The sequence below is a fragment of the Streptomyces sp. NPDC093094 genome (assembly GCF_044754345.1).
Taxonomy (GTDB): Bacteria; Actinomycetota; Actinomycetes; order Streptomycetales; family Streptomycetaceae; genus Streptomyces.
Genome location: NZ_JBIVOX010000026.1, coordinates 57,672 through 99,628, shown reverse-complemented (window position 1 = coordinate 99,628; position 41,957 = coordinate 57,672). Strand labels below are relative to the sequence as shown.

General features: G+C 70.5%; 39 protein-coding genes and 6 pseudogenes (1 of these 45 only partly in view). 20 read left to right on the top strand and 25 right to left on the bottom strand.

The window, feature by feature from the left end:
* Window positions 1–273: 273 nt before the first annotated feature.
* The 3 genes from ACIQGV_RS35935 to ACIQGV_RS35925 are packed head-to-tail and all read right to left on the bottom strand — an operon-like array spanning window position 274 to window position 3,306.
* Window positions 274–1,410 carry an FAD-binding oxidoreductase gene (locus ACIQGV_RS35935; RefSeq protein ID WP_402502719.1) on the bottom strand — a complete coding sequence of 379 codons (1,137 nt, stop codon included), beginning with the start codon at window positions 1,408–1,410 and terminating at the stop codon, window positions 274–276.
* 26 nt (window positions 1,411–1,436) lie between these two features.
* Window positions 1,437–2,918 carry a phytoene desaturase family protein gene (locus ACIQGV_RS35930; protein WP_402502717.1) on the bottom strand — a complete coding sequence of 494 codons (1,482 nt, stop codon included), beginning with the start codon at window positions 2,916–2,918 and terminating at the stop codon, window positions 1,437–1,439.
* Window positions 2,911–3,306, bottom strand: a complete 396-nt coding sequence (locus ACIQGV_RS35925; protein ID WP_402502715.1) for a nuclear transport factor 2 family protein — start codon at window positions 3,304–3,306, stop codon at window positions 2,911–2,913. Before ACIQGV_RS35925 ends, ACIQGV_RS35930 begins: the two co-directional genes overlap by 8 nt.
* 121 nt (window positions 3,307–3,427) lie before the next feature.
* Here ACIQGV_RS35925 and ACIQGV_RS35920 point away from each other — a divergent pair, with 121 nt between their 5' ends.
* Window positions 3,428–4,000: a PadR family transcriptional regulator gene (locus ACIQGV_RS35920; protein ID WP_402502713.1), complete on the top strand. Its 573-nt coding sequence runs from the start codon at window positions 3,428–3,430 to the stop codon at window positions 3,998–4,000.
* 51 nt (window positions 4,001–4,051) lie between these two features.
* Window positions 4,052–4,243: pseudogene (locus ACIQGV_RS35915) on the top strand (hypothetical protein); the annotation flags it as partial.
* 114 nt (window positions 4,244–4,357) lie between these two features.
* On the opposite strand, the gene ACIQGV_RS35910 reads toward ACIQGV_RS35915, so the two are convergent.
* Window positions 4,358–6,493, bottom strand: coding sequence for a hypothetical protein (locus ACIQGV_RS35910; protein ID WP_402502711.1), 2,136 nt, complete (start codon window positions 6,491–6,493; stop codon window positions 4,358–4,360).
* Between the two features lie 569 nt (window positions 6,494–7,062).
* Here ACIQGV_RS35910 and ACIQGV_RS35905 point away from each other — a divergent pair.
* The 4 genes from ACIQGV_RS35905 to ACIQGV_RS35890 all read left to right on the top strand — a co-directional run bounded on the left by ACIQGV_RS35905 (window position 7,063) and on the right by ACIQGV_RS35890 (window position 10,162).
* Entirely contained in the window at window positions 7,063–7,731 is a 669-nt protein-coding gene (locus ACIQGV_RS35905) for a hypothetical protein (protein WP_402502709.1), read from the top strand.
* 70 nt (window positions 7,732–7,801) lie between these two features.
* On the top strand, window positions 7,802–8,542 hold the full coding sequence (locus ACIQGV_RS35900) for a haloacid dehalogenase type II (RefSeq protein WP_402502705.1): 741 nt from the start codon (window positions 7,802–7,804) through the stop codon (window positions 8,540–8,542).
* 116 nt (window positions 8,543–8,658) lie between these two features.
* The gene (locus ACIQGV_RS35895; RefSeq protein ID WP_402502703.1) at window positions 8,659–9,360 is read left to right on the top strand and encodes an SDR family NAD(P)-dependent oxidoreductase; all 702 of its coding nucleotides are present in this window, start codon (window positions 8,659–8,661) and stop codon (window positions 9,358–9,360) included.
* A gap of 7 nt (window positions 9,361–9,367) precedes the next feature.
* Window positions 9,368–10,162 (top strand): YqjF family protein, encoded by a 795-nt coding sequence (locus ACIQGV_RS35890; protein ID WP_402502701.1) that lies wholly within the window; start codon window positions 9,368–9,370, stop codon window positions 10,160–10,162.
* Between the two features lie 26 nt (window positions 10,163–10,188).
* Here the strand turns inward: ACIQGV_RS35890 and ACIQGV_RS35885 are convergent, their stop codons facing one another.
* Window positions 10,189–11,493, bottom strand: a complete 1,305-nt coding sequence (locus ACIQGV_RS35885) for a glycosyltransferase (RefSeq protein WP_402502698.1) — start codon at window positions 11,491–11,493, stop codon at window positions 10,189–10,191.
* A 211-nt stretch (window positions 11,494–11,704) separates the two neighbouring features.
* On the opposite strand from ACIQGV_RS35885, the gene ACIQGV_RS35880 reads away from it, so the two are divergent.
* On the top strand, window positions 11,705–13,783 hold the full coding sequence (locus ACIQGV_RS35880; RefSeq protein ID WP_402502695.1) for a glycosyltransferase family 4 protein: 2,079 nt from the start codon (window positions 11,705–11,707) through the stop codon (window positions 13,781–13,783).
* Between the two features lie 54 nt (window positions 13,784–13,837).
* Here the strand turns inward: ACIQGV_RS35880 and ACIQGV_RS35875 are convergent, their stop codons facing one another.
* Together ACIQGV_RS35875 and ACIQGV_RS35870 are read right to left on the bottom strand one after the other, a co-directional pair.
* Entirely contained in the window at window positions 13,838–14,356 is a 519-nt protein-coding gene (locus ACIQGV_RS35875; protein ID WP_402502725.1) for a DUF427 domain-containing protein, read from the bottom strand.
* A pseudogene (locus ACIQGV_RS35870) lies at window positions 14,354–14,638 on the bottom strand (UBP-type zinc finger domain-containing protein); the annotation flags it as partial. The pseudogene ACIQGV_RS35870 and the gene ACIQGV_RS35875, both read right to left, overlap by 3 nt.
* Before the next feature lie 652 nt (window positions 14,639–15,290).
* Here ACIQGV_RS35870 and ACIQGV_RS35865 point away from each other — a divergent pair.
* Window positions 15,291–15,752, top strand: a pseudogene (locus tag ACIQGV_RS35865) (GNAT family N-acetyltransferase); the annotation flags it as partial.
* A gap of 69 nt (window positions 15,753–15,821) precedes the next feature.
* Here ACIQGV_RS35865 and ACIQGV_RS35860 read toward each other — a convergent pair.
* A pseudogene (locus tag ACIQGV_RS35860) lies at window positions 15,822–15,923 on the bottom strand (IS30 family transposase); the annotation flags it as partial.
* A 107-nt stretch (window positions 15,924–16,030) separates the two neighbouring features.
* A complete protein-coding gene (locus ACIQGV_RS35855; RefSeq protein ID WP_402502693.1) occupies window positions 16,031–16,198 on the bottom strand; it encodes a LuxR C-terminal-related transcriptional regulator in 168 nt (55 codons plus the stop codon).
* A 419-nt stretch (window positions 16,199–16,617) separates the two neighbouring features.
* Between ACIQGV_RS35855 and ACIQGV_RS35850 the strand changes: the two genes are divergently transcribed.
* A complete protein-coding gene (locus tag ACIQGV_RS35850; RefSeq protein ID WP_402502691.1) occupies window positions 16,618–17,490 on the top strand; it encodes a polysaccharide deacetylase family protein in 873 nt (290 codons plus the stop codon).
* Window positions 17,491–17,661: 171 nt separating this feature from the next.
* On the opposite strand, the pseudogene ACIQGV_RS35845 reads toward ACIQGV_RS35850, so the two are convergent.
* Window positions 17,662–18,028: pseudogene (locus tag ACIQGV_RS35845) on the bottom strand (transposase); the annotation flags it as partial.
* A gap of 212 nt (window positions 18,029–18,240) precedes the next feature.
* Here ACIQGV_RS35845 and ACIQGV_RS35840 point away from each other — a divergent pair.
* The 3 genes from ACIQGV_RS35840 to ACIQGV_RS35830 all read left to right on the top strand — a co-directional run bounded on the left by ACIQGV_RS35840 (window position 18,241) and on the right by ACIQGV_RS35830 (window position 20,827).
* Complete coding sequence (locus ACIQGV_RS35840; RefSeq protein WP_402502689.1) at window positions 18,241–19,155, top strand: YihY/virulence factor BrkB family protein; 915 nt, start codon at window positions 18,241–18,243, stop codon at window positions 19,153–19,155.
* Window positions 19,156–19,638: 483 nt separating this feature from the next.
* Complete coding sequence (locus ACIQGV_RS35835; RefSeq protein WP_402502686.1) at window positions 19,639–20,079, top strand: transposase; 441 nt, start codon at window positions 19,639–19,641, stop codon at window positions 20,077–20,079.
* An 88-nt stretch (window positions 20,080–20,167) separates the two neighbouring features.
* Window positions 20,168–20,827, top strand: coding sequence for a TetR/AcrR family transcriptional regulator (locus ACIQGV_RS35830; protein WP_402502683.1), 660 nt, complete (start codon window positions 20,168–20,170; stop codon window positions 20,825–20,827).
* On the opposite strand, the gene ACIQGV_RS35825 is transcribed toward ACIQGV_RS35830, so the two are convergent.
* A complete protein-coding gene (locus tag ACIQGV_RS35825) occupies window positions 20,811–22,178 on the bottom strand; it encodes a phenylacetate--CoA ligase family protein (RefSeq protein WP_402502681.1) in 1,368 nt (455 codons plus the stop codon). The genes ACIQGV_RS35830 and ACIQGV_RS35825 overlap by 17 nt on opposite strands.
* On the bottom strand, window positions 22,175–23,836 hold the full coding sequence (locus tag ACIQGV_RS35820) for a carboxylesterase/lipase family protein (RefSeq protein WP_402502679.1): 1,662 nt from the start codon (window positions 23,834–23,836) through the stop codon (window positions 22,175–22,177). Before ACIQGV_RS35820 ends, ACIQGV_RS35825 begins: the two co-directional genes overlap by 4 nt.
* 600 nt (window positions 23,837–24,436) lie before the next feature.
* Here ACIQGV_RS35820 and ACIQGV_RS35815 point away from each other — a divergent pair.
* Window positions 24,437–25,075, top strand: a complete 639-nt coding sequence (locus ACIQGV_RS35815; protein WP_402502737.1) for a hypothetical protein — start codon at window positions 24,437–24,439, stop codon at window positions 25,073–25,075.
* Window positions 25,076–25,253: 178 nt separating this feature from the next.
* Here ACIQGV_RS35815 and ACIQGV_RS35810 read toward each other — a convergent pair.
* Window positions 25,254–25,895: pseudogene (locus tag ACIQGV_RS35810) on the bottom strand (transposase family protein); the annotation flags it as partial.
* Window positions 25,896–26,175: 280 nt separating this feature from the next.
* On the opposite strand from ACIQGV_RS35810, the gene ACIQGV_RS35805 reads away from it, so the two are divergent.
* Entirely contained in the window at window positions 26,176–26,322 is a 147-nt protein-coding gene (locus ACIQGV_RS35805) for a hypothetical protein (protein ID WP_402502676.1), read from the top strand.
* Here the strand turns inward: ACIQGV_RS35805 and ACIQGV_RS35800 are convergent.
* Complete coding sequence (locus tag ACIQGV_RS35800) at window positions 26,316–26,816, bottom strand: hypothetical protein (protein ID WP_402502674.1); 501 nt, start codon at window positions 26,814–26,816, stop codon at window positions 26,316–26,318. The two genes, ACIQGV_RS35805 and ACIQGV_RS35800, sit on opposite strands and share 7 nt — an antisense overlap.
* 186 nt (window positions 26,817–27,002) lie before the next feature.
* Here ACIQGV_RS35800 and ACIQGV_RS35795 point away from each other — a divergent pair, with 186 nt between their 5' ends.
* Both ACIQGV_RS35795 and ACIQGV_RS35790 read left to right on the top strand, forming a co-directional pair.
* Window positions 27,003–27,284, top strand: a complete 282-nt coding sequence (locus ACIQGV_RS35795; protein ID WP_402502671.1) for a PadR family transcriptional regulator — start codon at window positions 27,003–27,005, stop codon at window positions 27,282–27,284.
* Window positions 27,281–28,027, top strand: coding sequence for a hypothetical protein (locus ACIQGV_RS35790; protein WP_402502669.1), 747 nt, complete (start codon window positions 27,281–27,283; stop codon window positions 28,025–28,027). Before ACIQGV_RS35795 ends, ACIQGV_RS35790 begins: the two co-directional genes overlap by 4 nt.
* Before the next feature lie 333 nt (window positions 28,028–28,360).
* Here ACIQGV_RS35790 and ACIQGV_RS35785 read toward each other — a convergent pair whose 3' ends face one another.
* A complete protein-coding gene (locus ACIQGV_RS35785) occupies window positions 28,361–28,525 on the bottom strand; it encodes a hypothetical protein (RefSeq protein WP_402502666.1) in 165 nt (54 codons plus the stop codon).
* Between the two features lie 280 nt (window positions 28,526–28,805).
* On the opposite strand from ACIQGV_RS35785, the gene ACIQGV_RS35780 reads away from it, so the two are divergent.
* Window positions 28,806–28,994: a hypothetical protein gene (locus tag ACIQGV_RS35780; protein WP_402502664.1), complete on the top strand. Its 189-nt coding sequence runs from the start codon at window positions 28,806–28,808 to the stop codon at window positions 28,992–28,994.
* Between the two features lie 282 nt (window positions 28,995–29,276).
* On the opposite strand, the gene ACIQGV_RS35775 is transcribed toward ACIQGV_RS35780, so the two are convergent.
* Window positions 29,277–30,347 (bottom strand): hypothetical protein, encoded by a 1,071-nt coding sequence (locus tag ACIQGV_RS35775; protein ID WP_402502661.1) that lies wholly within the window; start codon window positions 30,345–30,347, stop codon window positions 29,277–29,279.
* A gap of 213 nt (window positions 30,348–30,560) precedes the next feature.
* Here ACIQGV_RS35775 and ACIQGV_RS35770 point away from each other — a divergent pair, with 213 nt between their 5' ends.
* Complete coding sequence (locus ACIQGV_RS35770) at window positions 30,561–30,683, top strand: S1 RNA-binding domain-containing protein (protein ID WP_402502659.1); 123 nt, start codon at window positions 30,561–30,563, stop codon at window positions 30,681–30,683.
* 874 nt (window positions 30,684–31,557) lie between these two features.
* Here the strand turns inward: ACIQGV_RS35770 and ACIQGV_RS35765 are convergent.
* Window positions 31,558–32,760, bottom strand: a complete 1,203-nt coding sequence (locus tag ACIQGV_RS35765; protein ID WP_402502657.1) for an IS110 family transposase — start codon at window positions 32,758–32,760, stop codon at window positions 31,558–31,560.
* On the opposite strand from ACIQGV_RS35765, the gene ACIQGV_RS35760 reads away from it, so the two are divergent.
* Window positions 32,698–33,447, top strand: a complete 750-nt coding sequence (locus ACIQGV_RS35760) for an IS5 family transposase (RefSeq protein ID WP_402502654.1) — start codon at window positions 32,698–32,700, stop codon at window positions 33,445–33,447. The genes ACIQGV_RS35765 and ACIQGV_RS35760 overlap by 63 nt on opposite strands.
* Window positions 33,448–33,483: 36 nt before the next feature.
* Here the strand turns inward: ACIQGV_RS35760 and ACIQGV_RS35755 are convergent, their stop codons facing one another.
* From ACIQGV_RS35755 to ACIQGV_RS35740, 4 genes are all read right to left on the bottom strand, one after another.
* Window positions 33,484–34,029: a hypothetical protein gene (locus tag ACIQGV_RS35755; protein ID WP_402502651.1), complete on the bottom strand. Its 546-nt coding sequence runs from the start codon at window positions 34,027–34,029 to the stop codon at window positions 33,484–33,486.
* A 224-nt stretch (window positions 34,030–34,253) separates the two neighbouring features.
* Entirely contained in the window at window positions 34,254–34,664 is a 411-nt protein-coding gene (locus ACIQGV_RS35750) for a hypothetical protein (protein ID WP_402502648.1), read from the bottom strand.
* Window positions 34,665–34,874: 210 nt separating this feature from the next.
* The gene (locus ACIQGV_RS35745) at window positions 34,875–35,648 is read right to left on the bottom strand and encodes an alpha/beta fold hydrolase (RefSeq protein ID WP_402502646.1); all 774 of its coding nucleotides are present in this window, start codon (window positions 35,646–35,648) and stop codon (window positions 34,875–34,877) included.
* A 2-nt stretch (window positions 35,649–35,650) separates the two neighbouring features.
* The gene (locus tag ACIQGV_RS35740) at window positions 35,651–35,983 is read right to left on the bottom strand and encodes a DUF4440 domain-containing protein (RefSeq protein WP_402502644.1); all 333 of its coding nucleotides are present in this window, start codon (window positions 35,981–35,983) and stop codon (window positions 35,651–35,653) included.
* Window positions 35,984–36,678: 695 nt separating this feature from the next.
* Here ACIQGV_RS35740 and ACIQGV_RS35735 point away from each other — a divergent pair.
* Window positions 36,679–37,281: a hypothetical protein gene (locus ACIQGV_RS35735; protein ID WP_402502642.1), complete on the top strand. Its 603-nt coding sequence runs from the start codon at window positions 36,679–36,681 to the stop codon at window positions 37,279–37,281.
* Between the two features lie 117 nt (window positions 37,282–37,398).
* Here the strand turns inward: ACIQGV_RS35735 and ACIQGV_RS35730 are convergent, their stop codons facing one another.
* The 4 genes in view from ACIQGV_RS35730 to ACIQGV_RS35715 are tightly spaced (each overlapping or abutting the next) and all read right to left on the bottom strand, a layout consistent with a single transcriptional unit that may run on beyond the window.
* Window positions 37,399–37,584 (bottom strand): hypothetical protein, encoded by a 186-nt coding sequence (locus ACIQGV_RS35730; RefSeq protein WP_402502639.1) that lies wholly within the window; start codon window positions 37,582–37,584, stop codon window positions 37,399–37,401.
* Complete coding sequence (locus tag ACIQGV_RS35725; protein ID WP_402502636.1) at window positions 37,571–38,224, bottom strand: DUF6338 family protein; 654 nt, start codon at window positions 38,222–38,224, stop codon at window positions 37,571–37,573. The genes ACIQGV_RS35730 and ACIQGV_RS35725 overlap by 14 nt, the downstream gene beginning before the upstream one ends.
* Window positions 38,221–39,276 (bottom strand): hypothetical protein, encoded by a 1,056-nt coding sequence (locus ACIQGV_RS35720; protein ID WP_402502634.1) that lies wholly within the window; start codon window positions 39,274–39,276, stop codon window positions 38,221–38,223. The genes ACIQGV_RS35725 and ACIQGV_RS35720 overlap by 4 nt, the downstream gene beginning before the upstream one ends.
* Window positions 39,273–41,957 carry the 3' portion of a CHAT domain-containing protein gene (locus tag ACIQGV_RS35715; RefSeq protein ID WP_402502722.1) on the bottom strand. Its footprint extends 648 nt past the window's final position, so only the last 2,685 of its 3,333 coding nucleotides appear in the window; the start codon falls outside the window, past its right edge — the gene reads right to left on this strand; its stop codon occupies window positions 39,273–39,275. The genes ACIQGV_RS35720 and ACIQGV_RS35715 overlap by 4 nt, the downstream gene beginning before the upstream one ends.

Below are 41,957 nucleotides of genomic sequence, written 5' to 3'. Positions count from 1 at the left end.
CAGCCACGTGATCATTCTGGCTGTCTGGGGCCCGTCGGCACAGCAATTGGGCGACACATCACGACAGGGCGAACGTTGCTTGATGCGGCACTAGCTGACGGTGTGCCAGACTCCGGCGCGTTTGAAGCGCAGGGCGGTGCGCGGGCCGTAGGCGTCGGCCGCCATCTCGGCCAAATGGGCGATGCTGGGTGCGTCGATCTCGGACACGGTGGTCGCGGCTCCTTCGGTGGCCGGTGCGGCGGCCGCGTCCCGCGACCCGACCGCCGTACCGGGTCAGAGGTCGAGGTCGAGGTCGGTGACCGGGTAGGCGACACAGGAGTGGGTGTAGCCGAACCGCTCGTCGGACAGACGCAGTTGGGCTTCCTCGGCGGTGTGGACGGTGCCTTTGAGGACGCGAACTCGGCACAGTCCGCACTCACCTGAGCGGCAGGCGGCTTCCGGGCGGATGCCCTGGTCCTCCAGCGCGTCCAGCAGCGGGCGGCCACGGCGGGTGCGGAACGACGTTCCGCCAGCGGTGACGGTCACCTCGGTGTCGGGGTCCGTGTCGGCCGGCCAGCGGGCCTGGCGGGTGGGGTCGGCGGGCGCGCCGTTGGCCTCGAAGCGGATACGGCGGCGGGGGTGGCCGAGCTCCTCCAGCTGCTGGAGCGCGTACGGGTAGAGGGCCTGAGGGCCGCAGACGTAGACCATGCGGCGGTCGAGCGGGCCCGCGAGGGTCTTGATCAGCGCGGCGGTCAGCAGGCCGGTCGGTCCCGCCCATCCGTTTCCGGGCTCGGCAATGACGTGGTCGACGCGGATGTTCGGGTGGTCGGCGGCGAGGGCATCGAGTTCCTCGCGGAAGATGACGTCGTCGGGCGTGCGGGAGCCGTAGATCAGGTGGAGGCGGCGGTCCAGTCCGTTGTCGACGATGTCGCGGATCATGCTCATGGCCGGTACGACACCGGAGCCGCCGGCGAGGAACACGAGGTCGTCGCCGTGGAAGAGCGGGTTGTGGTGGAAGGTGCCCATCGGCCCGGTCGTGGTGAGGGTGTCGCCCACGGCGAGGGTGTCGATGAGGTGGTTGCTGATCCGCCCGCCGGGCACCCGGCGCACGGTCAGATCCCAGCGGCCGAGGGTCGCGGGGCTGGAGGAGAGGGCGTACGGGCGGTTGGTGCCGTCCGCGAACACGCCCACGTACTGCCCGGCGAGGAACGGCGGCAGGTCCGTGCCGTCGGCGCTGCGCAGCCGGAAGGTGGCGGAGCTGACGGTCTCGGTGATGACCTCGGAGACGGTGAGGGTGAGCCGTCGGGGGTGGTAGGACGCGACAAGGCGTCGGGTGTCGGTGGCGTGGTCGGCGGTGTCCGCCGGGCGGCCGTCGATGTCGGCCTGGATGTCGGTGTAGCCCTCGAAGAGCGGGGCGAGGCGATGGGGCACGGGAGACTCCCTGTCGGATCGTGCGGTCAGGCGGCCTTGTAACGCAGCAGGCGGCGGGCGGCCCGGTGGCCGGACTCCAGCGAGGTCTGGAAGCCGCCCATTCCGGCCCACGAGCCGGCCAGGTGCAGGCCGGGAACGTGGCTCTCCCGCTCGCTGTTGCGGAAGACCCAGTTCTCGGTGCGGTCCTGGTCGTAGCCGTAGATCGCGCCGCCCGGATGCCCCAGGTAGCGGGACATGGTCATCGGGGTGGCGACGTCGACCTCCTCGATGGCGTCGCGGATGCCGGGCGTGATCACCTCGACGCGGTCGAGGAGCGTCTCGGCGTAGGCGAACTTGGTGCGGGCGTAGTCGCCGGGCGAGACATCGTCCCAGGCGTCGGCGTACTGGAGCGTCATGAGGCTGACGTGCGTGGCGCCGGAGGGGGCGAAGCCGATCGGGGCGACGTCGTAGGAGGAGACGCAGATCCCGCGGGCCGGCTCCAGCGTGTGCCAGGAGGCGTACAGGCGGTCGTCGTCCAGGTCGGCGTTGACGAAGGTGGTGCTGGTCGTGAAGCCGAGCTCGGCGGGCGTGGCGTCCAGGCCCATGTGCAGGACGAAGCCCGACACACCGACCCGCCGACTGGCGAGATCGTCTCGTACGGCCGTGGGCACGGCGTCGCCGAGCATCGCGTACGTCACCGGCTGCGAGGCGTTGGAGACGACGTCCCGCGCCGAGATCTCCTGGCCGTCGTCGAGGCGCACCCCGACGGCGCGTCCCCGCTCGGTCAGGATCGCCTCGACCGCCGTGTTGAAGCGCACCTCGCCGCCCGCCGTGAGGAATGAGTCGAGGAAGGCGCTGGACATGGCCTGCGAGCCGCCCTTGATGTGCCAGGGCTTGAACTCGAAGTAGGCGAACAGCATCAGCGCCAGGTCCTGGAAGGCCATCCGGGAGGGCGGCTGGCCGACATAAGTCCAGTAAGTGGCGAGTACGGCCTTGATGCGGGGGTCGTCGAAATGATCGTCCAGCACCTCGCCGAGCGGCCGCAGACCCTGGCGGAAGTAGTCGGGGTCGATCTGCTCGACCGGCATCCCGCGCATGGCGGCCATCTGCCAGATCGTGGTGTCCTTCACCAGCTGGAAGAACCGCTCGACCCGCTCACGGTTGCTGGGAAAGGCGTCACTCAGCACATCCACCGCGCCCGCCCACTCGGCGGGTAGCGTCACGTCGTACTGGCCGGGCACCACGGCCCGGTAGAGGTCGTGCTCCTCGACGAAGTCAAGGCGGTCGATCACGCCGAGGTTCTCGTACAGGTTCCGCAGGGAGAACTGCTGGCCCTCCGTCCCGACGCCGGAGAGCTGGTGCAGGGCGACCTCGAACTCGTAGCGGCCCCGCCGGAACGAGGTGGCGCAGCCGCCGGGGATGTTGTGGCGCTCCACCAGCAGGGTGCGCAGTCCCGCGCGCTGGAGGGTGGTGGCGGCGGTCAGGCCGGCGTTGCCCGCGCCGATGACGACGGCGTCGAAGTCACTCATGGCCGCCCGCCTCTCGGGCGATCTCCTGGAACTTCGCGCCCATCGCCTCGGCCAGCGCCTTTGCGCCGGAGAGCGGGCGGACCATCACCATGAAGTCGTCAATCTTCCCGTCCTCGTCGAAGTGGAGGAAGTCGCAGCCCGTGAGGTGCTTGCCGTCCACGGTGGCGGTGAAGACGAAGGCGTGGTCGCGGCCGTCCGGGTTGGCGATCTCCCGGATGTAGGTGAAGTCCTCGAAGACTTCCGACACGGCGCCCAAGATCGCGGCGGTGATCGCCTTGCCCGGGTACGGCTTGAAGGCGACCGGGCTGGTGAAGACGACGTTCTCGGCCAGGAGGTCGGCGACGGCTGCCTTGTCGCCTGCTTCCACGGCTTTGCGGAAGGGGTGCACAGGATCACCTCTTATAGTCAACGAATTGATTAGGTGCCTCGCAGATTAGGTGCGGAGGTGGAGGGTGTCCATACCCTAGTCACTTTTTTGACTAATCAACTAGATGTTCTAGACTGGAGGCATGGCTCTACGCAACGCGGTGATGGCCGCCCTCTTGGAGGGCGAGGCGTCCGGGTACGACCTCGCGAAGGGGTTCGATGCCTCGGTCGCCAACTTCTGGATGGCCACCCCCCAGCAGCTCTACCGGGAACTGGAGCGCATGGAGGGCGACGGGCTCATCGCGGCCCGTGTCGTGGAGCAGGAGCGCCGCCCCAACAAGCGGCTGTTCTCCCTCACCGAGGCCGGACTGGAGGCGGTGCGCGCCTACACCGCCGCATCCCCGTCCAAGCCGACGGCCATCAGGGACGAGCTGATGGTCAAGGTCCAGTGCGTCGACGCCGGCGATGCCCAGGCCGTACGGGCCGCCATCGTCGAACGCATGGAGTGGTCCACCGCCAAGCTGACCCGCTACGAGCGTCTGCAGAAACGCCTCCTGAACGGGCGCACCGAGGAGGAGTTCTTCGCGACCGCCGAGCGGATCGGCCCCTACCTCACCCTGCTGCGGGGGATGGCCCTTGAACAGGGCAACCTCCGCTGGGGCGCGCTGGCCCTGGCTCGGCTCGAACAGCGCACCTCGGCCGCCACCGGCGGATGAGGCAATGCCTGAGTCCTTACGGGCCCGTTCCGCCGGGCGCCCAAGGAGAAGGGGTGGGAGATCGATCCCGAGGACCTGGCCCACATCTCGCCCTACCTGACCGAACACATCAAACGGTTCGGCGAGTACAGAACGCACGAACTCGGCATAGAGCCCGAGGCGCACGACCCGAAGCTCGACGTCGACTTCACCCCGCTGCGCGAGCAGGACCCCACCGCAGTCGGCTTCAGCCAGGCCGCCTAACCCGCACTGCGCCGGTCGTCAATTCGGACGGTTCGGGTCCGGGACCGGTGTTCTGGGCCGGTCGGGTGGCACAGGAAGTCGGCCCGTCCGACTTCCTGTGCATCAACAGCACCATCACGTCAACAACTCACCGAACTCCGACACCGCCTCCCCGTACCGGACGTTCCAGCCCTCAACCACGGCCGCCTCCAGGACGGCCGTGTCCACGTCCTCCAGTAGACGCGGCGACGGCTTCCCCGGCGAGTTCTCGTAGTTGAACGCGATGACGTCCAGGAACACGGGACGCTTCAACCGCGTACTGTCCAGCCTCAGCAGCATCGACTGGGCGAGCGCCGGGTAAGGGGTGAACTCGGGGTTCCGGAGCCAGTCGGTGAGGTCCGCCTCCGGCACGCTGTAGTCGACGGCCGCCTCCCCCAGCGCGTCGATGAACGCGGTGGGCGGCGCCTGCACCTGGAGGAGCCGGCTCAGCTCGCCGCGGCCGGTGGCGTCGAGGTCCGGCGGCCGGGCGATCAGCCGGAACGCCTGCCTCAGCCATGCCTGTTCGGCCAGCCGACGCGTCGCCAGGTCGCTCCACGGCGGCTCGGGTGTCGGCCTGCGGAACGGCGCGGGCATCCGCCGGTACCGCTCCGCGATCCGGCCCAGGCAGTCACCCAACTTCTGCACGTCGTCGGGGTGGATCCCCTCAACCCACCCCTGCGCCGTGAACACGGCGGTGGCGGATGCCGTCGTCCCGCCGCCGCTGACCGTCACCACCGCGGACGTTTCGTAGCGCTCCCCGCCCCGAGAGGTGAGCACGAGCTCGGACATGACCGGCTCGATCGTGTAGTCGAGCGTGAACACCGCCCCGTCCACGGGCACGTCGACCATCCCACTCGGTGCGCCCAGCGGAACACCTCCGACGGTCCAGGTGATCGTGGGCTGCGGGTCGACGGGCACGCCACTGCCGCCGAAGCCGGTGCCGCGCACACCGAAGGAGGCGGTCGAGGCCGTGGCAAACGTCCCGCGACGGACGGGGTCGCCGCACGGCGTCCTGGTCTCCTGGAGCTCACCGACGGGGCCCATCACGCCGTCGGTCTGGGGTCCCCGGACGATCTCGACCGCGCTCGCCGCGCCCGCCGTGACCGACACGTCCACCCAGTGCCGTTCCGGATCGGCGGCCACGGTGCGCACGACGAGCGGTGTCGTCGCGACGGTGACATCGGTGTCCGGCGACTTCGTCGGTACCGACCCCCGGTACCACGCGCGCGGTCCCTGGTTGGTGACGTCGACGACCGAATGGACGACCACCCCTTCCCGCGAAAGGCTCGGCCCCAGTGGATCCATGCCGGCGTCCCAGCCCGCAGGGACGCGGTACTCGACGTAGACCCGGCCCACCCCGCTGGCCGGCTCGCCGGGCGGGTGCAGCAGGAGCAGGCACCTGCCATTCGACGCGGACGCCGGCACGATGCGTGCGGTGACCGGTGCGCCCGGCTGCGGGAAGGGCGCATCGACAACCCGGCCGGCCAGCGCGTCCGGCATGGACAGGTGCAGGTTCGCGCGCGAGAGGTGCGGGCCCATGGCGAAGGCACCGGCATACGGCCAGTTGGTGACCGTCGGCCCGGTGAAGGTCGGCTGGCCGGAGTAGGTCGGCCCCGCGCCGAGGAAGCGACCCGCGAAGGTGGCCGACGACATGAGGTCGTAAGGGGAGCCGTACTCCTGGCCGACGACGATGTTGGCGTCGGTTGGATCCCAGTCGGTGCCGTTGTTGTCGAGCCCGAAGGTGTGGTCCAGACCGAGGACGTGGCCGACCTCGTGACACATGAAGGTGAGGTCGCTCGACATCACCGGAAGCACAGCGACCGATAGCCCGTCGACACCGGTCGCGCCACCGTCGAAGCTCTGCGTAATCGTGGCAGGCTGGCCCGGCTGCCCCGCCCGGGGATTCGGCACGGTCCGCTGTCCCGGGTGGGTGATGACGACCAGGCCGTTGAGGCCGGGCCACTCCGGGAGGTCGGGGAACCGAGCGCGCAGCGCGTCGACGGCAGCCCGGGCCTGGGCGGCCCGGGAGGTGTCGGTCCCGATCGTGACGTCGACCCACGGGAACATCGACGAGTCGACGAAGTCGAGATGACCCCGGGTGGTGTTCTCCCAGAACCGCAGCAAGGCATGGTCGCCGGTCATGAGCATTGCGATACAGGCGGGATCGGGGATGACAGGCGCGGAGGTGTCGTGCCGGGCCCGGATGATGCCGAGGCGGACAGACTTGGCCATGATGTTCGGCTCCTTGTCGGGAGGGCCGACATGCCTGTACCCGGTGGAAATCCGACACCACGCTCGGTCTCCAATCTACCGCGCGGCCCCGCACCTCGCAGCCGCGAGACGGGACGACGGGCCCTGTCAGCCGGGTGTCACGGCCCTGTTCTCGTACAGCTACGGCGAACGGACATGTAGCGCTGCGTAAGGCTCGGGGCTGCGTCCATCGTGAGGGCCGGCGGTGGAGCGGAGAGCGGTAGCAGCAGTTCCGCATCGAGGTCGGCCATCAGACTCCCACCACCTGATGGATCGTCAGGGTGGTGTCGCAGTAAATGCCGGGTTTACCGCGGCAGAGCCCCTACCGTGATCACCGCGACCTGCGGCGGGCCATCACGGCCGCCGGGGCGAGGTGTACGCATTTACCGCGGCAGGACCGGAGGGGCGGGACGAGCGCGACGGTCGAGCGGGTGACCGAGCTCGGGAGCGGGGGCGCGCTCCGCCTGCCGCGCGCCCGGGTGGTGCCCCTGTCCGCCCCTCCGGCCACGTACACCGCGGCGGTCGAGCGGTACCTCACCGGTGCGGGCATCGTGAAGTCCTCCGCGCGGAACTACCGGATCTCGCTGACGACGTGGGGGTGGATGTCTGCCGGCAAACCCGCGCCGAGGGGACCCGCCCGCCGCGGTGCGAAGCCGCCCGTCTTCCTCATCGCCGCGATCGACGACCCGGCGTTGCCGGAAGTGCTGGCCGAGCTGGCGACGGCGCGGGCGGACGAGACGGACGCCGGCACCGTCGACCGGGAGCTGTCCATCGCGCGCAAGGCGATCGGCTGGTGGCAGCGCCAAGGCTGGATCGACGATGACCCGACGATCGGCATCGAGCGGCGGCCGGCACCGCCGGACCGCACCAAGGCCCTGGCCGAGAACCAGATCGCCGCCCTGTGGCGCCTGAACGTCGCCCTGCGGGAGACCGGCGTATGCGGTGGCGCGGGCCTGTTCGACGACCCCGACTCCGTCCAGGGCGGCGAAGACGGCGGGTGTTGTGGCGCCCCGGCAGCACTCCAGATCGGCATCGGCGCTCCCGCGGCCATCGGCGGCTGCTGCCCCTCCCGGCGACTCGCGGGGGTCGGTCCAGACCGTCGAGGGCGGCGAGGATGTCGGCCGGCTCGACGCGGCGACGCTGAGGAAGTCGGTCGCCGCCGCCCTGGACTCGATCGGCATCGGGGCAGCGGCGTAGACATCCCCGGACCGCGCGCCTGAAGGACGGGTACTCGCGGTTGGACGGACCCGGCGTCCGACAATCGCCCACGGACGCCGGAAAGGGGAGCGCATGGCTGCCGGCCAGCCGCAGGTCCTCGTCTTCGACGTCAACGAGACCCTCAGCGATCTCGCGCCGCTGCGCGGTCGCTTCGGGGACGTCGGTGCCCCGGGGCATCTGCTGCCGACGTGGTTCACCGGGGTACCGCGGGACGGTTTCGCCCTGACGGCCGCCGGCGGCTACGCCGACTTCGCCTCCCTGGCCCACGACGGACCGCGAACACTGCTGTCCCGGCTGGAGAACCCGCCGGCGGATGGAGAAGCCGCGGCCAGGCACATTCTGGACGGCTTCTCCCGGCTGGACGCCCGTCCCGATGTACCGGACGGCATAAGGAAGTTGAGCGATGCGGGGTATCGGCTGACCGCGATGACCAACGGCAGCGCCGCCCAGACCGAGCAGCTGCTGGACAGGGCCGGAGTGCTGCACTGCTTCGAGACCCTGTCGGACGTCGGCGGCCCCTGCTGCTGGAAACCGGCACCGGTCGCCTACCGCCACGCCGTCGAGCGGGCCGGCGTACGGCCCGGACAGGCCATGCCGGTCGCCGTGCATCTGTGGGACATCGACGGTGTACGGCGAGCGGGACTGCACGGAGCGTGGCTGCGGCGCGGAACCCCCGCGTGTACCCGCGGACGACGACCCCGCCCAGCCGCAGCGCGCAGGACCTGCGGGAGCTCGCGGACGCGCCGGCCGCCGCGCGGCACGGTCACGCACCGGCCGGCTGACCCGGACCGGGGACACCGTCGACCCTGGTAGGCCGACGGCAGGCCGACGTGCCGTTCCTGATGTGCCCGCGTCTGCATCCGGCCGACGGCCGACCGGCGAACCAGACACGTGGTGCCAGGTCGTCGGCACGGAACGGGAGGCGGGGCATGGACCTACGAGGTGCACGGATTCTGGTGCCGGGTGCCACCGGGGAGATCGGGGCGGCGCTCGCCGTACGGCTGCACGCCCTCGGTGCCCGCACGGCACTGGCCGGACGTGACCGCGAGGCCCTCACCCGTGTCTCGGCGGCGTGCGGGCACGCTCCCGCCCACGCCTTCGACGCCTGGGACGCCGACTCCTGCGCGAAGACCGTCGACTGGGCGGCGGCGGAACTGGGCGGCTTGGACGGCGTCGTCGTATGCGTCGGAGTCGCGGCTTTCGGGCCGGCCGGGGAGGTGGAGGACGCGGTGTCCGAACACCTGATGGCGGTGAACGCGCTGGCCCCCATGGCGTTCCTGCGGGCCGCCGGGGACCGGTTGCCCGAGGGCGGCGTCCTCGCGGCCGTCACCGGGATCGTCGCCGAGGCGGCGCCGGCCCGGATGGCGGACTACGCCGCCGCCAAGGCCGCGCTGGCCACCTGGCTGACGGCGGTCCGCCGCGAGCAGCGACACCAGGGCGTGACCGTGCTGGAGATCAACCTGCCCCACATGGACACGGGCTTCGCCGGGCGCGCCGTCGTGGGCCAAGCGCCGCCGCTGCCGCGGGGACTGCCCGTTCCGGAGGCAGTGGACGTGATCGTGCGGGCGCTCTCCGAGGGGGCGAGACTTGTGCGTCCCGGCAGCGGTGCGGCGCTCGAAGTGGTGCGGTAGGGCGGACATGCCGAGGAGACGTCTCGCGTACGGCCCTTCGTCCCACAGCGCCCGGCCCGCGGAGGCGTTGACCCCGCTGGCTCCGCGTGCGGTGCGGCGCGTGCTGTTCCGGCAGCGCTGGCGGGACCTGGTGTTCCTGCACTGGCCCGCCGACCCGTTCGAGGTGGCCCGGCTGCTGCCGGCCGGCACCGTGCCCGACCTCCACCAGGGCCGGGCGTACGTCGGCCTGGTCTTCTTCCGCATGGACGACCTCGCCTTCGGCCGGACGCCGGCCCTGCCGTACCTGGGGAGCTTCGGCGAGGTCAACGTCCGCCTGTACAGCCGCGACGCCACGGGACGGCGCGGGGTGGTGTTCCGTTCGCTCGACTGCGACCGACTGCTGCCCGTACTGACGGCCCGCGGCGCGTTCGGCCTGCCCTACCGGTGGTCCCGCATCCACAGCCAGTGGTTCGACAGCCGGCTGCTGTACCGCACGGGTCGGCGCCAGGGTGCGCGAGCCGGGGCACGGGTGTGGCTGGATGTGGCGGACGAGCCGGTGGCGGCCACGCCGCTGGAGGAGTTCCTCACCCAGCGCTGGGGGCTGCACGAGCGGTTCCTCGGGCGCACCTACTACCTGCCCAACGCACACCCCGCCTGGTCCTTCCGCAGGTGCACCCTGCTGGGCCGGGAGGACGACCTGGTCGCGGCGGCGGGGCTGTCGAGGCCGCAGGACGAGCCAGTGAGCGTTCTGTACGCTCCCGGCCTCCCGGTGGTCTTCGGCCCGCCGGTGCCCCTGCCCGCACCCGGCACGTGGCCCGGCTGACCCACCCCGGCACGACGGCGCCGGGATCAGTCCGTCGACTTCCGCCGGCCCATGGCGGCCAGCAGCTCTCCGGCCGCCCACCCGGGCCCCCGCCGCCGTACCGCCGCGGCCAGTTCGGGCATACGCGGGCTCACGGTCCGCCACAGCGTCCTGAGCGCCGCGGGGACGTCGGTCGGCGACAGCGTGTTCGGGTCGAGCACCACACCGGCACCGGCGCGCTCCGCGTCCCGGGCCACGGAGAACTGGTCGCTGGAGAACGGCAGCACCACCGCGGGCACGCCCGCCCGCAGGCATTCGGTGAAGGAGTTGCTGCCACCGTGGTGCACCATCGCGTCCACCTGCTCCAGCAGCGCGCGCTGGGGCACCGACGGCACCACCACGGCCCGTTCGCCCGCGAGATCGGCCAGCGCGGCGGCCCGTTCTCCGGCCGCGACGACGACCGACACGTCCGGCATGCCGTCGAGCAGCCCCGTGACGACGGTGCGCAGGACGTCGTCACGCGCGGACAGGAACGTACCGAGCGCGACGAGGACGACCCTCTCGCCGCTCGAACGCAGCATTTTCAGGCGCGCGTCCCACTCCGCGTCGAAGGGACCCGGGACTGCGGCCATGTGCCCGGCGAACAGGCGCACCGGGCCCGGCGGAGGCGTCGGCAGCCAGCAAAACGCCGGGTAGGCGTAGACGACGGCGTGCGGCGAGCTGAGGGCGAAGGCCCGGCCCGGAGCCGGCCGGGAGGGCGCGTGCCGCCGGGCGAAGGCCGCGAACAGGGCGGTGAATGCCTCGTCGTTCTGCCGCGCCGCGACCCTCAGTTCCCGCAGCCGCTCCGGATCGGGCCGCAGTGCGTCGGGCCAGGCGTAGGGGACGCCGAAGCAGGCGTCGGGGCCGGAGAGCACATAGCTGGGATGTCCGGGGCAGAAGGTCGTGTAGGGCACGCCCAGGCAGTGCAGGGCCAGGGTGACCGGGTAGCTGAGCTGGTCCACGACATACCAGTCGGGGCGCAGCCGCCGGTCGGCCGAGCGCAGCGCGTCGAGCACCCCGTCCGGGTCGGCCAGCATGTCAGCCCGCCGATGGCGGGCCTGGGCCAGCAGCGCCGACACGGCACCCTCCCTGGTGGCCTCCAGGAACTCCGCCAGCCGGGCCGCCTCCCGGGCATCCTGCTCGGTCGCCTCGGCCACCCCGGTGTTGGCATTCCGCGACACGGACAGCGGCTCGAAGCCCACCCCGGCCTCCCGCGCCAGGTGCTCGAACGCCGGAGCGCAGGCGAAGTACACGTCCGCACCGCGCCGGCGCAGAGCCCCGGCCAGGACCGACAGCGGTCGTGCGTGGGACATGAACGGGGGACTTACGACAACGACACGCGGCATGCGAACCCCTCGGCCAAGGCATCTTCCGCCCGCTGTCCGGCAGACCCGGGCCAGCGCATCGTAGCCACGTTCGGGCAGGTCGGACGGTGTGGCAATCAGCACCGGAGGCAGGTGCATCCAGAAGGCCGACACCCCGCGAACCACAGAGGTCAGCGCCGTCCCTGAGACAGGAGAACCCGTGGCCGGCACCGCCTCCGCACCCCCCTCGGCGGCTCACGACCCCGCACGGCCGGGAGGAACGGACCACGAAACCCGCGACCCCTTGGTGGCCGCCCGCACCGCGTTCTTCAACGGCTCCGGCTGGACCGCACACCTCCCCGAGCCGAGACACGACAGACGTCTTCCGGACGCGCAGGGTGAACTGGCGAAACTGCTGGAAGCCGAGTACGGGCTGCGGCCGCGGGCCGTCCCGCCCGGCGAGGGACCCGGGGTGGACCGCCGGGACAAGGCCGTGGCGGGACTGCGTCGCGCCGCCCGGCTGGGCGTACCACTGACGCCGGAGGCCCTGCTCGCCCACCGGGAGGGCGACCCGCGCCTCATGGCCGTGCTGACGGAGCTGTGGCCGGAGACCGTTCGCTGGCACGGCCCCCGGCACGCCGAGGAGGTACTGCGCGCCATGCTCGGCGAGTCCCGCGACGGACCGGTCGCCGGGCACCTGCTGGACCTCGCGGTGGCCGCCGGCCTGCATCCCCTCACCTCGGCCGAGAGCGCGTCGCTCGCGCGCACCACCACGCACCGGGCCGTACGCCACTCCGCCTGGCGGTACCTGCGTCGACTCCCCGACGGCCCCGCCCATCTGCCCCACCCTTCCCAGGCCGGGGACACCTACGAACGGCTCCTGCTGGCGCCCCCGGTACCCGCGTTCGGCCCGCAGAGGCAGGGGCCCGCGGGCCGGCTGGTCGCCCAGAGCATGCTGCTGGGCGGCCTGGACACCCCGGGGCAGGGGATGAGCGGTGGACTGGCGGTGCTGCTGGGCGGGCTCGGCGACCGGCTGGCCGCGACCGACGGGATGTCCGGCGTCATCACCGTCGTGACCGCCGGACACGAGGACCTCGCCGCCGACGACCGGCTTGCCCACGAACGCGCCCCCGGGCACTGGGTCCTGCGGCTCCCCGTGGACGCCCCCTCGGCCCCGGCTCAGGTTGAGATGCACCGCCACCGCCCCGCCCTCACCTGGTGGGCGGTCCGCCTGCTCGGCGCCATGCCACGGCCCCTGGACGTCCTGCACGTCAGATACGCCGACGACGGCAGCCTGGCCCTCGCCGACGCCGCCGAGCGCCTGGGCGCCGCGCTGGTCTTCACGGCCACACCCGACCCGCACCGCGGACTCGCCGAACGCCATGCCGCGAGCGATCCCGCCGACCCCACGGCGGCGGACGCCCTCCGGCACGATCTGCACCGGGTCTTCCTGGCCGACCGGCTCGTCGAGCGCGCGGACACGGTCGTCGGTATCCCCGGACGCGGCGGCACCCGCGAACTCGTCCGCCACTTCCCCGGCCTCGCCCGGCTCAACGAAGGACGCGGACCCAGCGCCCCGCCCGAAGGCATCGCTCCCTACCGGCCCGCACCCGACGAGGACGACCGGCGGCGCGAGGCGCTGAAGCGGCTCTACCGGGACGGGACACGCCCCGACGCCCTCGACCCCCGGGACCGCGAACTTCCCGTGCTGCTGTGCGTGGGCCGGCTGCACCCGGTCAAGCAGCAGGACCTCCTGGTCCGGTCCTGGCTGGCGACGGGCGCCCACCGCACCACGACCCTCGTCCTCATCGGCGGCAGCCCCGGCACCGGCACCGCCGTGGAGGACGACATCCGCCGCCGCATCCACACCCTCCTCGCCCCGTACCCGCAGGCCGCGCGCCGCCTGGCGCTGCTGCCGGCCCTGCCGAACACCGAGGTACGCCGACTGCAGCGTGCCCTGGCACAGCGCACGGCCGACGCCTGCTGCTGGTACGTCTGCCCGAGCGCGAAGGAGGAGTTCGGGATAGCGGTCCTGGAGGCGATGGACGCCGGCCTTCCCGTCGCCGGCCCGCGCCGCGGGGGCGTCGCGCACTACCTGCGCGACCAGGTCAACGGCCTCCTGATGGACACATCCGGCCGGGCGGGCCTGATGCGGGGCCTACGGCGGGTCGCCGCCACCTCCGTCGACGACCGGCGCCGTTACGCGGCTGCGGGCAGGAAGCTGGTCGCCGAGCGGTTCTCCGTGACACGCATGGCGGACGAACTGGCCGCCGAGTACACCGCCCTGCACACCGGCTGACCAGTGTGCGCAGGGCCCGCGACGAGAGGGGTGAGGCCGAGCGGCGGCTCGGCCTCACCACAGCAGGGTGCCCGGCCCGCCCTTGAACGGCCCGCGCACCTCTGAGGTGATCCAGCCGCCGTAGAAGTCGCCCTCCTGCGCCGTGACGTCCTCTCCGGCGACCGTGCAGCGGTCCATGCGGCTCGGGTAGAAGGCGAAGCAGTCCTTGAGGGCCGTGAAGCCGGGTTCGGGACGGGGATAGCTCCAGGCGGCGTCGGCGCGTACGTCGTCTCCCACGACGACGTCCCAGTACCGGGCCGAGCCCTTCCACTCGCACCGGGTCCGGCCCGAGAGCGCCGGGATCAGCAGCTCCGTACGGACGTCCGCCGGAGGGATGTAGAACACCGGCGGATGACTGGTCTCCAGTACCCGGAAGGACTTCCGGGTCTCCGCCACCACCTGGCCCGCGCACTCGACCCGCACGACGCGGTCGTCCTCCCGTACGGCGGGCGGGCGCGGGTAGTCCCAGACGGACTCGGGCGGCCGTGGGGCGGAATGCGGCACGGGTTGTTCCGACAGCGGATCCAGGTACACCTCGTCCTCGTAGCACCAGGCCCACTCCTGGCCGCGGGCCAGGGCGCGGGCCACCGGGTGGCCGCTGGAGTCGAAGTGCGTCGTCGCGTGAGCGCCGGGAGAGCTGTCGCTGCAGCCCACATGGCCGCAGGTCAGGCAGAGCAGCAGGTCGGCCGGCGCACGTTCGCGTGCCGCGCACGTCGTGCATGTCTCACTCAGCGGCGCCGGTTCGGCCGTCCAGGTGTGGGAACAATGCCTCCCCGAGGGCCGTCCGCCGTCGTGCCGGGGCGCCCACTTCGTCATCGGTGATCACCGGCCGGTGCAGTGCTGTCCACGATCTCTCCTCCGCCGTCCCTCGTCTTGCCCTTTGCTTCACCCCCACCCCGCGCAAGGGATGCAGGCGGCGGGCAAGTGCGCCGCCGTTCAGCGGGACCGGCGAGTGCCGTCGTGCCGGTGTCGGCCGGGTTGATCGGAGCTGGCCGCCCGGCCGGCGAGGAGCTTGAGCCGGTCCTCGTCGGGGCATCCCCCACGCCGACGGCACGCTCGTCGCCGCCGAGGCCGGCCCCGGCAAGACCGTCGCGGTCGTCGGCGACGGCGCGGGTGATCCGACCTGCGTGCGGACGTGCGCACCACGGTGCGCCTGGGCCAGATGGGCAGCCAGCTCGATACTGCTGTTCTCGACGCCGGGCACGCAGACGATCAGGTAGTCGTCGAATCCTCCCGGCCCGAACCAGTACACGTACTCCTTGCAGTCCGACAAAAGCCGACAACCCACGCTCGCCTCGGCACGCTCCCAGTCGACCTGGTAGCGGCGCGGGCCGGCCAGCCCTGCATCCCGCGCCAGCCGCTCAACACCCCTCATACCGTTCCCTGTCTCGACGGTGGACATCAGATGTGTTGTACACCGCCCTGGACGACAGACCAGTCAAACCGTTCGGTTCATACGCTGATCCCCATGATCACCCTGGGGCTTCATGACAGAGCGGGGCGACGTGTCGTCCTGCATGAGGTGGACGACGACAACTGGCGTGCCGTCGCGGACGTCGCTCCGCTGGACAGCCGGCGCCGCTACGTGCCCGCGCTGGCAGCTCGCTACCTGCTGCTGTCGTCACGGGAAGGCGTCTGGCACTCGATGGCGGTCTGCTCGGACGACACGGTGGCGGGTCACATCATGTGGGGTCGTGACGAAGACGGTTCCTACTGGCTCGGGGGCATGCTGATCGACGGCACCGAGCAGGGCAAGGGAGTCGGCCGGGCAGCGGTGCGAACCCTCGTCGACTGGCTGGCCCGACGTGAGGGGTGCCAAGAGCTCCGTCTGTCGTACCACCCGGACAACACCGCGGCCGAGAGGCTGTACACCTCTCTCGGCTTCACGCCGACGGCGGACTCCTCCGGCGACGAGGTCATCGCCGGTCTGCCTGTGTCCGACGGCCGTCCGAGAGCCCTGCCCCCCCGTCCCCGTGACGTGGACCGACGGGCGACGGGCGACGGCCAGGCCGGTGCGTTCGGGGAGGTACTGCCGCGGCAGACCGTTCGTGTTCTCGTCGGAGCCGCGTGGCCAGGGACTGCCGGGACCGCAGAAGCGAACCGTCGTGTTCCCGGCGGCCGAGGACAGCTGGTGGACGAGCATCGAGAAGCGAGTGGAGCGTTCCACGAGCGTGCCGACCGCGGAGTGGTGGCCGACACCCGCTGCCGTCACACGCCGTCCGGCCGTCGTGCCGTCCGCCCCGAGGCCGTGCCCAGCCACTTCGCCACGGCCTCGGCGCGCCCAGTGCAGCGCAGTTCGGCAAAAATGCGGTTGACGTGATTCTTGACGGTCTTCTCCGCGATGAAGCAGGTAGCGGCGACCCGATGACTGCTCATGCCGGACGCGATGAGGTCCGTGATCTCCGTCTCACGCGGGCTGGGTCCGAACCTTGCCCTGTCGGCGACGTCCGGCCACATCCGTGAAACGCCCTCGGCGGCAGCGCGTCGCTCCCGGACGGACCCCGGGCCGCCATGGGGTGGAGCGCGGAGCCTGCAGCCCTCGCCGGAGCGGACCCGTTGCCTGCCCGGCTCCCTGACCTCCAGGGCTGTTCGCGTCTCTCGTCCTCGCGCAGCCGGGCCGGCAATGCTCCCACGGCCGTAGGCGGGAAGTGTGCACCGACCTGACGGCTGCGGCCAGGACGAAGCGCGCGACAGGTCGACCGGCGCCCTCCACCGCACCACGGCGGTCCGAACTGGAACCTCGGACATCTGTTCGCCATCAAGCAAGGCGAACACAACGAGACGTACGGACGGACATGGGGTGGCACGCGGTGGACTGGCGGATCAGGGGCACGGCGCTCGCCTGTCTTCTTCTCATGGCGGGCGTGGCGACAGGCTGCACGCCCGAGTCACGCGCGGACTCCGACTCCCCTTCCGTCACCGCGCGCCCCTCCGCGTCGGCCGCACAGCCTTCCCGCGAGGCGGCCGGCGCACAGGCTGCGGCCAAGGCGGCCTACCGCAAGTGGGGCATCAAGCCTCTGGCGGCCCCGCCCTCTCCACCGACGACAAAGCCGACGAGCCGGAAGGCGGCCGGAGGCGGGGTGCCGGTGATCAGCGAGATACCCACCGAGGAGAAGATCGTCTTCCTCACGTTCGACGACGGCGCCGAGAAGGACCCGGAGTTCGTGACGATGATGCGGGAGCTGAGGATCCCCTTCACGATGTTCCTCACGGACTCCGCCATCCGAACCGACTACGGCTACTTCAAGCAGTTCCAGGGCCTCGGCGACGGCGTCCAGAACCACACGCTCACGCATCCGAACCTTCCCACCCTGAGCGCCGACGCCCAGCGGCAGGAGATCTGCGGCCAGCAGGAGAAGCTGAAGGACCTCTACGGCACCGCGCCCCGGCTGTTCCGTCCGCCCTACGGCAACTGGAACGAGAACACCCGGGCCGCCGCGGCAACGTGCGGCATCGAGGCGATCGTCCTGTGGCGCGAGTCCATGCAGATCAAGAACATGCAGTACCAGCGCGGCGACCAGAAGCTCCACCCGGGCGACATCATCCTGGCCCACTTCCGAGGCCCCTCCGAGCTCAAAGGCACGACGATCACCGAGATGACGGCGAACCTGCTGCGGCACATCCAGGAACAGGGCTTCACCGTGGCCCGCCTGGAGGACTATCTGTAGGCCCCACGAGAGCGCCTGACGCACCCGCCGGGCCGCACGCCACCGGGCCGCCGGATCCGCCCACTGCGGCACCGTCCGGCACGCTCCCGGACCGCCGTGGCCGCCGCCCGCGCCCGCTCCGCCGGTCGGGAGACGGTGTCGGCGCCGTACGCCCGGATCGCCTAGTACTCCATTCTCCCAAGGCTTTGCAGTACTGCGGAGCCACCCGGGCCGCATGTCGGCCGTCCTTGGGCACCGACACGTCGTCGATCACCCAGGCCACCGGATTGATCAGCGGCAGCATCCGCTCACAGATCCGGCGCTGCACCGGCACCGGATCCCACATGGACTGGTTCACGAACTGCTGCAGGTTCTGCTCGTTGCCGTCCGGTAATCGCGAGGCCATGGCCTGAACGGACTTGCGGCGGCCGTCCAGCATCAGTCCGCTCAGACAGCAGTCACCCTTGGCCCGCTGGTCCTTCCGCGACACCGACGCGAACACGTCAGCGACGTACAACGCCAACACCGCCCGAACACGGTTCACTTCATGTGCGTCCATCCAACCCGGCATACTCCCGAACAGCCCCGGCGAGAGGACCTGACGGAGTCCTGCTAGCGGTAGGACGAACGCATGTGCCCGCGCAGCGCGGGCACACGCAAGCAGGTAGACACCGGAAGGGCAGACAACCCGAGCCGGCTCCGGACTCTGGCCAGGGAGCGCGTAGACGTGCGGCACCAACATTTCCCTCGTGACCTTCGACGGGACAACGCGTGACCGCCGGCCAGCCGGTGACCCCTACGGCTTCCCACTCGGGCCGCGCGGCCGTGCGCGGTCGGCGCGACTGGTGGTCTGCCCTGCGCAGGACGCCGGCGGCCTTGTGGCGGGAGGACGCGACGGACTGGGCCGCCGCGCTGACCTATTACGCGGTGCTCACCCTCTTTCCCACCCTGCTGGTGGCGCTTTCGCTGCTCGGAATCGCCGGTCGCCCGGGAGGCGGACAGGTCGTCGCCCAGGTGGCCGCCGTCGTCCCGGGGCAGGCACGTCCCGCCGTGCTGGGCGCGCTGAAGAGCATGTCCCAACAGGAGACTCCGGCCCGGCTGCTGGCCACCTTCGCCACCGTCGGGGCGTTGTGGTCGGCCTCCAGCTATCTGAGTGTCTTCCGACGTGCTCTGCATGCGATGAACGGTGTCACAGACCGCCGCCCGCTCTGGAAGAAAGCCCCGCTCACCATCATCACCGCGCTCACGCTGCTGACCCTGCTCGTGTCCAGCGTGCTGGCCCTGGTCCTCACGGGCGACGCCGCCCGGGCCGCAGGCAGGATTCTGGGAGTGGACGCCGTCGGCGTCGCGGCGTGGAACATCCTCAAGTGGCCGTTGCTGGCGTGTCTGGCCACCGTCATGGTCCTGGTGCTGTTCCACTCCGGCCAGGTCGCGGCCTACGGCCTGCGCCACCGGGCCGTGGGGGGCATGCTCGCCGTCGTCCTGTGGCTCCTGGCATCCGCCGGCTTCACCCTGTACACCGCCAACTACGCGGGCACCTACGACCGTCTCTACGGCTCCCTCGCAGGCATCGTCGTCTTCCTCGTCTGGCTGTGGCTATCCAACCTCGCCCTGATCGCCGGAGCCCAGTTCAACGCCGAGCTCGCCGAGATCCGCCAGGGCCGGCCGGCCTCGACCAGGGGATGAAGAAGGGCAGGAGCCACGCGCGGGCCTGTTGGTGATGTGGGGGAAGGACGGGGCCTGTGTCCCAGATTGTTGTGATGCAAGCAATCTTCAACTACGCCAAGAACGCGACGCCCACAGAGGCAGCCGAGCGCAGCGCGCTGTCATGACGGGAGCGGCAGCCGGCCCAGGGGCTGGCACAGGTATCGTCCGGGAGTGCGGTGCCCGCAAGGGTGACGGCGGACCCTGGGCAGCGAACTGACCGTCTGGGCAGCCGAGATCGACGCGGACGACATCGAGCACCTGTCAGCCCATGTCATCGGCGACCGGACACCAGAACTACGGCTCGACACCCTGCCCGGCGGATACATACAGGTCTGACAGCTGCCGGGACCATCAGCCGCCCACCGCCCGTCCTGACAGCGCCGCGTTACCGACTTCGGCTCGTCGGGGTGAATGCTTGTGAAGTCCCTGATGGACGTGGGTGAGTGGCTGTATCCGTGTGGTGTGAGACATGCGGATGGGGGCGGGCTGACTCCTGCGGGACGGCTGCGCCGGGAGTCGGTGCGGATGCAGGCGGCCGAGCTGTTCGAGCAGCAGGTCAGGCCGACGGAGGTGGCCGGGCTGCTGCGGGTGAGTGTGAAGTCCGTGTACCAGTGGCGCCGGTTGTGGCAGGGCGGTGGCCGTGAGGCGCTGGCCTCGCTCGGCCCGAGCGGATCGCGGTGCCGTCTTTCCCCACGGTGTCCGGACAAGCCGGCCGCTTATCTGGAGCACGGCCCGGCCGCGCACGGCTGGGTGGAGGACCAGGTCTGGACCGCATCAAGGGTGGCCACGCTGATCGGCCGGAAGTTCCACGTCTCCTGCAGCGTCTCCGGCGCGACGAACACGCCCCGCCTGCACTCTGCCCTCCGCACGGCCCTCCTCGGCGAGCAGTCCCCCACCTCCTGATCACTTGCCCCGGCCGTTCCTGAGCCCGGCCGGGGACCGCCCCTTCTTTTCGAGGCTCCGCCGGCCGGTTTCCTCTAGAGTCGGCCCCATGACGCAGGCACCGGCCCCGGACCGCGGAGCGCGGTCCCGTGAAGCGATTCTGCAGACCGCCGGCGACCTGATGGCGCGCCATGGTTACGCCGCCACGTCCATCTCGATGATCTCCGCCGCGTGCGGTCTGCCGGTCAGTTCGATCTACTGGCACTTCGGCAGCAAGGACGGGGTCTACGTGGCAGTGCTGGAGCGAGCCAGGACCGCGCTGCTGGAGGCTCTGCCTCCGGCCGAGATGCCGGGCGCCGACGTCGTGCGGCGTCTGGACGCCTTTCTCGCGGAGGTCGAGGATGCCTTCCGGCGTCAGCCGCGCGGCGTGAAGCTGCTGTTGGGGCTGGGTATGGTGCAGCAGGACGCGAGTGCGGCGGCCGTGGCCGAGGTGCGTCACTACCGTGATGCGCTGGTGGACTGGGCCCGCGATGCGGTGAGCTCCGTCTTCGCCCTGCGTGACCGCCCGGAGGTGGCGGACGAGTTGGCGCGCTTCACTCTGAGGGTGGCGAGCGGGACCGCCGTGGCCCGTTGGTTCGAGCCGGGTGCGGTCCTGGAGACCAGGCCGCTGCGCGTGGCGTTGCTGGCGTTGGCGGCCCATCACGGCCTGCCGGTGGGGGGCGTCCCGGGCGAGGACGCCCCTCCGCGTGGCGTCACGACCAGGGAATGACGACCCGGTACTTGCCGCCCGGAGACTGTTCGGGTGGCTCGTCGGCGCGCTCGACGCTCACCTGGTCCGCGCCGTGGGCGGTGAGCAGGGCGCCCATCGCCTTGTGCACGGCCGTCCACTGCCGGCCCCGATCGGCGCCTGCGGCGGATCGGATCCGTACGCGGACACGGGCGGGTGCCGTCTGGACGACCTGGAACAGGTCGATGTCCGGAATGCTCTCCAGGAGAGTCTCGAAGGCCATGGGCACAATGCGGGCGGTGCCGCCGTCCCGGCGGGGGAAGGACAGCAGGTCGGCCGCGCGGCCGCGGACCCTGATCGCGGGGAGCGGGTCCCCGCAGGGGCACGGATCCGGGCGCAGCAGGATGCTGTCGCCGAGGTCGTAGCGCAGGATCGGCTGCGCCCACCGGTACAGGCTGGTCAGGAGCACGGTGAAGGACTCCTGACCGGGCGGGGTGGGCTGGTGGTCGGCCTCGACGGGCTCCAGGATCAGCCAGTCGCTGTGGACGTGGAGCCATCCGAACGCACAGCCGTATGCCAGGGCGAGGCTCTCATTGCAGCCGTAGGTGTCGACCACGTGGGTGCCGAAGGCGGACCTGATCTTCCTGCGGTCGCCTTCGCTGAGGCCCTCGGCCAGTAGGGACACCACGACCGGGGCGATGTGGAGCCGACCGGCCAGCTGCTCGCCCGCGAGCAGGGCGATCACGGTGGCGTAGCCGGACAGCAACGCCGGTCGGCAGCTGTTGAGTTGGGCGACGAGGTCGGGCAGCGGGCTGTGCGCCGACAGCACCCGGCTGCCTCGCGCGTGCAAGCGGCCGGCGGCGCGGGACCGGGCGATCACGGCGTAGGCGGCCAGATGACCGCTGGTGGCCACGATGTGCGTGGTCCGCCCGCGGCGTGCCAGCAACCGGGCCGTCACGGAAGGGGTGAGAGTGCGCCGGGCGGCCCGCAGCGACAGGGCCCTGACGACCGCCGCCGCGCGGTCGTCGAGGAGGAACAGCCCGCGGTGGCCGGTGGTTCCGGACGTGGTGGACACCAGGTATCGGCCCAGGAAGCGTTCTCCGACCTGCCGGGGGTCGGCGACGAAGGCCCGTACGCGGTCGACGGTCACCTCGGGGTCGGTGACCCAGTCGTCGAAGCGGGCCATCAGGGTCTGCTTGCACGTCACCGGAAGCAGGGCGGGGTCCTCGACACGCGCGGGCAGGGTGCGGTACAGCTCGCGGTAGTACGGGGAGTTGGCCCGGGCGAAGTCGACCATCGCGGCCAGACGCTCCCGCTGCCGGCCGGCCAGCGCGTCCGGGCCCTGCCGCAGTGTCCGGCGGTCGTCCCTGACCAGGGCCAGTGTCGAAGTCATCGCGTGGCTCCCTGGGAAGTGAGGGAGGGCTGCCAGAAGCCGCAGTGGTGGTCGGCCGCGAAACCGGTGGTGGGTCCGACGCGGTCCGGCGCCAGCACCTGAACGCGGTCGCCGTCGGCGGTGTGGCGCGGCCAGTGGGGAGTTCCCGGTGCGTTGGGGTCGCCGGTGGCGACGAAGCGGGCCCAGTAGGCGGTCATCGTGGCGGACAGTCGTCGCTGGGCGGGCGTCAGGGGCGCCACCCCGTCCGTGGGGAAGAGATAGGTCAGTTCGGAGGCGTGGAAGGCGCCTTGCGGTGTGTGCGGCGCGGGGATGAAGGGTGGTGCGTCAGGGTCGGCGAACTCGTAGGCGTATACAGGTGCACGGCTGCTGTACAGCCGGCCGTCGGCCCGTGCCGGGCAGGCGAACCGCTGGTCGGTGCCGACAGCGGAGTAGGCCAGGTTCGCGGACGGATACGCCGAGACGGGGTAGGTGTCGAGGACCGCGGCCGCGCGGCTGCCGTGCTGGAGCCTGATCAGGGCCGCGTACGTGTCCGGGGTCAGCGGGCCGCCGCCGAGCAGGTCCACATACAACGCGGTGAAGTACCGGTATTCGTCGTGGGTGCTGCCGTTCAGCGTCGGGACGGCGTTGGCATGTCCCTCGGCCCATGCCGTGTGCGGAGGGCGGGGAAGGACGTGGGGACCGGTGTTCGGGGCCCATAAGGAGGAGGCACCTGTTCCGGAGGTGCGGATGAGCTCAGTGGTCGGCACGGCACGCAGGCAGCCCGCCGCCGCCGTCGGGTCGGTGCAGCCGACCGAGGCCGCGAAGTCACTTCCCTTGCGCTCAGCAGCGTTGAGCGTGAGGGGCGTGAGACCGCCGTCCACGGCGCAGGCTCCGCTCTGCTGGATCGCCCGGTGGAACAGGCCTTTCGCGGTCGGCGAGGCGATATGCAGACAGGTGTCGGCCGACCCGGCGGACTGGCCGCCCAGCGTCACCCGGTCGCGGTCGCCGCCGAAGGCGCCGATGTTGCGTCGCACCCAGTGCAGTGCGGCCTGCTGGTCCATCAGGCCGTAGTCGCCCGAGGCGTGGTCCGTGCTCTGCGCCGACAGGGCGGGGTGGGCCAGGAACCCCAAGGCCCCGAGGCGGTAGTTGACCGTCACCACGACCATGCCGTGCGCGGCCAGCCTCGAGGCGTTGTAGTCGCTGCCCGCGCCGTAGACGTTGCCTCCGCCGTGCAGCCACACCAGCACCGGCAGGGGGCGGCCGCCGGTTGGGGCGGGCGTCCACACGTTGAGGTACAGGCAGTCCTCCGTGGTGCTGCCGGTGCGGTTGGACTCACCGGGCAGGACCGGTCCGCCGTCGGGCAGCAGCGTGAGCGGCAGTTGGGCACAGGGGTGGGCCGCCGCGGTGGCGTTCCGTACGCCGGACCACCGCGCCACGGGTCGCGGCGGGCGCCAGCGCAGTTCACCGGTCGGCGGGGCGGCGAACGGGATCCCCTCAAAGACGCGACCGCCGTCGCGGTCCGCCGCGCCCCGCACCCAGCCCCGGTCGGTGCGCACGACCAGCGAGTCGGGGCCGGAGTGGGCGTGGGCGGCAGGCGGGGGCACGGTCAGTAACAGCAGCAGGGCGGCGACGGCGGCTGTGGCACGGGCCAGGAAGTGGCGCAAGCTCGGTGCTCTCATCGATCGCTCCGGGGTGGGGGGTCGGGGTTACGGCGTGTGCGCGTAGGCGCCGATGTCGCAGGCGGTGCCCTGGGGGGCGGGTGACACCGCACCGGCGAGGAGGACGGCTGCGCGTGCGGCCGCGATCGCTGTGACTTTCACGGGGGTGCACCCCTCTCGGCGAGAGACATGGGCGTGCATGGGCGTGCGAGGACTTCGTGCGGAAGCGCGATGCGCGGTTCGTACCAGGAACGCGCTGGGCCCAGGCCGACGGAGCTGCGTCGCGGACGACAGGGCCACGGTCTGTAGGGAGCGTTCCATTCAGTGCGACGGCTGTCCAGGGACCGGCTCGGAGAATGGCCGGATGGAGGCGGCGACGCGGCCGCGTAGAGCGGCAGCAGTCCGCGGACGCAGCGGCGCTGGAGGCAACCTGGGAAGGGCAGGGCGGTGAACCGTCGGTGGCATACTGCAGTTCCGATGAGCGAACCGACCGTGGCGGCCCGCCGCCCCCGAACAAGCGCGACGACCAGCGAGATGCCTCCCGTCGCAGGCTCCTGAACGCAGCGCTACCGCGGGCTGACGGTGAAGACGGTCGGCGAGCGTGCCGGAGGCAGCCGAGGCATGGTCAACTACCACTTCGTTTCCAAGGCGGGGCTCGTCGAAGCGGTGGTGGCCGATATCCGTGAGACGTTCCTCGACCGGCTCCGGGAGCAGCCCGGGTACGCGGGGATGAGCGGGCTCGACGCCGTGCTGGCCAAGCGGGACCAGCTCTTCGCCCGTCCGGCGGAGCCGGGGGTGCGGGCGCGGGTGTTGCTGGTGCTTCTCGTCGAGGCGGTCGGAAGCGCCGACGGGGCGAAAGGCGTGATGGCCGAGCATCTCAGTCTCGTACGGACCGGCATCGAGGAGGACATCCGGCGGGGTGTCGCGGACGGGAGCGTCCGCCCGGACGGGGATGCGGTCGCGCAGTCCTTCCTGGTGGAGAGCATCGCCCGCGGCGTGCTCCTGCAGTATCAGCTGGACTCCGCCCGCACCCGCCTGGCGGACAGGCCGTCGACGCTGTCGTCGATGCGGGCACGGGCCTTGAGCGCACCCGATTCGTCCACGACGGCTATGTCGTGGTGGTCGCTGGCCCAGTCGATGCCGCAAAACACTCTCACTTCCTACAGCTCTCTCGTCTGCTTCCGGCGTTCTAGCTGGTCAGTGCCGTGCAGGGCATGCGTCTCTCTAGCGGAAGGGCTCAACGGCCCGACATCCGATTAGCCGTTCATGACCCCAGCGACCCGCGGGGCCCTCAGTCTCGAACGGAGCTGGTGGCTCCCGATCACGTAGGAGGCGGTCTCCGCAGGAGACTTGAACCATGATCATCAAGGGGGCCCTCGTCCTCGTCGGCGAGCTTCAGCACACGTCAGTCTTCTTTGAGGGCTCACGGCCCGAATCAGAGGACCTCGACCTCGGGGAAGTACCGGAAGCAGACGGCGATGCCTTCATTGCGGGCGGCCGTGGCGTCGTGCATACGTCCGGGCCGCAGGGCATCGGTCCACAACGTGCGGCCCCGCCAGTCGGCGATCACGGTGGCTTTCATCGTGTTCTGCTTCTTCTTGCCCGAGACGAAAGCACGGCGTCCGCCGCGGCTGGCCGGCGGCCGACGGACCTGGATCTCGGTGGCGTCCAGCCGCAGCTCGACGCCTTCGGCCTGTGCGTAGGCGAACACGTCTGTCAGCGTCCGTAGCCGCAGGCCGGGACGGCCGGGGACCGCGCACCCCCGCTCGGCAAGGAGCGTGCGTATCTCTGCGATCGCACGGGTAATGGTGGACCGGTCAACGCCGAACAACAGTCCGAGCACCGAGTGCGGCAGGTCGTACCGCAGATGGATCAGCGCAGCCACCAGCCGGTCGACGAACACCAGCTGGTGGCGGGCGCCGGCACCCGCGGCCCGCTTGCGGACTCCTCCCCGTGCAGCATGGCGCCGACCCTCGAGTCCGGCCTGCCACGGTGCGGCCAACTCCTCAGCCAGACAAGCGAGATGTTGCCGAGAGATCCCCGTGAACAGCCGATGCGCCAGCACTGTCCGATTGACCATGATCACCACATCCAGGTCATGCCACCTGCCTGGCACGACGCCTCACCCGCCATCACGCACCAACTCGTTATTGGTTGAGGAGAGCCCAGCAATAACAGGCCGTGGTCGCGATGCGACCGTCCGCGGCTAGCGCTGCTCCCCTCCATCGCGGGCTCAGTCGTCACCGACATCAGCTGCGCTTCAAGGTCGGCGATGCGTTTGTCCGTCTGTCCTCCAAGATGGCCGCGCTCGCCGACTGGCTGAAGGCGCCGCTCGCCGAACAGGCTGGCACCGGACAGGGGTGCTGCAGCTGCCCGGCGCCGAGGAAAAGGGCGCCGAGGCATTCATGCAGACCTCGGTCGGCCGCCTCCGCGAACTCGGCGACCGCGGCATCGACGGCGTCAACGATCTCGAAGGTGACCGGGGCGATAGCGGCGACCGTCAGTGAGCCGCGGCCGCACACCCCAGATGGGCCCCGCTCAGCCGGAGGGCCAGGGGCGTATGTGCAGTCCAGCCTGCCATCTGACGCGGACAGGCAGAAGTCTCGTGCTTGAGCTTGTCGCGTAGGGCCTGTTCGGCCGAAGTGCGAACGGGCGGGGGCGACTGCTGAGCGACAGCCTGGTCGATCGCGGCGTGGAACTCGGCCGCGTTGGGCCAGCCGGTCGCTTCAAGCTTCCTGCACAGCCTCTCGCGCTCCTCGTCGCCGCGGGCTACCAGGGCGACGAGAGCGGCATTTCCGTTGTCGACGAGCCAGTTGAAGGCGTACGCGTGGTTGAGGATGTTGCGGATCATCGGGGCCGCTTCGAGGATGAAGCCGCGCTCGGTGAGCAGCAGAACAGCCTCGAAGGTGCGGCAGACCAGACGCCACCGGCTGTAAACCGGGCCGAACACCCGCACCTTGTCGGCAGGCACCCGCACGCCGATGGCGATGGCCGCCGTCACCCGGCCGGACCGCAGCCTGCAGCTCGACCGGTCCGACATACCGATAACTCCACCCATTCACGTCAGCCAACCCAGAACACCTCCGACACACGCCCCGCCCGACCAAATCTCGTACTCGACACATGGTGGACGCGGTGCTCCACTGGAGCCATGGCCCCAATTCGCCTTACACGCCCGACACTTGAGGTGATCAAGGTGTTGCTGGCGTCCACTGCCGACGACCCCGCCTGGGGACTGAAGATCTGCGAGGAGACCGACCTCGGGTCCGGGACCGTCTATCCCATCCTCGAGCGCCTCGTCGACGCGGGATGGGCCACCCGGTCCGAGGAAACGGGTGAGCACCCAGGGCGGCCGAAGCGGTACTACTACGAGCTCACTGGTGCCGGTCAGCGCGCAGCCCATCAGGCCAGACAGCGCAAGCCCCGCCTGTTCGGGCTGCCAGCAGCAGGCAAAGGGGGCACAGCGTGAGCACCGACGAGCGCCCCGACGAGGCCCCCGGCGCCGGAGCAGTGGCCGTTGCCGCGGTCCTGGTGCCGGTCCTGGCCGGCACAGCGTCCCTGATCTTCCTGGCAGTCGGCTACATATGGAAGGTCTTTGACCCCGGGTCGGCGGTCGCCCAGGACACGGTCGCCGGCGGCTGGCTCTTCGGGGGCGTAACCGCGGTCGCGATCCTCGTTGCCGCGGCCGGACTGCTGCTCACCGCACTGCGCAATCCCCCGCAGACCATGGAGGAGCGGCCCGGGGCCCCTGCGAGCCCGCACCGTGCACGCCGCGGGGCCGACCACCGGACCCTGGATTTCGCCTCCTTCGTGGCCGGAGAGCGCAGGGCACACCTGCGGGAGGAGTGGGCCGCAGTCCTGGCCGGCGATCCCGGCAACGGCATCGTTCTCTCGCCGCGACGCAGGATGCGCTATGCCATCGGCTTCCTCTGCGCAGCGCTCCGTATGCGGCTGCGGGACCTCGCTGCTCCGCTGTGGATGCCTGCGGACTGGCTGCTGTCGACGGAGTCACGGACCCACGGATTCATCGCGTCGGCTGTCGGCGCGCAGGTCGTGTACATCCAGCACACGGACGGCTTCCACGCCCTCGTCACCGAGGGCTGGGGCTGGTGCGCCGGGTGCGGAATCGCACTGCGGCTGCTTGCCGGCTGGCTTCGCCGGATCCGCGGCATCGAACTCGCCTCGGCCCACAGCGACTCCGCAAACCAATGACCATGCGCCACGACCCTTGCCGCATCGGCTGGCCGTGGTGGCTGCTCGCCTTCGACACCCCGCACGACTTCAGTCCCCGCGGCACCTGTGCCGCCCTCGGGGAGGTCCTGGTGGCACTGCACCATCCCGGCCGACGCGCCTTCCTCGCCATCAGCACCGGCGCCCTCGTCGGCGCCGCCCGCCAATGGGCCCCGTCGAACCGGAGCGTCTGGCCGGCGCCCTCAAAGGCGACGCGTCGACGCCACCCTGCCGGCCTGGCTGGAGACCGGCACCGACGAGCTGCGGGCCATGACGAACACCAGCACACCGGAATGCACCGGCCTCGTCCGCTCCCTACTGCGCACCGCGATCCAGCTCATCGTCCATGCCGCCTACGACCAGGCCACCGAGCGCCGCCTGCTCCAGGTCGCGGCCGCCGCCGGGCAGTGCGCGGGATGGCTGCACTTCGACCAGGGCGAGCACGCCGCTGCGCAAAAGCACTGGCTCGCCGCCCTGCACGCATCACACGCCGCCACCGGCCACGACCTCGGCGCGGGCATCCTGTCGGACCTCGTCTACCTCGCCACCTGGCTCGACCTGCCCGCCACCGCGATCCACCTCCTGCAGACAGCCCAGGCCCGCACCCGCTCACCCGCCGCCCGCGCACTTCTGCAACTGCGCCGCGTCGGCGCCCTCGCCGCCAGGGGCGACACACCCGCCACCCACCGCGCGCCGACCGACGCAGAAAAAAGAGCCCGACCGGGCCCGACCCGCCACCACCCCGGGATGGGCATCATGGATGTCACCGGCCGACCTGGAACAGGCCGCGGCCGACGACGCCCGCACCGCACTCGGCGCAGCTCTCGCCACCGACGCCAGCCGCTGCATCCACCTGGTCCGGCAATCCGTCCAGCACATCGTCCAGCACCACACCGCCAACCCCGCCGTGCAGGCCCTCCAGCAGTACGCGCTGGACCGTACCTCCTGACCGCGGCAGGCTCATCTGTTCACGTTCGGCGGCAGGGACGAGGGTGGACAGGCAGTACTCGTCGACGGACGGCACAGTGCTGTCGTCCGCGATCACGTCGTCGAATGCCTCGTGATCGTCGTGGTCAGCCGCGGGGGGGGGCGTTCATACCGTCAGCATGGCAGGCGGTCGCTGCTGCTCCGGCCAGGGCGGGGCGCGTCTGCCTTCGGTGGACGCACCAGACGCGGACAGAACCCCTGAGAGATCGCCGCACTCCACCCAGACAGACGTCGAAGAGTCTGATCAGGCGAGTTTCTTGGCCCCCACCAGGTAGGTGAAGGGCGTCTCGGGCCGAGTCGGTGGCGCAGCGCCTACCATTGCCCCAGCCAGGGAGATGATCGCTCCCAGAGCGTCATCGGCCTGATGCAGAGTCCATGCTGCGCCTGCCCCGGCCAGCACCAGTGCGGCCACAGGGCGTCCCCAGGCTCGCCGGGTGCGACGAAGGTCCGAAGCGTGGTCTGCGATCATGTCCGCGCGCTCGTCGATCATCCTTTGCCGGTCATGCGGTTCCGCAGCTTCGAGATCGGCCACGAAGCGCCGGAGATCTTGAGCATATTTCCGGTATTCGGCTCCGTGTTCCCGCCGGTAGTCCAGCACCTCATCGAGCGGCACCCGGGTTAAGTCGACACCGACATCCAGAATGTCCCGGTGGAGAATCTCTCCCGCCCTTCTGGATTTGGGCAGCATGTCCCGCACCCGCCGAGGCATGATGCCTTCCACCACCGACGCCCGGCCTGGGCGCGCGTACTCCCCGACCAGATGGATCCGATGATCTTCGATCTTGGCCTGAGCAGCAAGAGCCAGGGTCATGAGAACAGCTGCACGGACGTGCCCCGGCATTTCCACCATGTCAGCTCCGAGATCGGGGCGGCGCCGGGTGACTGCTCCCGAACGCAGGAGCCGCTCCACAATCCGGTCCGGGTCCTCGGCATGGCCTCCCCCGGCCACGTGCCCAGCGCTGATCGCGCCCCCGGTCATGTGCCCGAGGGTAAGGCTCCCCCCATCGAAGGAGCGTCTACCGGCAACCGGGGCGTCGCGCGGCAGGACATACTCGGCCACCCGTCGGATATGCGCTGCCGTGTCCCTGTCCAGCCAGTCCCCGGGCGGCAGGTTGCGCAGCAGCCCCACCTGCCTCAGGGGTGCCGCCAGCTGAACCTCACGAGCCACCACTGAGTCGAAATGCTCTTCCGGCAGCAGCAATGCGAACCCGTCGAAGAACAAAAGCAAGCTCTTCATTCGACCTGCAGACTGATCGCCCCAGATCCACCCCGGGTAAAAGTGCGCGAGTTGCTGCGCTGCCCCCTCATGGCTCATGCCGCAAGTCTGACACCTCCGACGGACCACGCCCAGCTCTTTCGATAAGAGAGCAGTCGCTGAATGAGTTCGCAGTGAACTCACAGCGCATAGAGCCGGAGCGGGCCATCACAGCCGTACCAGTCTTGCCCAGTGCCTCCTGAGCCGGTTCCGGCACCACGGTCGGCGGTCTTGCCCGTCTGTCGTAGCATCGCCGGGAGTACCTGGACGCCTGTGCAGACTCCGTCGCATGCCGTCCAGGTCGGCGACGAGATCACGGTCGTGGTCACCGAGATCGACCGAGAGCGACGCAGGCTGGCCCTCTCCCGACGACAAGCCTCGTCCAAGTGCCGGTGACCCCTCTGTGTTCCAGCACGACTCTCACGCGGGACGTGGTACGCCGAGCGAGGGCGGCGCGACCGCCTCACTACCCTGACCCATGCCTGCACATGGCGGCGGGAGGGGAAAAATGGGCGGGAGAACCGGTGGTCCGGCTGCCAGGCGGCGAGGCGTCGGGGGTTCGCATGTCGCACTGCGGCACCTTGCCGCTATGCATCTGAGCGGAGCCATACTCCTGCTCACCTTCTTCGTGCCGCCGTCGTGGATGGTGGATGCCGCCTACGCGACCCCGCCAGGCGATCCCAGCGCGGACGCTCCCTTCGTCCTCCTCCTGGCTGTACCGCCGGCATGCGTGAGCTTCCATGTGACGGTGCAGATCCCGGCTGCGCTCCTGGGAGCCTGGCTGGGCAGAAGCCGCACGACACTGGTCAAGTACGGAAGCGCGGTCACCGTGGCAAGCGTCCTGAGTACGCTCGCGTTCTGGAGCCTGGGGTGGAACGCGTGGGGCAGCATTTCGCCGGCGTGGGTTGACGCCATGGTGCGCGGATCAATCGGTCTGGCCGGGTGCATGTGGGTGATACGAGCGCAGCCTGGATCCGTGAGGCACGGATAGGCGCTGCCGTGCTGCTCCGCAGGCTGGTTCTCCTCACTCCGCAATCCGATCCGCAAACTTGGCAGGGACAGTACGATCGAAGAGTGACGATCAAGTACCGGTGCGGCGAGGCGACTTCGGCGAGAACGACTTGATCGGCTTCGGGATCCGGTCCGGTGTCCGAGGCAGGCATGAGGCCCGCTTCAGGACTGCCGGCTTCGGGCAGGGTGTGAGGTCACGCGTCCCGCCGGAATCGTGGGATCGGCATGGGAGTTCCGTAACGTGCCTCTATGGCTTTCGTCAAGCCGTAGCCGGTGTGGGTGGTTGGTAGAAGGTGCCGTCGCGGAGCATGGCGAACAAGACGTCGATACGGCGTCGGGCGAGTGCGACGAGGGCGGCGATGTGGTGTTTCCCCTCGCGGCGTTTGCGGTCGTAGTAGGCGCGTGACTCGGGCTGGGAGAGCGAGGCGAACGCGGCAAGGTAGAAGGCCCGTTTGAGCTGTTTGTTGCCGCGCCGGGAAGGGTGTTCGCCGCGGATGGAAGAGCCGGAACTGCGGGTCACGGGTGCGAGGCCGGCGTAGGCGGCGAGGTGGCCTGCGGTGGCGAAGCCGCTACCGTCGCCGACGTCGATGAGGATGCGGGCGGCGGTCCTGATCCCGATGCCGGGCATCGAGATCAGGACCTGGGAAAGAGGGTGGGCCTCCAGGAGTTCCTCGATGCGGGCGGCAAGGAGTCTGCGCTGGTCAAGGACGGACCGGAGGGAACTGGCAAGGCTGGGGACGATCAGCGCGGCCGCGTCGGTGCCCGGGACGACGACGGTCTGTTCATCGAGTGCGGTGAAGATGTCCTCGACCAGCCGCTCGGCCATCCGCGGTGCCTTGGGACGTATCAGGGCCAAGAGGCGACGGCGTCCGGCCTTGCGGATCTGGGCCGGGGAGCCGAACTGGTCCAGCAGTCTGAGCACGGCCGGGTGCTGGATCCGCGGGCCCAGGACGCGTTCCAGGGACAGGTGGATCTGGGTGAGCAGGCCGCGAAGCCGGTTGGCGATCCGGGTGGACTCGCCCGCCAGGTCGTCGTCGAACCCGGCGATCATCGAGAGCTCGGCAACGGTCTCGTCCGCGGGATCGATCGTCCTCAGGGTATGGGGCATCGCTCTGGCCGCGTCCGCGATGATGAACGCGTCGCGGGCGTCGGTTTTCGCCTCCCCAGGATAAAGATCGGCGATCCGCCGCATCGTGAGTCCGGGCAGGTAGGCGACCTGGCATCCCGAGTCCCGGGCGACCGCCAGCGGCAGGGCCCCGATGGAAGCCGGCTGGTCGACGACCACCAGTACCGTTCCGTGCTTGGCCTGAAGCTTGTCGAACAGCTCCCGCAGCTTCGGTTCGCTGTTGGGCAGCGGTTTGTCGAACACCTTCTTCCCCGCCCGGTTCACGGCGGTGGCGTGGTGAACCCCCTTGCCGACGTCCAGGCCCAGATAGACGTCGACGCCAGTCTCGTCCGACATGCCCTTCGCTCCCGTGCTCGCACTTTCCCCGGCCTCACCTGCGGCATCAGCGTGCCGGCATCCACGTTACGAAGAGACTGCCCAAGGGGTGCTCGTGCCTCTAATCAGCGGTCTGCCAATGCCTCCGGCACCGGCGACACCACCTTTTCGATCATCTCGACTGGGGGCTCAAGTCATACCGGGGCCGAAGGCCGGGAGCCTCATTGCGAGGCCACGAAGACGGTAACGGGGCCTTTGACGGGACCGAATCCGACCGATCGCGGCAAGCTGGGATCGAAGATCCACCTGATCACCGATCGCAACGGGCTGCCGCTGTCCCTGGGTATCTCCGGTGCGAACATGCACGACAGCCTGGGCCTGGAGCCGCTCGTGCGCGGGATCCCGCCCATCCGCTCCCTCCGCGGCCCGCGTCGTCGGCGCCCGGCGAAGTTGCACGCAGACAAGGGCTACGACTACGACCATCTGCGTCGGTGGCTTCGCAGCCGTGGTATTCGCCATCGCATCGCCCGCAGGGGCGTCGAGTCCTCGCAGCGGCTCGGCCGCCACCGGTGGGTGGTCGAGAGGACCGTGTCCTGGCTGGCCGGCTGCCGACGGCTCCACCGGCGCTACGAGCGCAAGGCCGAACATTTCCTCGCCTTCGTCGGCATAGCAGCCCTCCGTATCTGCTTCCGTCAGCTGACTACCTGAGTCCCACGACGTGGGCGGGGTGGTGAGCCAGTCCCGTCAGAGCCCCGACGGGTGACTGGAAAGCCAGTCGGCATGCCGATCGCGCATCTGATCCCGCTCCTCGGGCGTGGCGAGAAAGACATCGGCGCCACCGTCGTAGGGGTGATAGATGCGTCCCATCTGGGTGTCGGTGATGAGGACTCCCGCCACCTTGTCGTCCGCGATGTCACGGAGCAACTCGTCGAGGCAGCCGTATCGCCAGGGCCGGCAGGCGGCGAAGAGGTGGCAGTAGGTACGGAACTCCGGGTCTGGATCGTCCTCCACCAGCAGGGTCTGCCAGTAGCCAGCATCTGGCTGGAATGTCGGAACTTCAGCTTCGGTCGCCCAAACTGGGGTGATCACGTAGACATGCCCACCGGCGAACAACCCATCGAGGACGGTGTTGTACCGCTCCAGGACGACGGTGTACTCGCTCTCGTCCTCCGCGTATCGCTTCGACTCCGGCAGGCTGTGAAAGCGCACCCAGACATTCCGATATGGGTCGCGGAGCTTGTACCCGACCGGAGGACAGTTGGGCCAGTGCTGCTGCCACAGCTCGGTCAAAGCCGCCGTTACGCCTCCAGGCATCTGCCCTGCTCGTCCTCTCACATAGTGACCCCTACCGGTGGTCATGATGCCCGGCGCCTGTCACCAAGAGAAACGACTTCTTAAAGGGCCGGCGTCGCGCCCAGACCGCCACCACCACAGCCGACAGCCGCCCCGCACGGCAGGTCAAGGCGTACGTCCGCGAGGACCTGACCGGGCGGGACGGGTGGACCCGCCTCCTGTCACTGGTGGAGAACGACCACCGCGAGGCCATAGGCGAACGCGACACCCTGCGCGCCCAGGAACTCGCCCTCATCCACATGAACGACACCGACCGGCGCACCGCCGCCAAAGCACTGCGCGTGGGCCGCAGCGCCACCCGCCACGCCAAAGCCACGCAGCTCGCCGAGGTCGAGCACGTGCGCGGTGCCGAACACGAGCTGCCGCGGGCCGAGCAGGCCGATACCGACGCCCGCACCATGCCCGAGGCCGAACTTCAGGCGGCAGGGATCCCGCTGCTGCGGCAGGCCGGATACGGGCACAAGGCCCCCTCCCGGCCGCTCACCGACCTCACCACCGGACTGGGCAACCCGCTCGGCGAGGACACCCACCAGGGCTGCCCCGGGCACAGTGCCCGACTCGATGACGAGCACCGGCCGGTGTGGACTTGCGCCGACCCGACCGCACACCAACGACGAAGGGCTTCGCCATGTCACCCATCTGACCAGCCCATTTCACTCCTGAAGCACAGGATGAAAGAGGTTCACCGAGGTCTTCAGCGTTGCCGCTCCAGTACGAGGACCGCACCTCAGGAGCCGTGGTCGGGGTGTGCGAACGGACCCGCCGAAGAAGCCTTGACCGGCTCACCCAGTCGCGTACGCGGCGAGAAACGGACGCACCACCGGCAGGGTGAGGTCGAGGCGCAGGAATGTGTCGAAGTGTCCGCAGCCGGGCAGTTCGACGCAGGTCGCGCCCGAGATCCGAGCAGCGGTGTCCTGGATCGACCGTAGCCGGGGGTCGCGGTCGCCGGCGAGCAGAAGCACCGGTACAGGGTTTTGCGCGAGTCTTTCCAGGACGCCGTCGCGGGCGTCGAGGGCTGCGGTCAGTGCTGCGAGCGCATGCGGGTCGGCTGCCTGCATCGCCGCGCGCATCCATGCCGGGAGCGGTCCTTGGCGTTCCAGCATCTCGATGAAGGGAGCCGTTCCCCGGGAGCGCAGCAGTTCGACCTCATGCTGAACTTCCGCCAAAGCAGCTGTGGCACGTCCGCCGTGTGCACCGCCGGCAATCAGCGCGGTCAGCCGTTCGGGTTGCCCGGCCAGCAGGTTGAGGCCGATGATGCCGCCCATCGACGCACCCCAGAAGGCCGCCCGGGAGATGTCGAGTGCGTCAAGTACGGCCACGACATCACCGACCTGGCGGTCGATCCGGTAGCTGTCCACATCATGGGGCGCGTCACTTTCGCCGTGGCCACGGGCATCGACCAGGACCAGGCGATTGCCCCCGGCGAGCGCGTAGACATAGCCAGCCGCCCGCCACGTCGCGCGATCCCCGAAGAAACCGTGCAGCAGCACCATCGGCGGCCCGCTGCCCACCACATCGAAGGCGATCTGAACCCCGTCGTCACTGGTGACCCGCACCGTCAGTCGTCCTGGGACGGGACGGGAGTTGCCTGGTGGTAGTACATCCGCCAGCCCGTCTCCTCGCCCGACCTGCGCCACAGCGAGCTTCGGCGCGCCCGCCGTCCCCCGATCATGGTCTCGTACGTCAGGTGCACCACACCGGGAGCCAACACGACACCCGTCATACCCGAGGGCACGTACCGAGGACCCTCCTCCGAGTTGCCGGGCATATCCGGCAACTCGGCCAGCATCTCCTCGTACGACCACCGCCGGCCCGAGGCGCCGACCTCCACGAACTCCGGGTCCAACAGCTGCCTGGCCTCCGCCCGCGACGTGCGCGCGGCGGGATCCATGAGCCGCAGCTCCCCCCTGATTGCCTCTTCGACTTCATCAGCTTCAGCATGCACCGCTGCATCATCACCCCACCCACCGGGCTCACTGCAACCGCATAACCCCATACTCAGCGCCCGAGCCGATGATCTGACCGAGCCGGCCGACCTCCTCGCAGCAGACACCGCCGGGCGGTGGCTTTATCGGTGCACGTGGCCCCACCGGAATCGGTCCGACTTGGACCCACGTACGTGTTCGATTCCGGCCCGAGTTGGCCCCACCCGGGGCTGTTCAACCTGCTCAGAGGCGGGGCCACAGCAGACCGGAAGCAGCCGTGTCGGGTTTGCCCCGGTGCCAGGTCACGCCGGAGAAGTGGGGCCAGTTGCACCGATAACGCCAGGGCGGCTTTGCAGACCCGGCGCGACGCGACAACCGTGTTCCTCCCACCAAGCGTTGAAGGCTGAGCAACGAGTGGCGAACTCGAACGGGACCGTCACTCGCCGCAGACACCCAGTTCCTCGAAAAGGCCGAGCAGCCGCCAAAATGAGCGGTGCCCGTCCACGCACCCAGGCCACTCCCGCACACGCCGGAGCCTGCAGGACTGCCGCCTCCAAGCGCCGAATGAGCAGGAGGCCGGCCATCGCGCCGGACGACGCCGCATCCTGTCGGATTCGGCAAGGCTGCTCCGGGAGCCGCCACTCCCGCGGCCAGTCCTGCCGTGATCGGACAGGCCGTCGTCAACCTCATCGGCCACCATCGCGCCGGATCCGGCTGGACGCTGCGGATCGACCAGTCCACTCCCCTGGGCGATGTCGTCCCCGCCGGGGACGGCATCGTCGGCCTGACGCCCGCCTGGGACGGCAGGATCTGGTTCGCCACCGGCGACGGCACGATCGGAACCGTCGACACCAGCACCTACGGCTACCCCTACCCGGCCCTGCCCGCGGGCGCGCCGGTGAGCCGGCCCTCCTCGGCGGACTTCGACGGCGGTCTCAGCCGGATCGACATCGATGCCGAGGGGACGGGCTGCTCGGTGGTCTGGAACAGCCCGGTCGAATCCGCCGCGCTGCCCCGGCTCTCCCTGGCGGACGGGAAGATCTGCACGGTCTCCGTGACCGGACCGACGGGCAGCGTCGGCCTGAACACCTTCGCCCAGTACCACCGCTCCGTCATCGACCCGGCCACCGGCGCACAACCGGGCAGCTCCTTCCCGGGCATCGGGCTGCTTTTCAACCCGCTCCAGATGCGCGGGACCGCCGCCCCGGACGGGGCCCTCCACCAGGGCACCGAGACGGGAGTGGTCGGCATCTCCGAGCGCTGACCCACGGCCCGCGATCTGCTCACTGCACGGAGCAGGCGCCGACGTCAGGCGGTCTCCAGGGCGCCCAGGCACAGGCGCCTGGTCCGTGCCGGACCGTCGGACGCGCCCGCGATCACATCACTGCGGCGCCGTGTCGCCCTCCTGTTCCACGGTGGTGGAGACACCTGCCGGACCCTTCGGAGGCAGGGCCTGTTCCTCGGGCACGTCCTCCTTCTTGAGACGGCGGGTGCCCCGCGGCGGGCCCGCCCAGCTCGCGAAGTCGTCGGCGAGCTCCTCGTAGTCGGCGGCGTCAGACTGCGTCATCGGCTTCTCCTCTGGTCACGCGGCGCGGTTCGTGGAATTCCAGGACATCGACGTCGGCGGCCCGGACGTACAGCCCGGCCGTGCCGCTCATCCGTGCTCCGAAGGTGCCGTCCGGCTCCATCCGGTACTGGGACTCGAGGTAGAGGTCACCGGGTTGCGGATAGGTGGAGGATCGTGAGCGTGCGCCGTACCAGCCTCCGGCCCAACCGCCGTTCTTCAGCCGGACCCGGACGAAACATGCCCCGCGGTCCTGGAAGAGGGCGTCCCACGCGGTGGGGGTCTCCTCGTGCACGGCGGCGCGCCGGCGCCGGACCCAGTACGCCTCCGCCCAGGCCACCAGTGCGGGCACGACGACGACGAGACACAGCAGCCACAGCCCGGCCTCCCGCGGCTGCTCGGCGACTCCGGCCAGCGGCCCCTTCCCCCTGCCCCTCAGCAACCGTACGAGGTGGGGACCGGCGCTGATCAGATAAGCGGCGTCGAGCAGGAAACCGACGGTGAGGGCGCGCAACAGACGGTTGTTCACCTCCTGCTCGGCCTCGCGGACGCCGAGGAGCCGCTCCCTCGCGAAGAGGTAGGAGGTGCCCGGCAGAACCAGCAGCACCAGGATCGCGAGCTGCTGAACGGTCGTCGGTGTCATGGTCCGCTCCCCCGCGAGCGCGCGCTGACGGACACGTTCCGGGCCAGCGTGCTCAGTGCGCCGAGGTCCATATGACAGGCACGGGTCTTCACCCACTCGGCCAGGGACGGCTTGATCAGCTCCACCTCCTGCCCGGCCCGCTTCATGAGTCCGAGCGTCGTCGGCTCGTCGTCTTCGTGGAAGGCGAACCGGGCGCCGACGAGCATCAGGAATGCCGCCAGCAGGCGTTCCCGTGGCCGGGCACGCCGCTCCAGCAGGGCCAGGGCACGGGAGAAGCACGTCCTTGTGCGCGGCACGATGCCCCGCAACGCGCTCTCGACACCGTCGTCGACCAGAGCGCGCACCTCGCGCAGGGCGCCGGGGCCGAGCGGCGGTGTGTCCGCCGGGTCGTCGATGCGCCGGTCCGCCTCCAGCAGGAGCCGGGTCGTCTCCCGCCGCATCGACCGGGCGCCGCCGAGCGACTCGGTCAGCACCAGTACCCGGTCCAGGACGGCGATCGCGTCCGCCGCCTGTCCGCGGTCGAGAAGCGCCTCCCCGAGCAACCGGCAGGCCCGCGCCGCTTCCGGCTCCTGGTTCGCCGCCTCGAAGACGGCACGGCATTCCTGGAGAAAGGGGAATTCGGTCTCTCCGATCGGCCGCCCGGCCTCCAGTGCCAGAAGGGCGTTCACACCGGCCTTGAGGAAGGTCGGCTCGTCGCCGCCGCGGCGTGCGTGCGTCCAGCTCTCGAGATACGCGGCGAGGCCCTTCTCGAGGTCGCCTGCCTGGCAGTGAGCGACCCCCAGGTTGAGCAGAACGTGGCCGAGCAGCGCGGGGTCGTCCGCCGCCTGTCCCCTGGCGATCCGCTGTGCCCGCAGCCCTGCGGCGAAAGCCTCGTCGTAGCGTTCCTCCATGGCGTAGGCCAGGCAGAGGCAGCCCAGTGCGGAGGCGACATCCCTGTCCGAGAGCAAGCGCCGGACGGCCGGGGCGTCGACGAGCGCGAAGTGCGCGACCCGCTCGTACACGGGCATGCTCAGGATGCGGTCCGCGGTCGTCTCCGGCTCCTCGGCCATCATGCACCCACCATGCTGAAGGGTGCCCACAAGAAGGGGTGCCGGAAGGGGCGCATCGGCACACGGCCGCTCGTCAGCCGCCGGCGGATCTCGGCCGGGAGCCAGTCGAGACCCAGCAGTTCGGGCACGGTGGCCGAGCGGAGCCACAACTGGGCCCACCGCAGCGCCTGTGCGGGTGATTCGGCAAGGCCGGGCGGTGTGCCGTACGGGGGCGGCTCGACGCCGTGGCCGAGCAACCGCCTGTAGAACGCGATCATCAGCAGCACGGCCGCGGTGTCGTTCGTCCTCCAGCGCGTGCAGACGACGCCCGCTCCGCCGGCCAGCAGGATGCCGGTCGGCAGTCCGATCGCCTCGTCCGGCAGCCGGGGGTCCACGAGCCCGGTGTCGCAGGCCGACAGAGTCACCAGCCGGGCCCGTTCCAACGGGCGGGGGCGCGCGTCCAGCAGGTCGGCCAGGGTGATGCGCTCACCGCCGAGGTCGAGCCTCGAGGCGAGCGGATCGGTCGGGTCGTAGACGCCATGGCATGCCAGGTGGACGTGGCTGCCCCCGGACAACGCGTCGATCAGGCTGCCCTTTGTGCGGCCGTCCTCGGCCCCCGGCGGACCGCCCGTGACGCCCCGGCTCTCTCCCACCGCGGCGAACAGCCGCCGCAGCGTCTCCACCTCCTGCGCGGCCAGCAGTCCTTCGTCCTGCCCCGGGGTGGACGCCGCCACGAGCAGGGGTTCCGGCGGCGGCGCCGCGGCCCGGTGTCTGGCCGCGAGGAGCAGTCGCACCGAGGGTGCGTACGCGACCGCACGGGTCGCGAGCAGCGGCTCACCTGTGGCAGGGAGCTGTGCGGCGTGCAGGGGCAGATGGGCGATCGGGCCGCAGGCGATCAGGACCACGCCGGTCGCCGTACCGAGCGCCTCGGCGACCGGTCCGACCAACTGCTCCCCGAGCCGCGGGAGCAGCTTCCGCAGCTCTCCTCCCTTCTCGGCCACGGTTGCGGTGAGGGCGTCGGCCAGCGCCCGGGCGTCAGTGACGGTCAGCGGGGACTCCACGGCTTCGACACGTGGCCCGGGGTCGCTCTCGTGCCGGACGATCAGGGACAGGCTCCCGTGCTTCGTCGCGGCGATGTAGCAGAGCGGCTCTCCCGGTCGTGCGGCCCCCAGGATGTCGGCCCGCGTCGTCTCCCGCAGAAAGGACTCCATACCGGGCAGCGCCCTGACCCGGGCCAGGGCGTTCGCCAGCTCCGCCCTGGCCCGGTCGAGATCACCGCCCAGCTCGTACTCGGCCGCATCCAGCTCACGCCCGTCGTCCCGCGATGTCTCCCTGCGGCTCAGCTCACGATTTCGGGCCTCAAGGGTCTGTACGGTGTCGGCGGCGCGCAGGTAGGCGGTGTGGGTCTCCGGGTCCGTCCGCGCCAGCCGGTGCAGCTGTTCGTGATCCGGTGACAGGGCCAGGTTGAAGTTGCGTGTTCTGCCGCGCTCCAGGCAGAGCAACGCCTCCTCCAGCCGGCCCGCGCGAGCCAGTGCGTAGGCCGCTCGCTGATGCAGATCCCCGGCCGAGTTGAGCCTCCTCTCGCGCGACGAGCTCATCAGGCAGGCCCGGAACAGCTGTTCGTCGGCCTCCACGGCCTGCTGGTAGGCGTCGGCAGCCGCGGGCCACTCGGTACGTCCCGCCAGGGTGTCACCGAGTTGCTCGGCCGCCATGCGCAGCAGGGTGCTGTGACCGTGGGCCCGGTCCGTCGCTTCCCGCAGCACGGACAGCTCCCGCTCCCGGAGTTCGTCCGCCCGTGAGAGGTCCAGCTCGCGGGCGATGCGGCACGCCTCCGCCAAGGAGAGCAGCTGAAAGCCGAGTTCGAGTTCGGTCGGTAGCCCCTCGTAGGCGGCGACGGCGTCCTCGATGTGCCCCAGCCCTCGCCGCACTGTATCGACCGGCTTCTCCGCCCTGCCTCTCACGGCCCCCTTGAGCAAGGCCCAGCCGAGCTTGGACATGCTGCGTGCCCACAGGTGGGGAGCGATGTCCCTGCGGCGGTTCACGAGGGCGGCCTCGTGGCACCGGATCTCCTCGTCGTACTCGCCGAGCGCACCTGCGACGACGGCAAGCTTGTCGTAGGTGCTGGATGCCTCGGCGCGGTCGCCGACGCGCTCGTAGACGGCGAGCGCCCGCAGCAGGTGCTCGCGTGCGCGAAGGCTGTTCTCCCGGCGGTCGCCGCGTACTCTCTTGGAGAGTGAGACCGCCAGACGGGCCTGAGTGTTGGCCCACTGTTCGGGATCGCTCTCTTCCGATTCGACGGTGTTCAGCTGCTCGTACAGCCGCACCACATGCTCCCTGTTGACGGCCGGGTCGCCTTGTTCCCTGAGGTTGTACGCGCCGGCGAGGAAGCTCTGGGCGTCGCACCAGAGCTCCTTGTCCCGGGTGGGATCGAGCCGGGCGACGACGGGTTCCAGCAGGCCGATGGCCTCTTCGATCTGGCCGGGTGCGGACTGTGTGCCCTGATCGGTCAGCACCTTCGCCAGCTCGTTGCGCACACGGGCCCACGTGTCGGTGTTGCGCTCCGGCCCTGTCTCCTCCGCTGCCGCCCGCAGGTGCCGGATGGCCAGCTCCTGGTTGGCGCGGACGTCGCCCGTGTAGCGCTGGCCATAGGCGCGTGCCAGCTCGTACCGGGCCACGGCCCAGCCCTGCGGGTCCTCCTCCCTCGA

Bases quoted from the DNA above. Each gene is read 5' to 3' on its own strand.
- ACIQGV_RS35930 (WP_402502717.1), bottom strand. From the start codon at position 2,918: ATGAGTGACTTCGACGCCGTCGTCATCGGCGCGGGCAACGCCGGCCTG.
- ACIQGV_RS35920 (WP_402502713.1), top strand. From the start codon at position 3,428: ATGGCTCTACGCAACGCGGTGATGGCCGCCCTCTTGGAGGGCGAGGCG.
- ACIQGV_RS35910 (WP_402502711.1), bottom strand. From the start codon at position 6,493: ATGGCCAAGTCTGTCCGCCTCGGCATCATCCGGGCCCGGCACGACACC.
- ACIQGV_RS35900 (WP_402502705.1), top strand. From the start codon at position 7,802: ATGGCTGCCGGCCAGCCGCAGGTCCTCGTCTTCGACGTCAACGAGACC.
- ACIQGV_RS35895 (WP_402502703.1), top strand. From the start codon at position 8,659: ATGGACCTACGAGGTGCACGGATTCTGGTGCCGGGTGCCACCGGGGAG.
- ACIQGV_RS35890 (WP_402502701.1), top strand. From the start codon at position 9,368: ATGCCGAGGAGACGTCTCGCGTACGGCCCTTCGTCCCACAGCGCCCGG.
- ACIQGV_RS35885 (WP_402502698.1), bottom strand. From the start codon at position 11,493: ATGTCCCACGCACGACCGCTGTCGGTCCTGGCCGGGGCTCTGCGCCGG.
- ACIQGV_RS35855 (WP_402502693.1), bottom strand. From the start codon at position 16,198: ATGAGCAGTCATCGGGTCGCCGCTACCTGCTTCATCGCGGAGAAGACC.
- ACIQGV_RS35850 (WP_402502691.1), top strand. From the start codon at position 16,618: ATGGGGTGGCACGCGGTGGACTGGCGGATCAGGGGCACGGCGCTCGCC.
- ACIQGV_RS35830 (WP_402502683.1), top strand. From the start codon at position 20,168: ATGACGCAGGCACCGGCCCCGGACCGCGGAGCGCGGTCCCGTGAAGCG.
- ACIQGV_RS35825 (WP_402502681.1), bottom strand. From the start codon at position 22,178: ATGACTTCGACACTGGCCCTGGTCAGGGACGACCGCCGGACACTGCGG.
- ACIQGV_RS35820 (WP_402502679.1), bottom strand. From the start codon at position 23,836: ATGAGAGCACCGAGCTTGCGCCACTTCCTGGCCCGTGCCACAGCCGCC.
- ACIQGV_RS35815 (WP_402502737.1), top strand. From the start codon at position 24,437: ATGGTCAACTACCACTTCGTTTCCAAGGCGGGGCTCGTCGAAGCGGTG.
- ACIQGV_RS35780 (WP_402502664.1), top strand. From the start codon at position 28,806: ATGTCACCGGCCGACCTGGAACAGGCCGCGGCCGACGACGCCCGCACC.
- ACIQGV_RS35775 (WP_402502661.1), bottom strand. From the start codon at position 30,347: ATGAGCCATGAGGGGGCAGCGCAGCAACTCGCGCACTTTTACCCGGGG.
- ACIQGV_RS35765 (WP_402502657.1), bottom strand. From the start codon at position 32,760: ATGTCGGACGAGACTGGCGTCGACGTCTATCTGGGCCTGGACGTCGGC.
- ACIQGV_RS35740 (WP_402502644.1), bottom strand. From the start codon at position 35,983: ATGGATCCCGCCGCGCGCACGTCGCGGGCGGAGGCCAGGCAGCTGTTG.
- ACIQGV_RS35730 (WP_402502639.1), bottom strand. From the start codon at position 37,584: ATGACGCAGTCTGACGCCGCCGACTACGAGGAGCTCGCCGACGACTTC.
- ACIQGV_RS35725 (WP_402502636.1), bottom strand. From the start codon at position 38,224: ATGACACCGACGACCGTTCAGCAGCTCGCGATCCTGGTGCTGCTGGTT.
- ACIQGV_RS35720 (WP_402502634.1), bottom strand. From the start codon at position 39,276: ATGATGGCCGAGGAGCCGGAGACGACCGCGGACCGCATCCTGAGCATG.